At 67.2% G+C, this 55,684-nt stretch carries 50 protein-coding genes and 1 pseudogene (2 of these 51 cut by a window edge); 23 read left to right on the top strand and 28 right to left on the bottom strand.

Annotated elements, in window-relative coordinates; all coding sequences use genetic code 11:
- The 3 genes in view from NU688_RS01910 to pncB are tightly spaced (at most 26 nt apart) and all read right to left on the bottom strand, a layout consistent with a single transcriptional unit that may run on beyond the window.
- On the bottom strand, positions 1-285 hold the beginning of the coding sequence (locus tag NU688_RS01910) for a D-glycerate dehydrogenase (protein ID WP_257858882.1). The gene continues 702 nt to the left of window position 1, outside the view; only the first 285 of its 987 coding nucleotides appear in the window; the start codon lies at positions 283-285; the stop codon falls past the left edge of the window.
- Positions 286-296: 11 nt separating this feature from the next.
- Positions 297-1,718, bottom strand: coding sequence for a sodium:proton antiporter (locus NU688_RS01905; protein ID WP_257858881.1), 1,422 nt, complete (start codon positions 1,716-1,718; stop codon positions 297-299).
- Between the two features lie 26 nt (positions 1,719-1,744).
- Positions 1,745-2,965, bottom strand: a complete 1,221-nt coding sequence (gene pncB, locus NU688_RS01900; RefSeq protein ID WP_257858880.1) for a nicotinate phosphoribosyltransferase — start codon at positions 2,963-2,965, stop codon at positions 1,745-1,747.
- 189 nt (positions 2,966-3,154) lie between these two features.
- Here pncB and NU688_RS01895 point away from each other — a divergent pair, with 189 nt between their 5' ends.
- Positions 3,155-3,388, top strand: a complete 234-nt coding sequence (locus tag NU688_RS01895; protein WP_257858879.1) for a CsbD family protein — start codon at positions 3,155-3,157, stop codon at positions 3,386-3,388.
- A gap of 78 nt (positions 3,389-3,466) precedes the next feature.
- On the top strand, positions 3,467-3,874 hold the full coding sequence (locus NU688_RS01890; RefSeq protein WP_257858878.1) for a hypothetical protein: 408 nt from the start codon (positions 3,467-3,469) through the stop codon (positions 3,872-3,874).
- 66 nt (positions 3,875-3,940) lie between these two features.
- Here the strand turns inward: NU688_RS01890 and NU688_RS01885 are convergent, their stop codons facing one another.
- Together NU688_RS01885 and NU688_RS01880 are read right to left on the bottom strand one after the other, a co-directional pair.
- Positions 3,941-4,387, bottom strand: coding sequence for a thioesterase family protein (locus tag NU688_RS01885; protein WP_257858877.1), 447 nt, complete (start codon positions 4,385-4,387; stop codon positions 3,941-3,943).
- Positions 4,384-5,319 carry a histone deacetylase gene (locus NU688_RS01880; RefSeq protein WP_257858876.1) on the bottom strand — a complete coding sequence of 312 codons (936 nt, stop codon included), beginning with the start codon at positions 5,317-5,319 and terminating at the stop codon, positions 4,384-4,386. The genes NU688_RS01885 and NU688_RS01880 overlap by 4 nt, the downstream gene beginning before the upstream one ends.
- A 170-nt stretch (positions 5,320-5,489) precedes the next feature.
- Between NU688_RS01880 and NU688_RS01875 the strand changes: the two genes are divergently transcribed.
- Positions 5,490-6,041, top strand: coding sequence for a phasin family protein (locus NU688_RS01875; RefSeq protein WP_176658508.1), 552 nt, complete (start codon positions 5,490-5,492; stop codon positions 6,039-6,041).
- Between the two features lie 130 nt (positions 6,042-6,171).
- Positions 6,172-6,930 (top strand): 3-hydroxyacyl-CoA dehydrogenase, encoded by a 759-nt coding sequence (locus tag NU688_RS01870; RefSeq protein WP_093434280.1) that lies wholly within the window; start codon positions 6,172-6,174, stop codon positions 6,928-6,930.
- Here NU688_RS01870 and NU688_RS01865 read toward each other — a convergent pair.
- Positions 6,878-7,822 (bottom strand): YihY/virulence factor BrkB family protein, encoded by a 945-nt coding sequence (locus tag NU688_RS01865; RefSeq protein ID WP_257858875.1) that lies wholly within the window; start codon positions 7,820-7,822, stop codon positions 6,878-6,880. The genes NU688_RS01870 and NU688_RS01865 overlap by 53 nt on opposite strands.
- Positions 7,823-7,909: 87 nt before the next feature.
- Here NU688_RS01865 and dnaG point away from each other — a divergent pair, with 87 nt between their 5' ends.
- The gene (gene dnaG / locus NU688_RS01860; RefSeq protein WP_257858874.1) at positions 7,910-9,901 is read left to right on the top strand and encodes a DNA primase; all 1,992 of its coding nucleotides are present in this window, start codon (positions 7,910-7,912) and stop codon (positions 9,899-9,901) included.
- Positions 9,902-10,200: 299 nt separating this feature from the next.
- The gene (gene rpoD / locus NU688_RS01855) at positions 10,201-12,537 is read left to right on the top strand and encodes an RNA polymerase sigma factor RpoD (protein ID WP_257858873.1); all 2,337 of its coding nucleotides are present in this window, start codon (positions 10,201-10,203) and stop codon (positions 12,535-12,537) included.
- Between the two features lie 105 nt (positions 12,538-12,642).
- Here the strand turns inward: rpoD and NU688_RS01850 are convergent, their stop codons facing one another.
- The gene (locus NU688_RS01850) at positions 12,643-13,818 is read right to left on the bottom strand and encodes a hypothetical protein (protein ID WP_257858872.1); all 1,176 of its coding nucleotides are present in this window, start codon (positions 13,816-13,818) and stop codon (positions 12,643-12,645) included.
- Between the two features lie 153 nt (positions 13,819-13,971).
- Between NU688_RS01850 and NU688_RS01845 the strand changes: the two genes are divergently transcribed.
- Genes NU688_RS01845 through sugE form a run of 3 tightly spaced genes read left to right on the top strand, consistent with a single transcriptional unit; the run spans position 13,972 to position 16,703 of the window.
- The gene (locus NU688_RS01845; protein ID WP_257858871.1) at positions 13,972-15,207 is read left to right on the top strand and encodes a multidrug effflux MFS transporter; all 1,236 of its coding nucleotides are present in this window, start codon (positions 13,972-13,974) and stop codon (positions 15,205-15,207) included.
- A gap of 13 nt (positions 15,208-15,220) precedes the next feature.
- Complete coding sequence (locus NU688_RS01840; protein WP_257858870.1) at positions 15,221-16,351, top strand: HPP family protein; 1,131 nt, start codon at positions 15,221-15,223, stop codon at positions 16,349-16,351.
- Positions 16,352-16,382: 31 nt separating this feature from the next.
- Positions 16,383-16,703 carry a quaternary ammonium compound efflux SMR transporter SugE gene (gene sugE / locus NU688_RS01835; protein ID WP_257858869.1) on the top strand — a complete coding sequence of 107 codons (321 nt, stop codon included), beginning with the start codon at positions 16,383-16,385 and terminating at the stop codon, positions 16,701-16,703.
- Between the two features lie 10 nt (positions 16,704-16,713).
- Here sugE and NU688_RS01830 read toward each other — a convergent pair whose 3' ends face one another.
- From NU688_RS01830 to NU688_RS01820, 3 genes are read right to left on the bottom strand one after another with little or no spacing between them, the layout of a single operon-like run.
- Positions 16,714-17,700: a tripartite tricarboxylate transporter substrate binding protein gene (locus NU688_RS01830; RefSeq protein ID WP_374684606.1), complete on the bottom strand. Its 987-nt coding sequence runs from the start codon at positions 17,698-17,700 to the stop codon at positions 16,714-16,716.
- A gap of 39 nt (positions 17,701-17,739) precedes the next feature.
- Entirely contained in the window at positions 17,740-18,939 is a 1,200-nt protein-coding gene (locus tag NU688_RS01825) for a CaiB/BaiF CoA-transferase family protein (protein WP_257858868.1), read from the bottom strand.
- Positions 18,936-19,883, bottom strand: a complete 948-nt coding sequence (locus NU688_RS01820) for a hydroxymethylglutaryl-CoA lyase (protein WP_257858867.1) — start codon at positions 19,881-19,883, stop codon at positions 18,936-18,938. Before NU688_RS01820 ends, NU688_RS01825 begins: the two co-directional genes overlap by 4 nt.
- A 111-nt stretch (positions 19,884-19,994) precedes the next feature.
- Between NU688_RS01820 and NU688_RS01815 the strand changes: the two genes are divergently transcribed.
- The 3 genes and pseudogenes from NU688_RS01815 (at position 19,995) to NU688_RS01805 (ending at position 22,658) form a co-directional block, all read left to right on the top strand.
- Positions 19,995-20,912, top strand: coding sequence for a LysR family transcriptional regulator (locus NU688_RS01815; protein WP_257858865.1), 918 nt, complete (start codon positions 19,995-19,997; stop codon positions 20,910-20,912).
- Positions 20,913-21,027: 115 nt separating this feature from the next.
- Positions 21,028-21,921 (top strand): annotated as a pseudogene (locus NU688_RS01810) (MBL fold metallo-hydrolase); the annotation flags it as partial.
- On the top strand, positions 21,915-22,658 hold the full coding sequence (locus NU688_RS01805) for a DsbA family protein (protein WP_257858863.1): 744 nt from the start codon (positions 21,915-21,917) through the stop codon (positions 22,656-22,658). The pseudogene NU688_RS01810 and the gene NU688_RS01805, both read left to right, overlap by 7 nt.
- Here the strand turns inward: NU688_RS01805 and NU688_RS01800 are convergent.
- The 10 genes from NU688_RS01800 to NU688_RS01755 all read right to left on the bottom strand — a co-directional run bounded on the left by NU688_RS01800 (position 22,655) and on the right by NU688_RS01755 (position 32,606).
- Positions 22,655-22,954: a putative quinol monooxygenase gene (locus NU688_RS01800; RefSeq protein ID WP_257858862.1), complete on the bottom strand. Its 300-nt coding sequence runs from the start codon at positions 22,952-22,954 to the stop codon at positions 22,655-22,657. The two genes, NU688_RS01805 and NU688_RS01800, sit on opposite strands and share 4 nt — an antisense overlap.
- Positions 22,955-23,098: 144 nt before the next feature.
- Positions 23,099-24,799: a tannase/feruloyl esterase family alpha/beta hydrolase gene (locus tag NU688_RS01795; protein WP_257858861.1), complete on the bottom strand. Its 1,701-nt coding sequence runs from the start codon at positions 24,797-24,799 to the stop codon at positions 23,099-23,101.
- A 31-nt stretch (positions 24,800-24,830) separates the two neighbouring features.
- Positions 24,831-25,535 (bottom strand): ABC transporter ATP-binding protein, encoded by a 705-nt coding sequence (locus NU688_RS01790; protein WP_257858860.1) that lies wholly within the window; start codon positions 25,533-25,535, stop codon positions 24,831-24,833.
- Positions 25,528-26,301 carry an ABC transporter ATP-binding protein gene (locus NU688_RS01785; RefSeq protein WP_257858859.1) on the bottom strand — a complete coding sequence of 258 codons (774 nt, stop codon included), beginning with the start codon at positions 26,299-26,301 and terminating at the stop codon, positions 25,528-25,530. The genes NU688_RS01790 and NU688_RS01785 overlap by 8 nt, the downstream gene beginning before the upstream one ends.
- Positions 26,298-27,302, bottom strand: coding sequence for a branched-chain amino acid ABC transporter permease (locus NU688_RS01780; RefSeq protein ID WP_257858858.1), 1,005 nt, complete (start codon positions 27,300-27,302; stop codon positions 26,298-26,300). Before NU688_RS01780 ends, NU688_RS01785 begins: the two co-directional genes overlap by 4 nt.
- A 1-nt stretch (position 27,303) precedes the next feature.
- Positions 27,304-28,176, bottom strand: a complete 873-nt coding sequence (locus NU688_RS01775; protein WP_257858857.1) for a branched-chain amino acid ABC transporter permease — start codon at positions 28,174-28,176, stop codon at positions 27,304-27,306.
- A 191-nt stretch (positions 28,177-28,367) separates the two neighbouring features.
- Positions 28,368-29,552 carry an ABC transporter substrate-binding protein gene (locus NU688_RS01770; RefSeq protein ID WP_257858856.1) on the bottom strand — a complete coding sequence of 395 codons (1,185 nt, stop codon included), beginning with the start codon at positions 29,550-29,552 and terminating at the stop codon, positions 28,368-28,370.
- Positions 29,553-29,705: 153 nt separating this feature from the next.
- Positions 29,706-30,692 (bottom strand): PDR/VanB family oxidoreductase, encoded by a 987-nt coding sequence (locus NU688_RS01765; protein WP_257858855.1) that lies wholly within the window; start codon positions 30,690-30,692, stop codon positions 29,706-29,708.
- A 34-nt stretch (positions 30,693-30,726) separates the two neighbouring features.
- Positions 30,727-31,500: a GntR family transcriptional regulator gene (locus tag NU688_RS01760; RefSeq protein ID WP_257858854.1), complete on the bottom strand. Its 774-nt coding sequence runs from the start codon at positions 31,498-31,500 to the stop codon at positions 30,727-30,729.
- Positions 31,497-32,606 carry an aromatic ring-hydroxylating dioxygenase subunit alpha gene (locus tag NU688_RS01755; RefSeq protein WP_257858853.1) on the bottom strand — a complete coding sequence of 370 codons (1,110 nt, stop codon included), beginning with the start codon at positions 32,604-32,606 and terminating at the stop codon, positions 31,497-31,499. The genes NU688_RS01760 and NU688_RS01755 overlap by 4 nt, the downstream gene beginning before the upstream one ends.
- A gap of 146 nt (positions 32,607-32,752) precedes the next feature.
- Here NU688_RS01755 and NU688_RS01750 point away from each other — a divergent pair, with 146 nt between their 5' ends.
- From NU688_RS01750 to NU688_RS01740, 3 genes are read left to right on the top strand one after another with little or no spacing between them, the layout of a single operon-like run.
- Positions 32,753-33,874: a 5-methyltetrahydropteroyltriglutamate--homocysteine S-methyltransferase gene (locus NU688_RS01750; RefSeq protein WP_257858852.1), complete on the top strand. Its 1,122-nt coding sequence runs from the start codon at positions 32,753-32,755 to the stop codon at positions 33,872-33,874.
- Positions 33,875-33,900: 26 nt separating this feature from the next.
- On the top strand, positions 33,901-34,575 hold the full coding sequence (locus NU688_RS01745; RefSeq protein ID WP_257858851.1) for a glutathione S-transferase family protein: 675 nt from the start codon (positions 33,901-33,903) through the stop codon (positions 34,573-34,575).
- 37 nt (positions 34,576-34,612) lie between these two features.
- On the top strand, positions 34,613-35,992 hold the full coding sequence (locus NU688_RS01740; protein ID WP_257858850.1) for a phospholipase D-like domain-containing protein: 1,380 nt from the start codon (positions 34,613-34,615) through the stop codon (positions 35,990-35,992).
- Here the strand turns inward: NU688_RS01740 and NU688_RS01735 are convergent.
- Positions 35,970-36,674: a CerR family C-terminal domain-containing protein gene (locus NU688_RS01735; protein ID WP_257858849.1), complete on the bottom strand. Its 705-nt coding sequence runs from the start codon at positions 36,672-36,674 to the stop codon at positions 35,970-35,972. The genes NU688_RS01740 and NU688_RS01735 overlap by 23 nt on opposite strands.
- A gap of 99 nt (positions 36,675-36,773) precedes the next feature.
- Here NU688_RS01735 and NU688_RS01730 point away from each other — a divergent pair, with 99 nt between their 5' ends.
- From NU688_RS01730 to NU688_RS01705, 6 genes are all read left to right on the top strand, one after another.
- Positions 36,774-37,787, top strand: coding sequence for an HlyD family efflux transporter periplasmic adaptor subunit (locus NU688_RS01730; RefSeq protein ID WP_257858848.1), 1,014 nt, complete (start codon positions 36,774-36,776; stop codon positions 37,785-37,787).
- Positions 37,787-39,586: an ATP-binding cassette domain-containing protein gene (locus NU688_RS01725; RefSeq protein WP_257858847.1), complete on the top strand. Its 1,800-nt coding sequence runs from the start codon at positions 37,787-37,789 to the stop codon at positions 39,584-39,586. The genes NU688_RS01730 and NU688_RS01725 overlap by 1 nt, the downstream gene beginning before the upstream one ends.
- Positions 39,583-40,719 (top strand): ABC transporter permease, encoded by a 1,137-nt coding sequence (locus NU688_RS01720; protein ID WP_257858846.1) that lies wholly within the window; start codon positions 39,583-39,585, stop codon positions 40,717-40,719. The genes NU688_RS01725 and NU688_RS01720 overlap by 4 nt, the downstream gene beginning before the upstream one ends.
- A gap of 18 nt (positions 40,720-40,737) precedes the next feature.
- On the top strand, positions 40,738-41,856 hold the full coding sequence (locus NU688_RS01715; protein WP_257858845.1) for an ABC transporter permease: 1,119 nt from the start codon (positions 40,738-40,740) through the stop codon (positions 41,854-41,856).
- Between the two features lie 14 nt (positions 41,857-41,870).
- Positions 41,871-43,424 carry an efflux transporter outer membrane subunit gene (locus tag NU688_RS01710; RefSeq protein ID WP_257858844.1) on the top strand — a complete coding sequence of 518 codons (1,554 nt, stop codon included), beginning with the start codon at positions 41,871-41,873 and terminating at the stop codon, positions 43,422-43,424.
- Between the two features lie 343 nt (positions 43,425-43,767).
- Complete coding sequence (locus NU688_RS01705; RefSeq protein WP_257858843.1) at positions 43,768-45,525, top strand: Ig-like domain-containing protein; 1,758 nt, start codon at positions 43,768-43,770, stop codon at positions 45,523-45,525.
- A gap of 23 nt (positions 45,526-45,548) precedes the next feature.
- Here NU688_RS01705 and NU688_RS01700 read toward each other — a convergent pair whose 3' ends face one another.
- Positions 45,549-46,637 carry an ROK family protein gene (locus tag NU688_RS01700; RefSeq protein ID WP_257858842.1) on the bottom strand — a complete coding sequence of 363 codons (1,089 nt, stop codon included), beginning with the start codon at positions 46,635-46,637 and terminating at the stop codon, positions 45,549-45,551.
- 111 nt (positions 46,638-46,748) lie between these two features.
- Between NU688_RS01700 and NU688_RS01695 the strand changes: the two genes are divergently transcribed.
- Positions 46,749-48,296 (top strand): glycine betaine ABC transporter substrate-binding protein, encoded by a 1,548-nt coding sequence (locus NU688_RS01695; protein ID WP_257858841.1) that lies wholly within the window; start codon positions 46,749-46,751, stop codon positions 48,294-48,296.
- Here NU688_RS01695 and NU688_RS01690 read toward each other — a convergent pair.
- On the bottom strand, positions 48,217-49,188 hold the full coding sequence (locus NU688_RS01690; RefSeq protein ID WP_257858840.1) for a LysR family transcriptional regulator: 972 nt from the start codon (positions 49,186-49,188) through the stop codon (positions 48,217-48,219). The two genes, NU688_RS01695 and NU688_RS01690, sit on opposite strands and share 80 nt — an antisense overlap.
- A 73-nt stretch (positions 49,189-49,261) precedes the next feature.
- Here NU688_RS01690 and NU688_RS01685 point away from each other — a divergent pair, with 73 nt between their 5' ends.
- On the top strand, positions 49,262-50,494 hold the full coding sequence (locus NU688_RS01685) for a CynX/NimT family MFS transporter (protein ID WP_257858839.1): 1,233 nt from the start codon (positions 49,262-49,264) through the stop codon (positions 50,492-50,494).
- 16 nt (positions 50,495-50,510) lie between these two features.
- On the opposite strand, the gene NU688_RS01680 is transcribed toward NU688_RS01685, so the two are convergent.
- The 5 genes from NU688_RS01680 to NU688_RS01660 form a co-directional block, all read right to left on the bottom strand.
- Positions 50,511-51,947, bottom strand: a complete 1,437-nt coding sequence (locus tag NU688_RS01680; RefSeq protein WP_257858838.1) for an aldehyde dehydrogenase family protein — start codon at positions 51,945-51,947, stop codon at positions 50,511-50,513.
- A 52-nt stretch (positions 51,948-51,999) separates the two neighbouring features.
- Positions 52,000-53,097, bottom strand: a complete 1,098-nt coding sequence (locus tag NU688_RS01675; protein ID WP_257858837.1) for an SMP-30/gluconolactonase/LRE family protein — start codon at positions 53,095-53,097, stop codon at positions 52,000-52,002.
- A gap of 113 nt (positions 53,098-53,210) precedes the next feature.
- Positions 53,211-54,569, bottom strand: coding sequence for a glucarate dehydratase (gudD, locus tag NU688_RS01670; RefSeq protein ID WP_257858836.1), 1,359 nt, complete (start codon positions 54,567-54,569; stop codon positions 53,211-53,213).
- Positions 54,570-54,585: 16 nt separating this feature from the next.
- A complete protein-coding gene (locus tag NU688_RS01665; protein WP_257858835.1) occupies positions 54,586-55,572 on the bottom strand; it encodes a tripartite tricarboxylate transporter substrate binding protein in 987 nt (328 codons plus the stop codon).
- A gap of 12 nt (positions 55,573-55,584) precedes the next feature.
- On the bottom strand, positions 55,585-55,684 hold the end of the coding sequence (locus NU688_RS01660) for a nuclear transport factor 2 family protein (RefSeq protein WP_257858834.1). 356 nt of this gene lie beyond the right edge of the window; 100 of the gene's 456 nt are visible here — the last part of the coding sequence; the start codon falls outside the window, past its right edge; it ends in the stop codon at positions 55,585-55,587.

Raw genomic sequence — 55,684 nt, 5'->3', positions numbered from 1 at the left:
GGTGCCGAGCACGCCGTGCGCCGCCATCGCATCGACGTCGAAGTTGTTGTAGCCGACGGCCATGTTGGCGCAGATCTTCAGGTCGGGATTCGCGTCGAGCAATGCGGCGTCGATGCGCTCGCTGCCGGTGGTGAAGGCGCCCTGCTTGCCCTTGAGCCTGGCGATCAGCTGGTCCTTGCTCCAGCTCTCGTCGGACTGGTTCGACTCGACCTCGAAATACTGCGACAGGCGTTCGATGGTCTCGGGAAAGATCGCGCGTGCGACCAGTATCTTTGGCTTGCTCATGATGTGTGCACTCAACGGAAGAAGAGGAAGGTGGAAATGACGAACAGCGGAACCAGGAAGGCTACGGACCACGCCATGTAGCCGAAGAAGCTCGGCATGCGCACGCCGCGGCTCTCGGCGATGGCCTTGACCATCAGGTTGGGCGCGTTGCCGATGTAGGTGTTGGCGCCCATGAAGACGGCGCCGGCCGAAATGGCGGCGAGCGTGCTCGCGTAGGTGGTCATGAGCGCCGCCGGGTCGCCGCCCGCGGTGTTGAAGAACACGAGATACGTCGGCGCGTTGTCCAGGAACGAGCTCAGCACGCCGGTGGCCCAGAAGTACATCGCGGGGTCGGGCTGGCCGTCGGCGCGCGTCACGGCCGAGACGATGGCGCCGAACGGGCCTTGCGTGCCGGCCTTGAGCATCGCGATCACCGGGATGATGGTCAGGAAGATGCCGGCGAACAGCTTGGCCACCTCGGCCATCGGCTCCCATTCGAACTGGTTGTCGGCATGCACTTTGGGCGCGGTGAGCTTGTAGGAGACGATGGCGATCAGCGCCAGCCCCACGTCGCGCACGAGGCCCGGCAGGCCGACCTCGGTGCCAAACACGTCGAACTTCACCGGCGATTTCCAGAAGCCGCTGAGCAGCACCAGCGCGACCACGCCACCCAGCAGCCAGAAGTTGGCGGCACCGTCGAAACCCAGGCGCCGTGTCTCGGGCGTCGTGGGCGTCGGGTCGACCGGCAGCACGCCTTCCTTGCGGTAGTAGTGGCTGTCGATGACATAGAACAGCGCCAGCAGCACGCCCAGGATGAACAGCGTCTCGGGCAGGATGTTCTGCGCGGTCCAGAAGAAGCCCACGCCCTTGAGGAAGCCGAGAAACAGCGGCGGGTCCCCCAGCGGCGTGAGCGCACCGCCCGCATTCGAGACGATGAAGATGAAGAACACGATCACATGCACCTTGTGCACGCGGTCGTCGTTGGCGCGGATCAGCGGCCGGATCAGCAGCATCGAGGCGCCGGTGGTCCCCATGAAACTCGCGAGCACCGCGCCGATCGCGAGGATCGCGGTGTTGAGCCCCGGCGCGCCGCGCAGGTTGCCGCGGATGTGGATGCCACCCGCTACCGTGAAGAGCGCCGTCAGCAGGATGATGAACGGGATGTATTCGGCCACCAGCGCATGCACCAGCTGAACGCCCGCCAGGCCCGCGCCGTAGATGGCGGCAAAGGGCAGCAGGAAGGCCAGCGCCCAGGCGGCGGAAATCTTGCCGTAGTGGTGATGCCAGAACGACGGGGCCAGCAGCGGCAGCAGCGCGATCGACAGCAGGATGCCGGCGAACGGCACACCCCAGAGCGGTGAGAGCGCGGCGCCGTCGAAGTCGGCGGCCGAAGCGAGAGCGGGAAAGAGCAACGGCAGCGCCGCGGCTGCCGCGAGGCGGAGAGTTCTGTTCATGGGTGCCGTACCGTACCAGACCGAGGTCAGGCGGCCGGCTGCTCGATCTCGAACACCTGGCGCAAATACGCCAGGTATTTTTCGTCCTCGCACATGTTCTTGGACGGCGTGTCCGACAGCTTGGCCACCGGCTGGCCATTGCAGTTGATCATCTTGATGACGATCTGCAGCGGCTCGTAGCCCAGGTCGTTGGTGAGGTTGGTGCCGATGCCGAAGGCCAGCTGGCAGCGGCCACGGAACTGCTGGTAGAGCTCGATGGTGCGCGGCACCGTGAGGCCGTCGCTGAAGATGAGCGTCTTGGTGAGCGGATCGACGCGGTTGGCAATGTAGTGCGCCAACATGCGCTCGCCCCACTGGAACGGGTCGCCGCTGTCGTGGCGGGCGCCGTCGAAGAGCTTGCAGAAGTACAGGTCGAAGTCGCGCAGGAACGCGCTCATGCCGTACACGTCGGACAGCGCGATGCCCAGGTCGCCGCGGTATTCGCGCGCCCAGCTCTCGAAGCCGAAGATCTGGCTGTCGCGCAGCCGCGGGCCGAGCGCCTGGCAGGCCTGCAGGTATTCGTGCGCCATCGTGCCCAGCGGGATCAGGCCCAGCTTCATGGCGTACAACACGTTGCTGGTTCCGGCGAGCTGCGGCAGGCGTGCGCCGGGCTTGGCCTGCAGCGGCGGTGGCGTGACGGCGCCCAGGCGCGAGTTCAGCGTGCGCAGCACCTCTTCGTGCCAGTCCTTCGAGAAGCGGCGGCGCGTGCCGTAGTCGGCAATCTTGAGGTCGGCGAGGCCCGCGTCCTGCAGCTGGGCGATCTTGGTCTCGAGCCGGCGGCGGCCTTCCGCGATGTCGGGCTTCTTCTGCGTGTTGCGGAAGTAGACCTCGTTGGCGATGGCCAGCACCGGGATCTCGAACAGGATGGTGTGCAGCCACGGCCCCTGGATGCGGATCTCGAGTTCGCCCGAGGGCTGGGGAATGATGTTGATGTACTTCTCGTTGAGCCTGAAGAGGCCCAGGAAGTCGACGAAGTCGCTCTTGATGAAGCGCATGGACCGCAGGTAGGCCAGCTCGGCATCGCGGAATTGCAGCGAACAGAGGCTTCGCACCTCGTCGCGGATCTGGCCCGCGAACTGCGCCAGGTCGACGCCGGGGTTGCGGCACTTGAAGCGGTACTCGACCCGGGCGCCCGGGAAGTGATGCAGGACGACCTGCATCATCGTGAACTTGTAGAGGTCGGTGTCGAGCAGGCTGTGGATGATCATGGTCGTCGTCGGTGCGCGGTGTCTCAATCAATCAAACTTTTCGGCGGCCGCTCGATTATCACGGGCTGCGTCGGCCTCTGCCTACGGGGGCTGCACAGCACGTCCTACCGGCAGGGCGAATCGGTCACGGGACATTGATTTCACGGCGGCGATACAGCCCGCCGAATCAACCTCTCAAGGAGATTCGCAATGAACAAGGACACCATCGAAGGCAACTGGAAACAGCTCAAGGGCAAGGTCAAGGAGCAATGGGGCAAGTTGACCGACGACGACTTCGACGTCATCGCCGGCAAGCGCGACCAGTTGCTCGGCCGCATCCAGGAACGCCACGGCATCAGCCGCGACGAAGCCGAGAAACAGGTCAAGGACTGGGAATCGCGCGATGGCCGCACGGCCGATGCGCTCTGGTTCGAAAAGTCCTGATCAAGACCTGATCAGCAGCAAGTCCGCGGGCCTGTCCCGCGGCACCACCGAATTCAATCACCTCGAAGGAAAACTCCAATGAAAAAACATCTGCTCATGCTCGCTCTCGCTTCCACCTGTTTCGTCGCCACGCAAGCCAGCGCGATGACCGGTGACGAACACAAGGTCGCGAAGGAAAAGATCGAGGCCGACTACAAGGTCGCCAAGGCCCAATGCGACACGATGAAGGACAACGCCAAGGACGTCTGCCAGAAGGAAGCCAAGGGCAAGGAAGACGTGGCCAAGGCCGAACTCGAACAGCAATACAAGCCGAGCGACAGCAACGCCCGCAAGGTGGCCGAAGAGAAGGTGAAGGCCACCTACGAAGTCGCGAAGGAAAAGTGCGACGACCAGAACGGCGCAGCCAAGGACGCCTGCCAGAAGCAGGCCAAGGCTGACGAAGCTCAGGGCAAGGCCGACATCAAGGCCATGAAGAAGACCATGTAAGGCCGCCGCCAACCGGCCGCACGGCAAAAGACAACGGCGCCCTCGGGCGCCGTTTTTCTTGGGGGATCAGGCTTTCAGCGCATCGACCACACGCTGCAGCGCCTCAGGCAAGGGCACCGGCCGCTGCGTTTCGCGGTCCACATAGACGTGCACGAAGTGGCCTTGCGCGGCGGCGGTGTCGGCGCCTTCGACGAAAAGCGCGATTTCATAGCGCACGCTCGAGCGCCCTGCTTGGGCCACGCGGATGCCTGCTTCGACCGTCTGCGGGAACGCGATCGGCGCGAAGTAATTGCACTGGGTCTCGACCACGAAACCGATGGTCCGGCCCTGGTGGATGTCGAGCGCGCCGCGTTCGATGAGGAGGGCATTCACCGCCGTGTCGAACCAGCTGTAGTAGACGACGTTGTTGACATGGCCATACATGTCGTTGTCGGCCCAGCGCGTCGGGATGCTGCGGAACGCGCGGTAGCTGCTGCGGGAATTCGGCGTGGGTTTGGCGGCGGAGGAGCTCATCGCGCGGCATTCTGCCAGCGGCGCCAGTACTCGAAGGCCACCCGGAAGGTGCCCAGTTGCACCTGCACGGTCTCCGCGATGTCGCTGGCGTAGCCGCCGGCCATGGCAAAGGCCACGGGGATGCGGCGCTGCCAGGTCCAGTCGAAGACACGGCGATCTCGCGCCTCCAGGCCGTCGAAGCTGAGCTTGAGGCGGCCGAGGCGGTCGCGCTCGAAGGGATCGGCGCCTGCGAGGTAGATCACGAGGCCTGGGGAGAAGCGGCGGTCGAGTTCGTCCAGGGCGTGCTCCAGGGCGGCGAGGTAGTCGGCGTCGCCGCAGCCGTCGGGCAGTTCGACGTCCAGGTCGCTGGCCTCCTTGCGGAACGGGAAGTTCTTCTGACCATGAACCGACAGAGTGAAGACGCTCGGGTCGTTGCAGAAGATGCTGGCGGTGCCGTTGCCCTGGTGGACGTCGAGGTCGATCACCGCCACCTTGAGCAGCCGGCCGCTGCGGCCGTGCTCCGCCTGCATCAGCCGGGCGGCCACGGCCGCGTCGTTGAAGACACAGAAACCGCCGCCTTTGTCGGCATAGGCGTGATGCGTGCCGCCCGCCATGTTGGCCGCGATACCGCCGGCGAATGCGGCGCGGCAGGCGGCGATGGTGGCGCCCGTGGAGCGGCGCGAGCGCTCGACCATCGCCTCGCTCCAGGGAAAACCGATCTCGCGCATCGCCTGCGGGCTCACGCTGCCATCGCTGATGGCAGCGATCCAGTGCGGGGTGTGGGCCAGCGCCAGTTCGCCGTCGCTGGCGCGGGGGGCCTGGTCCATCTCGACGGCGGGCAGGTGCTCCTCGAGGCGGTCGCGCAGCAAGGCGTAGCGCGACATGGGAAAGCGATGCCCCGGCGGCAGGGGCAATACGAACTGGCCGGAATAGAAGGCGCGCATGCCCCGCATTCTGCGATGCGGACCCGTTTTAGAAAGTGACCTCTAGATTGCTGCACAGCAGCAAAAACCCCTTGATCGCAAAACTCAGCTGCCTATACTTGAGGCCATGCTGCACCGCAACAAAGACGACGAGGCGCAGCGCAACGTGAATCGACCACCTTCCCTTCTGGAGATCCCAAATGGCCCTGACCGCTGACCAAATCCTCGCCGCCCAAAAAGCAAACCTCGAAACCCTGTTCGGCCTGACCACCAAGGCTTTCGAAGGCGTCGAGAAGCTCGTCGAACTGAACGTGACCGCTTCGAAGGCTGCCCTGGCCGAAGCCGCCGGCACCGCCCAAGCCGCCCTGAACGTCAAGGACGCGCAAGAACTGCTGACGCTGCAAGCCAGTCTGTTCCAGCCCCTGGCCGAAAAGACCGCCGCCTACAGCCGTCACCTGTACGACATCGCCCAAGGCACCGGCGCAGAATTCTCCAAGGCTTTCGAAGCCAAGGCCACCGAAGCTCAGCAAGCCTTCGTCGGCCTGGTCGACAGCGCTTCCAAGAACGCACCCGCCGGTTCGGAAACCGCCGTTGCCGTCCTGAAGAGCGCCGTGGCTGCCGCCAACAACGCATTCGAATCGGTCCAGAAGGCTGTCAAGCAAGCTTCTGATGTCGCCGAAGCCAACTTCAACGCCGTGTCGACGCAAGCCGTCGCCGCCGCCAAGACGGCCACCGCTTCGCGCAAGCGCTAAGCACCGACCACCACCAGTTGTCTCCTTGGGTCCTCACGGATCCAATTCAGGGCCTCATCTTCGGATGAGGCCTTTTTTTATGCCCGGCGAGCGTCTTCGATAATGCCGGTCTCATTTCAGGAGACTCTTCATGCAGATCGACGGCAAGGTTTTTATCGTGACTGGAGGCGCTTCGGGCCTCGGCGAAGGCGCGGCGCGCATGCTGGCCGCGAACGGCGGCAAGGTGGTGATCGCCGACATGCAGGCCGAAAAGGGCGAAGCCGTCGCCAAGGAAATCGGCGGCGTATTCGTCAAGTGCGACGTAAGCCAGGAAGCCGACGGCCAGGCCGTCGTTGCGGCCGCGACGAAGCTCGGCAAGCTGGTCGGCCTGGTCAATTGCGCGGGCATCGCGCCAGCCGAGAAGACTGTGGGCAAGAACGGCCCGCACGCGCTGGCCGTGTTCAGCAAGACCGTCACGGTCAACCTGATCGGCAGCTTCAACATGATTCGCCTCGCGGCCGACGCGATGAGCAAGAACGAGCCCGAGGCCACCGGCGAACGCGGCGTGCTGATCTCGACCGCCTCGGTCGCGGCCTACGACGGCCAGATCGGCCAGGCCGCCTACAGCGCCTCGAAGGGCGGCGTGGTCGGCATGACCCTGCCGATCGCCCGCGACCTCGCGCGCAACGGCATCCGCAACATGACCATCGCCCCCGGCATCTTCGGCACGCCCATGCTCTTCGGCATGCCGCAGGAAGTGCAGGACGCGCTCGCCGCCAGCGTGCCGTTCCCCTCGCGCCTCGGTACGCCCGAGGACTACGCCAAGCTCGCCAAGCACATCATCGAGAACGACATGCTCAACGGCGAGGTGATTCGTCTGGACGGAGCGATTCGACTCCCTCCCCGCTGACCGACGGTGGCTGCGCCGTGCTCCCCGCGCGGTCCAGCCGTTCGTACTGGGCGATCACCTGCGCGCCCAGCAGCACGAGCGTGGCGGCAATCTCCAGGCTCAGCAGCACCACGATTGCCGTGGTGAGCGAGCCGTAGACCACGTTGACCTGCGAGAGCGTCGAGAAGTACCAGATCAGCACCCGCCGCGTCGCCTCCCACAGCAGCGCGGCGGTTACGCCGCCCAGCAGCGCGTGGCGCAGCGACATCCGGCCGGCGGGCATCACGAGGTAGAGCGAGGTCAGCATGAAGATCTCGCCGCCCAGCCCCAGCAGGTAGAGCAGCAGGCCCGAGATGCCCGACAGCGACCAGCTGCGGCCCAGCAGGTCGACGCTCTCTTGGCCAACCAGTTGCAATGCGCCCGACACCAGCGTCACCAGCAGCAGCCCCACGCACAGGCACAGGATGTAGACGTAAGGCATGACGGCCGAGACCAGGAAGTGGCGCTTGTGGTCGGCTTTGCGGTGGTGAAAGATCACCGCCATCGCGCTCTCGAGGATGCTGAAGGCCAGCGAGCTGAAGAAGATCATCGTCACCAGCAGCACCGGGCCCATCACGTCGCGATGGTCGAGAAAGCTCGACAGCTCGGTCACGATGGCCTTCGATTGCCCCGGCAGCAGCCATTCGAGGTACCGGCCGATGGTGCGCAGCAGCTCGGCCTGCTCGATGACGTGCGACAGCGCGATCACGCTCACGATCAACAGCGGAACGATGGACAGCAAGGCGTAATACGCCACCGCCCCCGCAAGCAGCAGCCCCTGGTTGGCGCGAAAGGCCTTCAGCGCGTCCCAGATGAATCGGAGCGGGTGCCGCAGCAGCGGCGCGGCGTGTTGCAATGGGTTGGGCGTCGTCATGCGTTGTGGGAATCCGGATCGCATTCAGTATGCCGTCCCACCGCCGGAGGCCGGCCGCTTGCGTATGATTTGCCGCTCTTCGCCTACATGACCATCCCCGCTTCATTCATCCAGGAACTCATCGCGCGCGCCGATGTGGTCGAGATCGTCGGCCGCTATGTGCCGCTCAAGAAGGCCGGCGCCAATTTCATGGGGCTGTGCCCCTTCCACGGCGAGAAATCCCCCTCTTTTTCCGTCAGCCCGACCAAGCAGTTCTATCACTGCTTCGGCTGCGGAGTGCATGGCAACGCCATCGGTTTTCTCATGGAGCACGCGGGCATGGGCTTCGTCGAGGCGGTGCACGACCTGGCCGGCCAGTACGGCCTGCAGGTGCCCGAGGACGACGCCTCCCCCGCCGAGCGCGCCCGCGCCGCCAGCCAGCGCCAGAAGCAGGCCACGCTGACCGACGTGCTCGAGAAGGCCGGCGAGTCGTACCGAAAGTCGCTCCGGCAGGCACCCGGCGCGATCGAATACCTCAAGGGTCGGGGCGTCTCCGGCGAAGTGGCCAAGCAATTCGGCATCGGCTATGCGCCCGCAGGCTGGCGGGCGCTGGCCAGCGTGTTCCCCGACTACGACGATCCGCTGCTCGCCGAAAGCGGCCTGGTGATCGTCAACACCGAAGACGGCCAGCTCGAGGCGAGCGAAGCCAAGCGCTACGACCGCTTCCGCGACCGCGTGATGTTCCCCATCCGCAACGTCAAGGGCGAGTGCATCGGTTTCGGCGGACGCGTGCTCGGCGACGAAAAGCCCAAGTACCTGAATTCGCCCGAGACACCCGTGTTCAGCAAGGGCCGCGAGCTCTACGGCCTCTACGAGGCGCGCGCCGCCTTCCGCGACCGCGGCTATGCGCTGGTCACCGAGGGCTACATGGACGTGGTCGCCCTCGCCCAACTCGGCTTTCCGAACGCGGTGGCCACGCTCGGCACCGCCTGCACGACCGAGCACGTGCAGAAGCTCTTTCGCTTCACCGAATCGGTGGTCTTCAGCTTCGACGGCGATGCCGCCGGCCGCCGCGCCGCACGCAAGGCACTCGACGGCGCCCTGCCCTATGCCACCGACGTGCGCAGCATCAAGTTCCTGTTCCTGCCGGCCGAGCACGACCCCGACAGCTTCATCCGCGAACACGGCGCCGAGGCCTTCGCCCGCTTCGTGACCGAGGCCACGCCGCTGTCGCGCTTCATGCTCGAAGCGGCCCGCGAAGGCTGCGACCTGACCACTGCCGAAGGCCGCGCCCACATGACCAGCAACGTGCGCCCGCTCTGGAGCGCGATGCCGGACGGCGCGCTCAAGCGGCAGCTGCTGAGCGAGATCGCCACCCTCGTGCAGCTCGATGCAGCGGCGCTTTCGGACCTGTGGGCGTCCACGCCCGGCCCGCGCAAGGTGGCGGCCCCGCCTTCGCCGCGCTACAGCGAATCCGGCGGCGATGGTGGGGACTATCCGGACATGCCGCCGCCGATGGAATTTGAAGCGCCGCGCTATGAAACCGATAGCAAGCCGCGCAAGTTCGTCAAGGGCAAGCGCTGGGGTGGCAAGTACGAAGAGCCCATCGAGCCGTTGCGCGGACGCGGCAAGCCCCCGAGCCGGCCCGACGTGGCGGTGCGGCTGCTGCTGTCGAACATGGCGCAGTGGGATGCGCTCTCGCACGAACTCCATCTGATGCTGTGCGACCTGCCCGGCACGCACGGGGCGCTCTTCACCTGGCTCGACAGCCAGTTGCACGAGCACGGCGTGCAACCCTGGGCCGCCCTGCGCGAAGGCATGCGCGGGTTGGATTTCGAGGCGCTCGCCGAGCGGCTCATGAACGTCGCCGACGCTGCCCCGGTGCCCGAGGGCGAGGAAGAACAGCATCTCACCGACGCCGCCAAGGAGCTTTCCAGCGTGCTCGATTTCATGCTGGACGACCGCCTCAAGGCCCAGCAGAGCGAGGCCATCGCCGCGGTCGGAAAAGACCCGAAAGCGCTGGAGCGCTACAAGGCGCTCGAGGCGCGACGGTTGGAATTGCGCAACCGCCTGAGTCCGCGCGGTTCAGAAACTGCTTGAAATTTGTGCAATACGCTATAATGTAGGGCTTCGCAACTGGCGAAATCAGACAAGAGCGACAGCAGCACCTCCGGGCCGACCCCTAGCGCAACGCACTCCAACGGTAAATTCCGGCGGAAAGGGTCAATAACCGCAAGGACTGCACACCAAATGTTCGCCCGACATCTTGTCTGCTGAGGAATTAATTCCTCTTTCCCAATTGTTTTATGTCCGTGCCTGTGCGCGGGCTGTGGTGGCGCTGCCCGAATGGCAGTGCGCCTGTGATTTCCGCTTGTCCATTCTTGTCGTAACGAGGTCGTATGCCCAGTTCAAAGAAGCCTGCTATTTCACTTGCAAAGAGTGTCACCAAAAAGCCTGTCGCAGAGAAACCGTTGAAAGCCGGCAAGACGCCGGCATCTAAGACGGGTGCCGCCGCGTCCAAATCGGCGCCCGCAACGAAAGTGAAAACCGTGCCCACGAAAACGACCACCCTCGACGATCCCAAGAAAGTCGCCGCTCCCGCCGCCAAGAAAGTCGGCCGTCCGCCCAAGGCTGCCGGCGCCGCCGCCCCTGCCACCGGCGCCAAGCGCGGCCGCAAGCCCAAGGCTGGCAATGACGCGCCCGAGAGCGACGTCGACCTGTCGGACATCGAAGAAGACCTGGCCGGCGACGAGCCGGCGGTCGCCACGACCACCGAAGAAAAGGTCAAGCCGCTGCGCATGAAGATCAGCAAGGCGAAGGAACGCGCCTTGATGAAGGAGTTCGGCCTCGACGAGACCGTGCTCTCCGAAGAAGACCTGGCCAAGCGCCGTTCGCGCCTGAAGACCCTGATCACGCTGGGCAAGACCCGCGGCTACCTCACGCACGGCGAAATCTCCGACCACTTGCCCGACAAGCTGGTCGACGCCGAGACCATGGAGGTCGTGGTCACCATGCTCAACGACATGGGCGTGGCGGTGTACGAGCAGACGCCCGACGCCGAAACCCTGCTGCTGAACAACACCGCGCCCACCGCCACCACGGTGGAAGAAGCCGAGGAAGAAGCCGAAGCGGCCCTGTCCACGGTGGACAGCGAATTCGGCCGCACCACCGACCCGGTCCGCATGTACATGCGCGAAATGGGCACGGTCGAACTGCTGACCCGCGAAGGCGAAATCGAAATCGCCAAGCGCATCGAAGGCGGCCTGATGGCCATGATGGAAGCCATCTCGGCCTCCCCCGCCACCATCGCCGAGATCCTGCGCCTGGCCGCTGAAATCCGCGAAGGCAAGGTCGTCATCTCCACCATCGTGGACGGCTTCTCGAACCCCAACGAGGCCGACGACTACGTGGCCGAAGAAGACTTCGACGAATTCGACGAAGAAGACGACGACGACGGCAAGGGCGGCTCCAAGGCCCTCACCAAGAAGCTCGAAGAACTCAAGCGCGACGCGCTCGAGCGTTTCGACCGCATCGCCGGCATGTTCGAGAAGGTCCACAAGATCTACGACAAGGAAGGCTACGGCACGCCCGCGTACGTCAAGGCCCAGGAGTCCCTGTCCGAAGAGCTGATGACCATCCGCTTCACGGCCAAGACCATCGAGAAGCTGTGCGACCTGGTGCGCACGCAGGTGGACGACGTTCGCAAGAAGGAACGCGAGCTGCGCCGCATCATCGTGGACAAGTGCGGCTTCCCGCAGGACGAGTTCATTCGCGACTTCAGCGGCTACGACAAGAACGGCAACCGCATCGCGTCGAACCTGCTGAACCTCAAGTGGGTCGAGAAGCAGGCCGCCGCCGGCAAGCCCTGGAGCGCCGTGCTCGCGCGCAACATTCCACCGGTGCAGGAACTGCAGCAGCGCCTGGCCGACATCCAGTCGCGCGTCGTGGTGCCGCTCACGCAGCTCAAGGACATCAACAAGCGCATGAACGAAGGCGAATCGTCTTCGCGCGATGCCAAGAAGGAAATGATCGAGGCCAACCTGCGCCTCGTGATCTCCATCGCCAAGAAGTACACCAACCGCGGCCTGCAGTTCCTCGACCTGATCCAGGAAGGCAACATCGGCCTGATGAAGGCAGTGGACAAGTTCGAATACCGTCGCGGCTACAAATTCTCGACGTACGCGACGTGGTGGATCCGCCAGGCGATCACCCGCTCGATCGCCGACCAGGCGCGCACCATCCGCATCCCGGTGCACATGATCGAGACGATCAACAAGATGAACCGCATCTCGCGCCAGCACTTGCAGGAGTTCGGCTTCGAGCCCGACGCCGGCATCCTGGCCGCGAAGATGGAGATCCCGGAAGACAAGATCCGCAAGATCATGAAGATCGCCAAGGAGCCGATCTCGATGGAAACCCCCATCGGCGACGACGACGATTCGCACCTGGGCGACTTCATCGAGGACAGCAGCAACACGGCCCCCATCGAGGCCGCAATGCAGGCTGGCCTGCGCGACGTGGTCAAGGACATCCTCGACTCGCTCACCCCGCGCGAAGCCAAGGTGCTGCGCATGCGCTTCGGCATCGAGATGTCGACCGACCACACGCTGGAAGAAGTCGGCAAGCAGTTCGACGTGACCCGCGAGCGCATTCGCCAGATCGAGGCGAAGGCTCTGCGCAAGCTCAAGCACCCGTCGCGTTCGGACAAGCTGCGCAGCTTCATCGACACGCTCTGAGCCCAGGGCTCTGTCCGGCATCAGTGCCGGACAGGCTCAAAAAAAAGGCCCGGAACCGCACTCGCGGTCCCGGGCCTTTTTCTTTGACCGGTGCGTCGTTCGTTCTCAGAGCGCCGCGAGCCCCTCCACCAGCGCTTCGCGGTCCAGCTTGCGCTGCTCGCCGCGCGACCACGAGAAGATGTCGTAGCCGTTGCTGTAGAGCACCGTGCCGTCCGGTGCGAGATCGAAGTGCGCCACATGCGAGGCGACCACGCGCGGACTCGCGCGGCGGCCCTCCTGCGCGATCAGCTGCCACGAGCCAGGCACGAGGTTGCCCGCGTACTGCGGGTCGTTGCGCACCTTCGACAGCTCGATCATCCGGCCGTGCAGCCACAGCTTGCCCAGGTCCTGGTCGAGCTCGGGCGCGCGCGGGCCGCCGGCCGAGCGCAGCGGCTCCTTGCCGTAGATCATCGAGAAGAAGTTGAGATACCCGAAGACCGCCTTGCCCAGGCGCAGCGGCATCATCAGCGTGTCCTTGATCGCGCCGCCGGCGCGCTCGTGCGCCGGCTTCTCCACCGGCCGACGAATGGCGTAGAGCGTGCCGTCGTCCGCGATGCGCGGGACGATGTAGTCCCACTCGGGGTCGTCGAGCAGGCTGTCCATCTGGGCGCTCTTGTAGTCGAGCCAGTTCACCGTCGAATGCGCCATCGCGACAACGACGCCGCTCTCGGGGTGCCGCGCCACGCCGCACGACTGGTAGACCAGCGTCGAGGGCGCGCCCGGCATCGCGGCCGGCGCGGCGTCCAGGCTGTCGCCGCCGGTGATCGCGCCCTTGGCGTTGCCCTCTTCGTCGAACACCTCCAGCTGCGCCGTGCCGTCGGGTTGCCCCACGGCCAGCACCAGGTGGCGGGTCTCGGGCACATAGGTCATGCCGAGGATCGGCGTGTGCTGCCGATGGAAGAGCCGGATCTCGCGCTTCTCGTCGAGCTCGTAGCGAAAGAGGCCGATGCTGCGCCCCACGCTCAGCACGTAATAGATGGTGCGCGGCCCGCCGCGGCAGACGTGCTGGAAGCGCGCCGGCGCCATCGCACCGCCCGGCCCGCCGCGGCCCCACAGCGCGGCGCCCGAAAGCATGCCCTTGGACTCCTCGCGCTCGGCGTGCTTCCAGGAGGTGGTGCGGCGGCTGTCGGCCTCGCGCTGGATCAGTTCGCGCGCAAACGGGGATTCGATCTGCACCGGCGCGGCTTCGCCACCACGCAACCACAGCTCGCCGCGGGTGATCGACAGAAACTCCTGAATCATTCCTCGTCCCTTCTTGTTTCTTCAACGCACGCAGGGGCGCAGTTTAGTGGGCCGGCCGCCCCGGCGACCGCCCGGCGCGTCTGCTACGCTCGCACTCTTTCGGTGCGGTCCTCTCGCGCGCCGTTCTCGCCGCTCTTCTTCCCCATCCAAACCATGAATCCCGACGCCGACAAACTCTGGCAGGCCCCGCGTTGGGCGCTGGCCGTCCTGCTCGCGGTGCTCGGCATGCTCGGGCCGTTCTCCATCGACACCTACATCCCGGCCTTCTCGGGCATCGCGCGCTCCATCGGCGCGACGCCCGCCGAGATGCAGCAGACGCTTTCGGCCTACCTGTTCGGCTTCGCGTTCATGAACCTGTTCCACGGCGCGCTGTCGGACAGCTTCGGCCGCCGGCCCGTGGTGCTGTGGGGCCTTGCAGTATTCACCATCGCCTCGCTGGGCTGCGCGCTGTCGCAGAACATCACGCAGCTCGTGCTGTTCCGGGGGCTGCAGGGCCTCTCCACCGGCGCAGGCATCGTGGTCTCGCGCGCGGTGATCCGCGACATGTTCCCGCCCGCCGAGGCGCAGCGGGTGATGAGCCAGGTCACGATCTACTTCGGCGTGGCACCGGCCATCGCGCCGATCATCGGCGGCTTCCTGTTCGTGCATGCGGGCTGGCATGCGGTGTTCTGGTTCCTCGTGGCCGTGGGCGTGGTGCTGTTCGTCGCCAACTACAAGCTGCTGCCCGAGACGCTGCATCCCTCGCACCGCCAGTCCTTCCATGTGCGCCACCTGATGCGCGGCTACTGGGACCTGTGCTCCGACCCGCGCTTTTTGCTGCTCGCGCTCGCGAGCGGCGTGCCGTTCAACGGCATGTTCCTCTACGTGCTGGCCGCGCCCGCGTTCCTGGGCGACCACCTCGCACTGCAGCCGCAGCAGTTCTTCTGGTTCTTCCTGCTGACCATCGGCGGCATCATGCTCGGCGCGCGCGCCAGCGGCCGCATGGCCGGCAAGGTGACGCCGAAGCGGCAGATCCGCGACGGCTTCCTGATCATGCTGGTGACCTCGGTGGTCAACGTGGTGGCCAACTTCTTCTTCGACGCGCATGTGGCCTGGGCGCTGTGGCCGCTCGCGGTGTTCGCCTTCGGCTGGGCGCTGATGGTGCCGGTAGTCACGCTGCTGGTGCTCGACCTGCACCCCGAGCGCCGCGGCATGGCCTCGTCGCTGCAGGCGGTGATCGGCTCGACCGCCAACGGCGTCGTCGCCGGTGCGATCGCACCGCTGGTAATGCACTCCACGCTGGCGCTCGCCGTCACCTCCACGCTGATGCTCGCCATCGGCCTGGTCGCCTGGGTCTGGCTGCACGGCCGCTGGCCCGAGATCGGGCGCAGCCTCGCCAACGAAACCTGAAAGGAGCGGCGCGATGCGGTTCTCCGCGGTCCTCGCCTACGCGCGCGCCTGGCTGCCGGGCCGTACCACCGTCGACATGCGGGAGCGACTGCGCGCCGTGTGCGGCGCGGCCATCGGCCTCTTCGTCACGGCCGTGCTGTGCCGCTGGCTGGCCGGCCCGTTGGAGAGCGCCGTCTGGCTGATCGCGCCACTGGGCGCCACCGCGGTGCTGGTGTTCGCCGTGCCCTCGAGCCCGCTCGCGCAGCCCTGGTCGGTGATCGGCGGCAACACGCTGTCGGCACTGGTCGGCATCGCCTGCGCGAACTGGATTCCCGATCCCGCCGTGGGTGCCGCCGTGGCCGTCGCCGCCGCCATCGGGCTGATGTTCACCACGCGTTGCCTGCATCCGCCAGGCGGCGCGGCGGCCTTGCTGGCGGTGCTCACCCACACCACGCAGTTCTCGTCGGCCCTGTTTCCCGCCCTCACGAATTCGGTGCTGCTGGTGCTGGCCGGCGTGGCCTACAACTCGCTCACCGGCCGGCGCTATCCGCATGTGCAGGTCGCGCAGCCGCCGCGCGCGGACGCCCGCTTCAGCCAGGCCGACATCGACGCGGTGCTGGCCCGCTACAACCAGGTGCTGGACATCAGCCGCGACGACCTCGAATCGCTGATCCAGCAGACCGAGCTCGAGTCGTACAAGCGGCGCCTGGGCACGCTGGCTTGCGGCGACATCATGTCGCCCAGCCCCGTCTCGGTGGAGTTCGGCACACCGCTGCAGGAGGCCTGGGCGCTGATGCATGACAAGCGCATCAAGGCGCTGCCGGTGACCGACCGCACGCGCCGCGTGGTGGGCATCGTCACGCAGGCCGACTTCTTCCGCCAGCTCGACCTGCAGCACCACGAAGGCATCGCGGGCCGGCTGCGCGACCTGATCCGTGCGACGCGCACCGTGGTCTCGAACAAGCCCGAGGTGGTCGGCCAGATCATGACGCGCCAGGTGCGCGTGGCCAGTGCCGACCGGCCGGTGGTCGACCTCGTGCCGCTCTTCTCCGAAGGCGGCCATCACCATATCCCCATCATCGATGGTGAAAAGCGCCTCACCGGCATGATCACCCAGTCGGATTTCGTGCGCGCCCTCTACCGTGCCGTGCGGCCGGAGAACTGACACCCCTTTTTGTTTTCCCCAAGGAGCGCGCATGGCATGGGTCATATTGCTGGTGGCAGGTCTGCTTGAAATCGGATGGGCCATCGGCCTCAAGTACACCGAAGGATTCACCAAACTCTGGCCCTCGGTCGGCACCGCCATCTCGATGGTGCTCAGCGTGGTGCTGCTGGGCTGGGCGATGCGCTCGCTGCCCGTGGGCACGGCCTACGCGGTGTGGACCGGCATCGGCGCCGTGGGCACGGTGATCCTGGGCATCGTGCTGTTCCACGAGCCGGCCAACGCGGCGCGGCTGGTCTGCGTGGGCCTGATCGTCGCCGGCATCCTCGGGCTCAAGTTGACGAGTACGGCCTGAATCGGCCGGCTCACTCCAGCACCACGTTCGCTTTCTTCACTAGGGCCGCATAGCGCGCGGCCTCGCTGCGAAAGTAGCTCGCGGCCTCTTCGGACGACGTGAGTTTGATGACGTTGCCCTGCTTGTCCATCGCCTCGCGCACCTCGGCGCTGTTGAAGGCGGCCACCACGGCGTCGTGCACGCGCTTGATGTCGGCGGCCTGCATCTTCGGCGGTCCGATCACCGCGAACCAGCCTTCCACCGCGTAGTTGGGCAGGCCCTGCTCCGCGATGGTCGGGATGTCCGACGCAGCGGGCGAGCGGGCCGGTCCGCACACGCCGATGGCGCGCAACGCGCCGCTCCTGATGTGTTGCTGCACGGCGGGCAAGGCGACCACGCCGATCTCGACCTGCCCCGCCATCATGTCGGTCACCATGGGGCCGGTGCCCTTGTACGGAATGTGCCGCGCGTTCACACCGGCCTCGTCCATGAACATCTCGCCCGCGAGGTGAATGATGGTGCCGTTGCCCGACGAGGCGTAGTTGTAGCCCTCGGGCTTCGCGCGCAAGAGCGCCACCAGCTCCTTCACGTTCTTCGCGGGTAGCTTCGGGTTCACCATCAGCACCAGCGGCGTCGCGCCCACCACGCTGATCGGCGTGATGTCGGTGATCGCGTCGAACGGCATCTTCTTGAACACGCTCGGGTTGATCACATGGTTGTTCGACACCATGCCCAGCGTGAGCCCGTCGGGCGCCGCCTTGACGATGGCCGCGGTGCCGGTGATGCCGCCCGCGCCCGGCATGTTCTCGATCACCACCGGCTGGCCGAAGGCCTTGCCGAGCGCCACCGAGGCGGCGCGCACGATGTTGTCCACGCCCGAGCCGGCGCTGATCGGCAGGATGAAGCGGATCGGCTTGTCGGAGCCCTGCGCGAGCGCGGGACAGGCAGCCAGTGCCGCCGCGCCGGCGCCGAAGCCCAGCAGCGTGCGGCGGTTCATTGGGAAAAAGTTCGTGCTCATCGTCTTGTCTCTCTTTGTGGTTTTGAAGAATCGCCGGCGTCAGCTCACGGCCGCGTCGGCATGCATCGCATCCACCTGCGCGTCGGCATAGCCCAATTCGGCCAGCAGCTCGCGCGTGTGTTCGCCGAGCGTCGGCGGATGCAGCCGCACGCCCAGGCGCTCGCCGCCGAGCGTGATCGGGAACAGCGTCGTCTGCGCCATCTGCCCGGCGCGCTCGCCGTCCGGCAGGCGGATGTCCGCGAGGCCGCCGGTGGCCTTCAGGTGCGGGTCGGCATACAGGTCTTCGGGCCGCGTGATCGGCGCGAACGGCAGGCCCCGCGCTTCGAAGATCGCCGACAGCTCGGCCGCCGAACGCCCGGCAAGGCGGACGCGCAGGTCCGCCAGCAGCGTGGGCCGCAGGCGCACGCGGTCGTTGTTGGTGCGCAGGGCCGGGTCGGCCTTCAGGTCGTCGAAGCCGAGCGCGTCGCAGAACACCGTCCACTGCGCATCGCTCACCGCGGCCAGGAAGATCTGCTCGCCGTCCTTCACGGTGAACACGTCGTACAGCGCCCAGGCCGAGATGCGTTCGGGCATCGGCGCGGCGGCCTGCCCCGTGATCGCGTACTGCAGCATGTGCTGGCCGACCAGGAACACGTTGTTCTCGAACAGCGCCGACTGCACCTCCTGCCCCTTGCCGGTTTCGGCGCGCTGCATCAGCGCGGCGATGGCGCCGATGGCGCCGAACATGCCGCCCATGATGTCGTTCACGCTGGTGCCCGCGCGCAGCGGATCGCCCGGGCGCCCCGTCATGTAGGCCAGGCCGCCCATCATCTGCACCACCTCGTCGAGCGCCGTGCGGTGTTCATAGGGGCCGGGCAGGAAGCCCGTGTGGTTCACGTACACGAGGCGCGGATTGAGCTTGCCGAGCGCGGCGTAGCCCAGGCCGTACTTGTCCATCGTGCCGGGGCGGAAGTTCTGCGCCACCACGTCGGCGGTGGCGCACAGGCGCAGCGCCGCTTCGAGCCCCTGCGGGTTGCGCAGGTCGAGCGCGATGCTTTTCTTGTTGCGGTTGAACATCGGGAAGAAGCCCGCGCCCGCGCCCAACAGGTGCCGCGTGCGGTCGCCGTCGATGGGCTCGACCTTGATGACTTCCGCGCCCAGGTCGGCCAGCACCATGCCGCAGGTCGGGCCCATGACCATGTGCGTGAACTCGACCACGCGGATGCCCGCAAGTGGCAGGCGTTTTTCTTCCGTGCTCATGCCGCAACGCCTTCCGCCAGTGCAAAGGTCTTCGGGAAACCCGCGCGCCAGACGGTGCCCTGCAGCGTCTCGCCGTCGAGCCAGCCGGCCACGCGTTTCCTCAGGTCGAGCAGCTTCGGCAGGTCGACGCCGGTGGTGACACCCATGCTCTCCAGCATGAAGACGAGGTCTTCGGTATCGACGTTGCCGCTCGCGCCGGGCGCATGCGGGCAGCCGCCGATGCCGGCCAGGCAGGCGTCGAAGCGCGTGATGCCGACCTCCAGCGCCGCGTACACATTCGCGAGCCCGAGGCCGCGCGTGTCGTGGAAATGGCCGCACCAGAGGCGGTCGCCCGCGATGCGCAGCGCACGTTCGAACAGGCTGCGGACCATTGCGGGATCGGCGTAGCCCACCGTGTCGGCCAGGCTCACGCGGTCTGCGCCGGCGTCGAGCAATGCCTGCATCAGGCGCAGCACCTCGTCGGGTTCGACATGGCCCTGGATCGTGCAACCGAACGCCGTGCCCACGCCGCCATCGATCAGCGTCTTCGAGCCCGCCGCATCGCGCGCGGCGCGCATGCGCCCGACCTCGGCCACCACCTCGTCGGGCGTCTTGCGCAGGTTGGCAAGGCTGTGCGCGTGGCTCGCCGAGAGCGGAACCATCATCAGGTCGGCCTCGCCCGCGATGGCGCGCTCCGCACCCTTGAGGTTGGGCACGAGCACCGAGGCGAAGAGCCCCGGCAGCGTCTTGGCATACGCCAGCAACTCGGCCGTGTCCGCCAGTTGCGGCAGCAGGTGTGCCGGCACGAAGGAGCCGACCTCGATCTCGCGCTGGCCGGCCGCGTGCGCGTCGCGTATCCATTCGAGCTTGCGTGCGGTGGGCAGTACGCGGGCGATGCTCTGGAGCCCGTCGCGCAGCCCCACTTCGCGGACGACCGCGCGGGGCGGCAGGAAAGCGTGAATCAATTCTTTGTCTCCGTCGTGAGAGGTACGGCGTCGATGTTAGAAGTTCCGATTTGGCCCAGAAGGTATATTTTGGAATCCATTCGCTTCCGAAACGGAACACCACGGAACACCATGAGAGACCTCGACCTCACCACGCTGCGGCTGTTCGTCGCCGTCTGCGACACCCGCAGCATCGCGCGCGCCGGCGAAGAGGCCAGCATCGTCGGCTCGGCGATCAGCAAGCGCCTCGCGCAGCTCGAAGACACCGTCGGCACGCCGCTCTTGCTGCGCAAGCGCCGGGGCGTGGTGCCGACGCCGGCCGGCGAAACGCTGCTCGAACATGCGCGCGCCATGCTCGGCAGCGCCCACCGCATCGAGCGCGACATGGCGGCCTACGCCGGCGGGGCGCGCGGGCACGTACGCATCCTGGCTTCGGCCTCTGTCATGGCCGAATCGCTGGCCGAGGACGTGGCCGGCTTCCTGCAGGACCCGGCGCACCGCAACATCCGGGTCGACATGGAAGAGCGTGTGAGCCCCGAGATCGTGCGCGGCATCCGCGAAGGCGTCGCGTCCATCGGCCTGTGCTGGGACGCCGCCGACCTCGAAGGCCTGGAACGGCGCGACTACCGCTCGGACCATCTGGCGATCGTCGCGCACCCGTCGCACCCCGTGGCCCGCCACGACGCGGTCCGCTTCGAGCAGGTGCTCGACCACGAATTCGTCGGCATGCCCGCGCTGAGCGCGGTGCAACTGATGCTTGCGCGCGAGGCGGCCGTTGCCGGCAAGCCGCTGGTCTACCGGGTGCTGGTGTCCAACTTCGACGCGGCGCTGCGCGTGGTGCGCGCCGGGCTGGCCATCAGCGTGGTGCCGGCGGAAGTCGCGCGCCCCTTCACCGACGCCTTCGGGCTGCGCCTGATGCCGCTCACCGACGACTGGGCGCGACGGCGCTTTGCGATCTGCTTTCGCAGTGAAGCGGTGCTTTCGCCCTCGGCGCAGTTGCTGGTCGCGCACCTCGAACGGTGCGCCGCGGACCGCAAGGCAGACGCCTGATCTGACCGATAACAGAAACGATCCATTGCGGCGGCGGTGGTTTTTGTTTCGTTTTCTGCAACCTAACATCCGGTCTGTTCGCTGTCACCCTCATCCAACCGACCGAAAGACCGCCATGTTCCGCAGAGCCCTGATTTCCGCCGCCGCCCTTTCCGCCACCCTGGCGCTCGCGCCGCTGGCGGCCCATGCCGCCGAGCCGCTCAAGCTCGATGTCTACAACCCCGGCACCAAGTCGATGTTCCCGGTGTCGTCCGAACTCGTCACCGGCCAGACCGACGCGGTGCTGATCGACGCCCAGTTCCAGCGCAACGATGCCGAGGCGCTGGTGCAGAAGATCAAGGCCAGCGGCAAGAAGCTGACCACCGTCTACATCAGCCACAGCGACCCCGACTACTACTTCGGCCTCGATGTGATCCAGGCCGCTTTTCCCGACGCGAAGATCGTCGCCACGCCGCAGACCGTGGCCGCGATCCAGGCCTCCAAGGACGGCAAGCTCGCGTACTGGAGCCCGATCCTGAAGGAGAACGCGCCCAAGGCGGTGGTCGTGCCCCAGCCGCTGGTTGGCGACAGCCTCGAGCTCGAAGGCCGCAAGATCCAGATCGTCGGGCTCGACGGCCCCGCGCCCGAGCGCACGTTCGCGTGGATTCCCTCGCTGAAGGCCGTGGCCGGCGGCATCCCGGTGTCGGCCAACATCCATGTGTGGATCGCCGACACGCAGACACCTGCTTCCCGCAGCGACTGGCTCAAGACGCTAGGCCGCATCGAAGCCCTGCACCCCAAGACCGTGGTGCCCGGCCACTACCTGCCGAACACCGACGGCAGCGCGCCCTACTCGCTCGCCTCGGTGAAGTTCACCCGCAGCTACCTGCAAGCCTTCGAGACCGAAGCGAAGAAAGCCAAGGACTCGGCCGCGCTCATCGCCGCGATGAAGAAGCGCTACCCGAAGCTGGAAGACACCTCGTCGCTCGAACTGAGCGCCAAGGTCATCAAGGGAGAAATGAAATGGCCGCAGTGAACGACGCCTCGAACGCAACAGCCACCCTGCACTACATCTTCGATCCGATGTGCGGCTGGTGCTACGCGGTCGCGCCGCTGGTCGAGGCGGCGCGCGCTGTGCCGGGCCTCCAGGTCGAAATCCACGGCGGCGGCATGATGACCGGCCCCAACCGGCGCCCGATCACCGCGCAATGGCGGGAGTACGTCAAGCCGCACGACCTGCGCATTGCCGAACTCACCGGCCAGCCCTTTGGCGAGCGCTACCTCGAAGGACTGCTGCGCGACACGGGTGCGGTGATGGACTCCGAACCGCCCACCACGGCGATCCTCGCCGCCGAATCGCTGCGTGCGGGCGGCGGGCTGGACATGGCACATCGCCTGCAGCACGCGCACTACGTCGAAGGCCGCCGCATCGCCGATGCGGATGTGATCGCGGCACTGGCCGTCGAACTCGGCTTCGATGCCGAGGCCTTCGTCGCCGCATTCAAACAACTCTCGGGCGAAGCGACGGCAAGGCACATCGCCGAAAGCCGCCAGCTCCTGCAGCGCGTAGGCGGCCAGGGCTTTCCGACCTTCGTGCTGGCGCAGGCCGATGGCCGTGCCAGTCGCATCGATACCGGCCCCTGGCTGGGCCGGGCGGAAGACTGGAAGGCACATCTCGCCGAATTCGTCGGGCCATCGCAGGCAGTGGCCACGGCAAGCGCCGCTGCAACGCCGGCGATGTGCGGCCCCGACGGCTGCGCGATCTAGGCGATCTTCTCCAGAAAGACCAGCCGGATCGGCGCATCCAGCAGCTCGTCGAACCGCTTCTCGAACGCCTGGAAATACGGCGTGGCGAAGTGCGTGTCCAGCGCGGCCTGGTCCCTGAACGACTCGCGCATGTAGAAGCTGCCGGGCTCGTCGCGCAGTTCGAACAAGGTGTAGTCGAGGCAGCCGGGCTCCTGCCGCGTGGAGGGCACCAGGGCGCTCAGGGCGGCGCGAAGCGCTTCGCGCTGGCCGGCCTTGGCTTTGAGGATGGCGATGCTGATCAGTGGGGCGGTGCTCATGTATTCGTTCCCTGCGGCATGAAGTTCGGATGCCTGCAGTTTGCGATGACGCCACCGCATGAAAAAGCCCTCGCATCCGGAAACACTTTCAATCGGCCCTTGAAGATCGCCCTTCTTCGGAGAGTGCCCGCGCGGTGACAGGTACTACCTGCTGCACTGGAAGCTCGCCGCCTGCGACGCATCGCCACTCACATAGCGCGGCCACAGCGGCCATTCGCACAGCGGGCGCGCGCGGGTGGTGTTGAACGGCGGCTGAACTTCCTGCTCGAGCAGTTGCAGCCCGCCCGGCGCACGTCCGCGCTCGACCCAATCGGCCAGCGCGCCGAGCATGTCGACATTGGCCGGCGCGCCGCTGCCCACGTGGTCCACACCCGGCGCGGTGTAGAGGCGCATGAAGCGGTCCACGTTGTCGCGGCCCAGCCGTGCGACCACCGACTCGTAGTAGCGGATGCCGGCGAACGGGCTCTGCGCATAGTCGGCCATGTGCTCCAGCATCAGCAGCTTGCCGCCGCGCGCGTTGAAGGCGCTCAGGTCGGGGTTGGTCGAGTCCATCAGTTGCGACACGGTGGCGATACGGGCCGCGAAGTCTTCGGCGCGGTAGTTGCGCACGTCTAGCGATGGATTGCGTCCGTAGAAATACTGGAGCGCTCCGCTGCCGTAGAACCACGCGATGCCGTTGCTCGGCTGCGGCGGCACGGTCGGCGCGGCAGTGCCCGTCCACCACGCGTTCCAGCCGCCCATCGAGGCGAAGGCCGGCGTGCCTTCACCGCCGATGCCCCAGCCCGGGTATTCGGTCACACCGTTGGCCAGCGGCACGGGCGAACGCCAAGGCGAGCGCAGCGTGCGCACCGCCTGCACCTGTGCATCGTTCAGGCAGTTGTCACCGCTCGTGCCCGATGCGCAGCGCAGGCTGGCCGGATCGAAGCGCTGAAGACATGCCACCGGGTTCGACACGATGCGGTCCGCCACGCCGTCCGCGGCATCGCACGACGCGAGCACCGCGTCGTGCACCAGCTGCACCTGTGCGGGACGCAGCCACCCCTCGCCGAAGGTCGCGATGCCGTTGCGCGTGCCCGCGTGCTGCAGACCCGTCCAATTGATGACCGGCACGCGGCTGAAGATGCCATCGAAATCCTGCGGATAGCGCTGCGCCATCGTGAGCGCCTCGCGCCCGCCTTCGGAACTGCCCATGAAGTAGAGCTTTTGCGGCGCCTGCCCGTAGGCGCGCTGCATCAGCGCCACTGCGACGTCGCGCACCTTCTTGTACGAGGCGTGCGCGAAGTTCGTGAGCGCCTCGTCGTTGAGCGCAAAGGCCTGCGGCGGCTGGCCCTGCACGTTCTGGTGGCCCGAGTCGGTGCCGTAGGTCACGTAGCCCTGCGCGAGCGGCGTGGGCTGGTCGAAGCGGCCTGCGGGCACCAGCGAGAGGCCAGTGATCAGCACGCCGTTGAAGCCACCGCCGCCGTACTGCACGCTGCGCCCGTTCCATGCGAGCGGGAGGTTGACCTGGAAGAGGATCGGCGGCGCGCTCGCATCGAGCGGCGCGATGCGTCCGAGCACCTTGCAATGCGTGGGCGTCACCGGCGTGATGCGCGCCGCGGGGCTGGGCCCGCGCTCGGCGACCGCCAGCGGGGAGGCGGCAACGAGGGTCGCCGAGTCGATGGTTGCAGCGCCGCTCGGCAGGCCGATCGCAGCAGGCGCGATCGGCGTAGCGAGGGCCGCGCAGGACGTCGCCGGGTTGCCGCCGAGCGTGAGGCTCCTCGGCCCGGTGGGGGTGCCGCACGCGGCGAGCAACGCGGCGACCGCCAACATGGCGCCCCCGCAAAACACTGTCTTCGGGATCGCCATCTGTCTGTCTCCTTGTTGTTCGCTGTGACCGCTACCGCGCCACGCCCAGCAGTCGCTCGAGCACCTGCGGCTGGCTGCGCAATGCCGCCGCGCTGTCGGCATGCACGATGGTGCCGTGATCGAGCACCACCGCATGATCGGAAATCGCGAGGATCGCCTGCGGGTGCTGCTCCACGATGATCGCGGCCAGCCCTTCGTCCTGCGTGATGCGGCGGATGGCACGCAACAGCTCTTCCACGATGATCGGCGCGAGGCCTTCGAGCGGTTCGTCGAGCAGCAGCAGCTTCGGGTTCAGCACCAGCGCGCGGCCGACGGCCAGCATCTGCTGCTCGCCGCCCGAGAGCTGCGTGCCGAGATTCGTCTTGCGTTCGGCCAGGCGCGGGAACATCTCGTAGACGCGCTGCGGGTTCCACTTGCCCGGGCGTTCCACCGCGGTGAGGTTCTCGTGCACGGCGAGCGACTTGAAGATATTGCGCTCCTGCGGGACCCAGCCGATGCCGGCCGCCGCACGCTGATGCGGTGCCAGCTTGTGCAGCGCCTGCCCGCCGAGCGTGATGGTGCCGCCGTGCTGCCGCGTCGCACCCGCGAGCGTGTTGATCAGCGTCGTCTTGCCCGTACCGTTGCGGCCCAGCAGCGCGAGCGTCTGGCCTTCGCCGAGCGTGAACGCCACGTCGTGCAGCACCACGGCCTCGCCGTAGCCCGCGCTCAGGTTCTCGATGCGCAGGAGTTCAGACATGGGCGTTCTCCGTTCCATGGCCCAGGTAAACCTCTTTCACCTTCGGATCGTTGGCGATGGTTTCAGGGTCGCCCTCGGTCAACAGCGTGCCGTTGACCAGCACCGTCATGCGGTCGGCGAAGCTGAACACCAGGTCCATGTCGTGCTCGATCAGCAACACCGACACATCGGCCGGCAGCGCGGCCACGGTCTGCAGCAGCTCTTCGCGCTCGCCGGCGGGCACGCCCGCCACGGGCTCGTCGAGCAGCAGCACGCGCGGCTCACAGGCGAGCGCGATGGCGATCTCCAGCAGGCGGCGCTTGCCGTAGGCCATGAACTTGGTCTGTTGCTTCGCGACATCCGACAGGTGGAACTGTTCGAGCAGTTGCCCGGCCCGCTCCGCGATCCCCTTGGTGCCGCCGAGCGGCCGCCACCATTGCGCTGCGATGCCCTTCTGTTGCGACACCACGAGCGCCAGCGTCTCCAGCGGCGTCATCGAGTCGAACAGCTGGTTGATCTGGAAGGTGCGCACCAGCCCCCGCGCCACGCGCTTGTGCGGCGCGAGCGTGGTGATGTCTTCGCCGAGCAGCGTGATGCGGCCTTCGGTCGGCGTGAGCACGCCCGTCAGCAGGTTGATCAGCGTCGTCTTGCCCGCACCGTTCGGACCGATCAGCGCGTGGCGCGCGCCGCGCTTGAGTTCCATCGTGACGTTGTTGGTGGCCGTGATGCCGCCGAAGCGCATCACCAGGCCTTGCGTCGAAAGCACGGTATCGGTGGTGGTGCTCATGCCGCACCGCCCTTCTTCCTGCCCATGCCGAACCACGTCCACGGCTTGAGCAGGCGGTCACGCCCCACGAGCACCAGCAGCACGAGGATCAACCCGATCCAGAACATCCAGTACTGCGGCGTCACGGCCGAGAGCCAGTTCTGCAGCAGCTTGAAGACGATGGCGCCCGCCACGCCGCCATAGAGCCAGCCCACGCCGCCGATCACCAGCATCAGCAGCACGTCGGCCGAGCGGTCGAAGGCCAGCACGTCGAGCGAGGCGAAGCCGGTGGTCTGCGCGAGCAGCGCACCCGCCGCGCCGGCAATGCCGGCCGCCACGGTGTAGATGACCGCGAGCCGCGACACCACCGGAATGCCGATGGCCATCGCGCGCAGCCGGTTGTCGCGGATCGCCTTCAACGTCGCGCCGAACGGCGAATGCACCAGCCGGCGCATCACGAGGAACAGCACCAGCATCACCGCCAGCGAATACCAGGCGGCGGTGCGGCCGTACAGGTCGAACTCGAAGAGGCCCAGCACCGGCCCCATCACCACGCCCTGCAGGCCGTCGGCGCCGCCGGTGAGCCAGTCGAGCTTGTTGGCCAGTTCGAGCAGGAGCAGCGCGGTGCCGAGCGTGACCATCAGCCGCGTGAGGTCGCTGCCGCGCAGGATCGTCACGCTGGCCACGAGGCCGAGCAGCGCCGAGAGCACGGTCGCGAACACCAGCCCCACGGTCGGGTCGGGCATCACGAGTTTGGCGAACAGCGCCGCCGCATACGCGCCGAAGCCGAAGAACGCGGCGTGGCCGAGCGAGACGATGCCGGTGTAGCCGAGGATGAGGTCCAGTGACATCGCGAACAGCGCGACGATGGCGATCTCGTTGACCAGCAGCGAGTGCGAGGGCACGACGAGCGGCAGCGCGAAGGCCACCGCCCAGACCACGAACTCCCACGGCCGCCAGCGCGCGGTGCGCAGCAGGGCCGACTCGTAGGTTGTGGTCGTCGAAGAGGAAGGCGCGCTCATCTCAACGCCCTCCCTTGCGCGTGAACAGCCCTTGCGGCCGCCACATCAGGATCATGATCATCAGCAGGTAGACGGTGAACGCGCCCATCTTCGGAATGAAGTACTTGCCCGCCACGTCGGCAATGCCGAGCAGCAGCGCGGCCGCGAGCGGCCCGGTGATCGACGAAGTGCCGCCGACCGACACCACGATCAGGAAATAGATCATGTACTTGAGCGGAAAGGTCGGATCGAGCCCCAGGATCTCCGCGCCCAGCGCACCGCCCAGCCCCGCGAGCCCCGAGCCCACGGCGAAGGTCAGCAGGAACACGATGTTCACGTTGATGCCCAGGCCCGCGGCCACGCGCGGGTCGTCCACCGCGGCGCGCAGCCGGCTGCCGAAGCGCGTCTTCGAGAGGATGAGCTGCAGCACGATGGTCAGCACCGCGCACACGCCGATGATGAAGAGCCGGTAGTGCCCCATGCCCAGCAGCAGCGCGCCGTCACCGATCTCGGTGCGGCCGCGCAGCCACTCGGGCAATTGCACGTTCTGCTGCGACGAGCCGACGAAGTAGTCGATGGCCGCCACCGCCATAAAGGCAAGGCCGATGGAAAAGAGCACCTGGTCCAGGTGCGGCTTGCCGTACATCGGCCGGTAGAGCGTGCGCTCGAGCAGCGCCCCGGCCAGCGCAACGACGATGAACGCAAAGGGCAGGCAGGCCAGGAACGGCATGCCGAGCTTCTGCATCGCGAACACGGTGAGGTAGCCGCCCGCCATGGCGAAGGCGCCGTGCGCGAGGTTGATGAAGTTCATCAGCCCGAGCGTCACGGCCAGGCCGACGGCGAGAACGAAGAGCAGCATGCCGTAGGCGATGCCGTCGAAAAGAATGGTGAGCATGAGATTTCTGACAGCCGTTCGGAGAGGCCTGCTGCCGTTCGGATTCGCTGACTACTGTTCGAGGTTGGCCGCCACCGTCGGGATTCGCCGACCACCGTTCGGGCTGAGCCTGTCGAAGCCGGGGCGCGGTGCGCGCAAGCCTTCGACAAGCTCAGGCCGAACGGACGGGGTCGTCCGAACGGCCCGGGGCCTTACTTGGCTTTACCCGGATCCTTCACACCCTTGATCACGTCGAACTCGACGTTGTAGAGCTGCCCGTCCTTCTTCTCGACCTTGCGCAAGTACACGTCCTGCACGATGTCGCGCGTCTGCGCATCGATCAGCACCTGGCCGCGCGGGCTCTCGAAGACCTGGCCCTTCATGGCCGCCAGCAGCGCTTCGCCGCCGCCCTGGCCCTTGGTGGTCTTGAGCGCTTCGTAGATCACGCGCATGCCGTCATAGCCGCCCACGGCCATGAAGTTGGGGCGCATCTTGGGGTTGGCCTTCTGGAAGGCTTCGACGAACTTCTTGTTCAGCGCCGAGGGGTGTGCCGTCGAGTAGTGGTGCGAGGTGACCACACCCAGCGCGCCGTCGCCCATGTCGTTGAGTTGATCGTCGTCCGTCACGTCGCCGGTGGCGATCAGTTTGATGCCGGCCTTGTCCATGCCGCGCTCCAGAAACTGCTTCATCACAGCCGCGCCCGCGCCCGAGGGCACGAAGACGAACAGCGCATCGGGCTTGGCGTCGCGCACCTTCTGCAGGAACGGCGCGAAGTCGGGGTTGCGCAGCGGCACGCGGAGTTTTTCGATCACCTTGCCGCCGTTGAGCTGGAAGCGCTCGCTGAAGAACTTCTCGGCGTCGTTGCCGGGGCCGTAGTCGGCCACCAGCGTCACCACCGTCTTCACGCCGTTCTTGGGCGCCCAGTCGCCCATGACCACCGACACCTGCGGCAGCGTGAAACTCGAACGGATGATGTAGGGGGAGGCCTCGGTGATGCTCGATGTGGCAGCGGCCATCACCACTTGCGGTGTCTTCGACTGCGTGGCGATGGGCGCCACGGCCAGGGCCAGCGGCGTCAGGCCGAAGCCGGCCAGCACGTTGACCTTGTCGTTCACCACCAGTTCCTGCGCGAGGCGCTTGGTCACGTCGGGCAGGCCCGTGTCGTCCTTGATGATGAGTTCGACCTTCTTGCCGGCCACGGTGTCGCCGTTCTGCGCCATGTAAAGACGCGCGGCGGCTTCGATCTGGCGGCCTGTGGAGGCCGACTGGCCGGTCATCGGGAGGATCAGGCCAATCTTGAATTTGTTGTCCTGGGCGCTGGCCAGCGGCAGCGCGAAGGCGGTGGCGAGCGCAATCGCCGAGAGGCCCGTGGTCTGGATGAGGTGGCGTCTTTGCATGAGGTTTTCCTAGGAGGGACGGAATGCGAAACCGGGGCTATTTTCAACACTTTGCAACATTCGGCGGAGCAGGCAATCACCTAGCCGGCCCCTCTCGCGGGCCTTTGTTGCGCGATCAATAAATGAACTGCGCGATGATCGCGCAAGCCCGCTTCAGCTGTCGGCGCGGTAGGCGGAATCGAGCGTGAGCGTACCCACGGCGCGTGACACGCAGGCGCAGATGCGGGTGGTCGACTGTTTTTCATGCTCGCTGAGGAACACGTCGCGGTGGTCGACTTCGCCATCGACCGCGAGCACGTCCATGGCGCACAGGCCGCACTCTCCGCGCTTGCAGTCCCAGAGGGTCTGCACGCCGGCGGCGTCGAGCGCTTCGAGCAAAGTGCAATCGGCGGGCACGGTGATGGTCAGGTCGTGGCGGGGAATGCGCACCTGGAACGACTGCGTGGCCAGGCGACCGCTGCTGCCGAAGGTTTCGAAGCGCAGGTCCTCGATGGGCCGGCCGGCCGCATGCCAGGCGCGCTTGACGGCTTCGAGCATCGGCACAGGGCCACAGGTGTAGAGCTGGCCGCCGGGCGGCAGCTCGGCGATGGCCGCGGCGAAGTCGATGGGGGCGGCGCCTTCGTGCGCGACGACGTTCTCGCCCAAGGCCTCCTGCAAGTGCGGGAGGTAGCCGAACTCGCCGGCATGGCGCGCGCCATAGAGCATCTTCACGGGCACGCCACTGCGCTTCGCATGAGCGCCGAGGCGCTGCGCCATCAGCACCAGCGGCGTGATGCCGATGCCGCCTGCCACCAGCAGGTAGCCGGGTGCGGAAAGGTCGAGCGGAAAGTGGTTCTGCGGCGCGCTCACCTGCAACCGGTCGCCGGGCGCCAGTTGCCACATGGCGAGCGAGCCACCACGGCCGTCATCCAGCCGCTTGACCGCGATCCGCCAGCACTGGCCGTCGCCCTCGCCGACCAGCGAGTACGAGCGCGTCTGCAGCCGGCCCTGCGCCGTCATCACCTGCACCTGCAGGTGGGCGCCGGGTTCATGCGACGCGGCAAAGCCCGACTCGGGCCGGAGTTCGAACTCGCGCACCGTGGGGGTGACATCGCGCAGCGCAGCGACCTGCGCCTGCATCCATTGAAGATCGCTTTTCATCGGGGAACACCAACAGGGGAAAAGAAGAAATCGATCAGCCGCGGCGGCGGATCAGCTGCACGCCGGGCAGCGGGCGCTGCTCGGCGGTCGGCGTGCCGTGCAGCGCCTCGCGCAGGTTGCGCCGCGCGATGCGGCTGTGCTCGCGCATCAGCGCTTCGGCGCGCGAGCCCTCGCCGGACTCGATGGCATCGAGCACCTGCAGGTGCTGGTCCTGCGCGATCACGAGCATGTCGCGCGCGGCCGGCGAATTGGCCTGCACGATGACGAAGCCCGAGGGCGAGGCAAACGGCAGGTTGATCACGCGTTCGAGCTGCTGCGCGATGACCGGGCTGCCGGCCATCTCGCACAGCAGCGCATGGAATTTCTCGTTGTGCGTGACGTAGCGGGAGAAGGCCGTGTCGTCGAGCGCAGGCTCGCGCAGCAGTTCGTCGATGCGCGTGAGGCAGGCGCGCGCTTCGCGCAGCACCACGGGCGCCGCGCCGCGTTCGGCCGCGAGCCGGGCCACCAGCCCTTCGAGCGTGCCGCGCAGCTCGATGGCATCGGCCACGTCGCGCTCGGAAAACGTGCGCACCGCGTAGCCGCCGTTGGGCAGCGCTTCGAGCAGGCCCTCCTGTTCGAGCCGCATCAGCGCGCTGCGCACCGGGGTGCGCGAGACGCCGAGCTGCTCGGAGATGGCGACCTCGGCGATGCGTGCGCCGCCGGGCAGTTCGCCCGCCAGGATCATTTCGCGCAGCCGCAGTTGCGCCTTCACGGCCTGCGAGCTGCCGGTGTCGCCGGGCTCGATGGGGGAAACCACTGCGGCCTTCATGCGGCCTGCTTCTCTTCGACCGGCCGGATCGGGATCGCGGCGCGCGCGGGCTTTTCCTTCTCGACCATGCGGTCGATCAGCCGGCGCGCCCACATCGAGCCGGCGTCGATGTTGAGGTTGTAGAACTGGTGATCGGGGTGGTCGTCCATCGCCTTCTGCTGGGCTTCGAGCACCAGTTCGTCCTCGCGGAAGATGCCGGCCACGCCCTCGCGCAACTCATGTGTAAGGCGCTGCTCGCCTAGGCAGTAGTTGCGCGCGAACGCCCAGAAGTAGAGGCAGGTCTTGTCGGTCTCGGGCGTGATGGTGTTGAGCACGTAGCCGTTGACGCCCTTGCTGCGGTCGCCGGGGTTGTCGCCATTCGGTACCGCGCCGCTGCCCGCCTCGGCCACGCCGACGTCGATGTTCACCGTGCACGGGCCTTCGAAGCGAATGATCTGCCAGCGGTCGACCTTGCCCGTGTAGCCGCGCGCATGGCGGATCTGGCCTCCCCAGAACGGCGGCGCGTCGATGCTTTCCATCCAGCGCGTGACGGTGGCCGAGCGGTCGCCGTGCGTGGCGACGAAGGGCGCCTCTGCCACTTCGCGGTTGCCGATGGAAGAGCCGTGCACGAAGGTCTCGTGCGTGAGGTCCATGAGGTTGTCGACCACGAGCCGGTAATCGCAGTTGACGCGGATCATCTTGCCGTCGCCGGCCCAGGCCGGGTCGGCGTTCCAGTGCATGTCGGGCACGAGGGCGGGGTCGGCCTTGGCCGGGTCGCCGGGCCAGATCCAGACGAAGCGGTGTTTCTCGACCACCGGAAAGTTGCGAACGCAGGCCGAGGGGTTGAGCGTTTCCTGGCTCGGCATGTGGGTGCAGCGGCCCTGGCTGTTGTAGACGAGGCCGTGGTAGCCGCAGACCAGCTCGTCGCCTTCGAGGCGGCCGAGCGACAGCGGCATCAGGCGGTGCCAGCAGGCGTCTTCGAGCACTGCCACCTGGCCGTCGGTGCGGCGGAACAGCACCACTTTCTGGTTGCAGATCGTGCGGGGCAGGAGCGCGTGGCGCACTTCGACGTCGTAGGCGGCGGCGTACCAGGCGTTCAGTGGAAAGGCGGTCGTGGGCGTTTTCATGAATACCCAATGTATACAGAAGTCAGGAAATATCTACCTCAAAACGCCTGATTCGAGGGTAAATACTGACTTCAACGTATACAAACAAGCCGCTTTCGAAGGCGATAGGATGCTCCGTTCGTTATCAGCCAGACGGAGTTCACCCCATGTCCCAGCACGCCGCCCTGCCCGCCCGCTACGACCACGTCGGCAGTTTCCTGCGCCCCAAATACCTGCTCGAAGCGCGCGAGCAGAAAGCCAAGGGCGAGATCACGCCCGAGCAACTGCGCACGGTCGAAGACAAGGCCATCACCGAGATCGTCCGCTTTCAGGAAGACATCGGCCTGAAAAGCATCACCGACGGCGAGTTCCGCCGCACGTACTTCCACATCGACTTTCTGGACCAGCTCGGCGGCGTGAAGACCGACATTCCGGTCACCATCCGCAAGCCCGATGGCACCGAGGAACTGGCGCCGCCCGCAATGCGCGTGCTCGACAAGGTGCGTCACATCAAGGACATCCAGCTCGCCGATTTCCAGTACCTGAAGAGCCAGGTCTCCGCCGGCCGCACGCCCAAGGTGACGATCCCCTCGCCGACGATGCTGCACTTCCGCGGCGGCCGCGCCGGCATCAGCAAGGACGCGTATCCCGAGCTCGACCCGGTGTTCTACGACGACGTGGCCAAGGCCTACGGCGACGAGCTGCGCTCGCTCGCTGCCGCCGGCTGCACCTACGTGCAGATGGACGACACCAACCTCGCCTACCTCTGCGACGAGCACATGCGCGAAGCCGCCCGCAAGCGCGGCGACGACCCGAACGAACTGCCCCATCGCTATGCAGCATTCATCAACAAGGTGGTCGCGCAGAAGCCACCGGGCATGCTGCTCGCGATGCACCTGTGCCGCGGCAACTTCAAGAGCACGCACGCCGCGGCCGGCAACTACGAGCCGGTGGCCGAGGCGCTGTTGAAGGAGATGGACCTGGACGCCTACTTCATGGAATACGACGACGCCCGCTCGGGCGACTTCAAGCCGCTGCGCTACCTGCCCAAGGGCAAGACGGTGGTGCTGGGCCTCGTGACCACCAAGTTCGGCGAGATGGAAGACAAGGACGAGCTCAAGCGCCGCATCGAGGACGCCTCGAAGTACGCCTCGCTCGACCAGCTCGCGCTGTCGCCGCAATGCGGCTTCTCCAGCACCGTGCACGGCAACAACATCGCGGTGGAAGCGCAGCGCAACAAGCTGCGCCTGGTGGTCGAGACAGCGCAGGAGGTCTGGGGCTCGACCTGAGCCGTCATTTCTGGTGAAGTCGGGGCATGACGACGACCACCACAAAAATCCTCTCAGGCCCCCTCAGCATGTTCGGCGCGAAGGTGCAGATCGCCGCGCTCGAAAAAGGCATTCCCTTCGAGCTCACGATGGTGCCGTTCACCAAGGACGATGCCTACGAGCCCAAGCACCCGGACGTGCTGCGCATCAACCCCGTCAAGCAGCAGGTGCCGGTGCTGATGGACGCCGAGGTCGAGCTGTTCGACTCGACGCAGATCTTCGAGTACCTCGAAGACCGTTACCCCACTCCCGCCCTGTGGCCCGAAGGCATTGCCGACCGGGCGCGGGCGCGGCAGCTGGAGCAGAAGTCCGACGAGGTGTTCTTTCCGAACGTGATCAAGCTCTTCGGCCTGCAGAACGACATGCAGAGCGCGCCAGCAGTTGCCGCGTGCGCCGCCTGCGCGCGCTACTACGGCGAAATGGAAGTCCTGCTCGCCGGGCGCGAATACCTCGCGGGCCCGTACTCCTTCGCGGACATCGCCTTCTACATGGCTTACATCTTTGCCGACCGCAAGGGCGCCGGCATGACCGATGCCACGCCGCGTCTCGTGGCCTGGCGCAACCGCGTGCGCGACCGGCCCGCGGTGCATGCGGTGGTCGATCCGATGATGAAATTCCTCGCCTCCGAGGGCCGTGGCGTGCCGGCCTTCCTGCAGCGCTGACCGGGTGCTCGCGGCGCGCTGAGGCATCATGGTGCCCATGCCGAATACAGGGTTCGACTGGCTGCCTTCTCCCTCGCAGCACTTTCTTGTCGTCACTTTTGCGCTGCTTGTCTACGTACTGACCACGCGCGCGCGCCGCGAGCAGCGCGCACCCACCACCGCCATCGCGTGGGTGATGGGGCTGGTGCTGATGCCCTACCTCATCCTGCCGATGTACCTCTTGTTCGGCCAGCGCAAGCTGCGCCCGGCCGGCTCGCCGCGGCCGCCGCGCTCGGTGCCGCCAGGGCACTGGGCGGCCGACCTGATCGAGAGCTTCGGCCTCGCGCCGCCCGGGCGCTGCGCGGTGCGCCTGCATGCCGACGGCGAGCAAGCGCGGCTGGCGCTCTTCGAGGTGATCGACGGCGCGCGCGAGCGCATCGACGTGTGCACCTTCATCATCGGCGACGACCCGCTGGGCCATGCGGTGCTTGCGCGGCTCGCGCAGCGGGCGCGCGAAGGCATCAAGGTGCGGGTGCTGCTCGACGGCTTCGGCGCGCTCTCGCTGCCGCGCCATCATTTCGACCTGCTGCGCGCGGCGGGCGGCGAGGTGGCGGTGTTTCGCCCCTTCTTCAGCCTGCGCCGCACCGGGCCGCGCAACCTGCGCAACCACCGCAAGTTCACCATCGCCGACGATGGCTGGCTCTGGTCGGGCGGTCGCAATCTTGCGGGCGAATATTTCACCGGCAACGACAAGCACCCCGAGGCGTGGCGCGATCTCTCGTTCGACCTGCACGGCAGCGTGGCGGCCGCCGCGGCGCGCCAGTTCGATCACGACTGGCGCTCGGTGCGCGTGCGCAAGGCGCGCGCCATCACCTGCGACAACCTGCCCGAAGCCCCCGGCACCGCGATGGCCCAGTTCCTGCCAAGCGGCCCCGACCAGACCGAGGACACCGCGCATGCGCTGCTGATCGACGCGTGCTTCCGCGCCGAGCACCGCATCCTTGCGATCACGCCCTACTTCGTGCCCGGCGATGGCCTGCGCGATGCGCTGCGGCTCGCAGCGCGGCGCGGTGTGCAGGTGACGATCGCGATGCCCGCGCAGTCGAACCATCGCCTGGCCGACTTCGTGCGCGCCCGCGCCATGCGCGACCTGGCGCGCGCGGGCGTGAGCTTTCGCATGCTGCCCTTCATGGCGCATGCCAAGGCGGTGGTGGTCGACCACGAACTGGCGATGTGCGGCTCGATCAACCTCGACCTGCGCAGCCTGCTGCTCAACCACGAGGCGAACGTCGTGTTCTACGGCCCGCACGAGATCGACTGGCTCACCGAGTGGATCACCACCACCGCCTCGGCCGGCGAGCCTTACCGCGCGCGGCGCCCGGGCCTCGTGCGCGACGTGGCCGAAGGGCTGCTGCTTACCGTCGCTTTCCAGCTGTAGCGGGCGCTGCTACGGGCTCGGCGACCTTGGCTTCCTTCGCCACGGCATCGAGGCCGGCGAACACGTAGCGCATCAGGTCGTCGGCGAGGGCCTGGGTGTCCTTCAGCGCCGGCAGCACCTTGTTGCTCAGGTCCTTGGGCGCAACCATCATCACGATGCACGGCAACACGGTGAACAGCAGTGCGCGCTGCACCGCAGGATGGTCGTCGGGCAATCCCACGATGGCGCCAAGCAGGCCGCGCAGCAGCTTGGCTTTGGGCAGCACCGCGCGCTTGATCATCATCGGCAGCGCCGGTGACGGCGACAGGGCTTCCCGCAGCACCACGCGAAAACCCCAGGGCGCCCTGGGCTGGCTGCCCATCTCGATCAGGTGCGTGAGAAACGCACGCAGCTTGAGCCGCGGATCGCTCGACGCGCTGGCGAGGCTGGCCAGTTCGTCGATGCTCACCACCTGTCGATGCGCCTCGATCAGCACCGCCTCGTAGAGCCCGTCGCGGCCGTTGAAGTGGTAGTTGATCGCGGCCATGTTGGTGCCGGCGCGCGTGCAGATTTCCTTGCTCGTGGCATCGGCGAAACCGCGTTCGGCGAAGAGCTGGCCCGCGGTCTCCAGGATGTGCAGGCGCGTGGTGTTGCCGTCGGTGCGCTGCGTGCGCGCGGGAGAACTGGGAGTGCTGATGGCCATGGGGCGAGGTTAATCGAAGCAAAGAAATACTTCAAATTCAAATTTCAATTTGATAACATCCGGCCGCATCCGAGTCCGCAAACCGGCAGGAAACACGCCATGAACAAGAAGCCCCTCATCGCCGTCGCTGTCGTCGCGCTGCTCGCCGCAGCGGGCGGCTGGTGGTACGTCAACCGCTCGGCCACGCCGTCGGACCAGCTCGTGCTCTACGGCAACGTCGATGTGCGTCAGGTCTCGCTCGCCTTCAACGCCAACGACCGCGTGGCCGAACTCGCGGTGCGCGAAGGCGACCCCGTCCGGGCCGGGCAACTGCTCGGCAAGCTCGACACCCGCACGCTCGTGCTGCGCGTGGCGCAGTCGCAGGCGCGCATCGGCGTGCAAGAGCAGGCCCTGCTGCGCCTGAAGACCGGCAGCCGCCCCGAAGAGGTGGCGCAGGCCGGCGCGCAGGTGGCTGCCGCGCAGGCCGATGCCGATCTCGCGCAGCAGCAGCTCGCGCGCCTGCAGGGCATCAGCCAGACCACGGCCGGCCGCGCCGTGAGCCAGCAGGACCTCGACAGCGCACAGGCGAAACGCAAGGTCGCGCTCGCCCAACTCGACAACGCACGCAAGGCACAGCAGCTCGTCGTCACCGGCCCGCGCAAGGAAGACATCGCGCAGGCGCAGGCCCAGCTCGAATCCGCGCGCGCCGACCTCGCGCTCATGAACCACCAGCTCACCGAGGCCGAGCTGAAGGCGCCCATCGATGCGGTGGTGCGCGCCCGCCTGCTCGAACCCGGCGACATGGCTTCGCCGCAGCGCCCGGCCTTCACGCTCGCGATCACCGATCCCAAATGGGTGCGTGCCTATGTGGCGGAGGCCGACCTCGGCCGCGTGAAGCCGGGCCAGGCCGCGCGCGTGAGCACCGACAGCCAGCCCGGCGAGGCGATCGCCGGCAAGGTCGGCTACATCGCGTCGGTGGCCGAGTTCACGCCCAAGACCGTGCAGACCGAGGAGCTGCGCAGCAGCCTCGTCTACGAGATCCGCGTGATGGTCGACGACAAGGAGGATCGCCTCCGCCTGGGCATGCCGGCCACCGTGCGGCTGCAGTTCTCCGACACCAGCGGCAAGCCCTGATGTCCGCCACCGGGCCGGCCGTGGCCGGACGCTCCCTGCACAAGCGCTTCACGCTCAAGTCGTCGAAGCAGCCGGTGCATGCGCTGGCCGGCGTGTCGCTCGACATCCCCGCGGGCACGCTCACCGCGCTCGTCGGCCCGGACGGCGCGGGCAAGACCACGCTGCTGCGCCTGATGGCGGGCCTGATGCGCGCCGACGAGGGCGAACTGCGTGTGCTCGGCATCGACGTGTCGGCCGACCCGCAGGCGGTGCAGGACCGCATCAGCTACATGCCGCAGCGCTTCGGCCTCTACGACGACCTGAGCGTGCAGGAGAACCTCGATCTCTACGCCGACCTGCACGGCGTGTCGAAGGACAAGCGCCGCGAGCGCTACGCCCGGCTCATGGAGATGACCGACCTCGGCCGCTTCACCGACCGCCCCGCGGGCAAGCTCTCGGGCGGCATGAAGCAGAAGCTGGGCCTGGCCTGCACGCTGGTGCGCTCGCCCGACCTGCTGCTGCTCGACGAGCCCACCGTCGGCGTCGATCCGCTCTCGCGGCGCGAGCTCTGGCAAATCGTGCAGCAGCTGGTGGACGACGAAAAACTCTCCGTGATCGTGAGCACCGCCTACCTCGACGAGGCCGAGCGCTGCAGCCATGTGTTCGTGCTGCGCGAGGGCAAGCTGCTCGCGGAAGGCGCGCCGGCCGAGATTCGCGACCATGCAGAGGGCCTGTGCTTCATCGCCGCGCCGCCGGAGGGCGAGCCGCCGCGCCTGATGCAGGCCCGCCTGCTCGATGCGCAACAGGACATCGTCGATGCGGTGCCGCAGGGCGGCGAGGTGCACTTCATCCGTCGCCCGGACACGGACGATGCAGCGCTTGCCACGCTGTTGGCTGGCGCGCACGCGGAGCCGGTGCCGCCACGCCTGGAAGACGGCTTCATGACGCTGCTGCGTACACAGCCGGCATCCGCAACAAGCACCACCGCAGTCGCGACAGCCAGCCCCGCCAAGGGCGACCCCGACGAAGTCGTCATCGAAGTGAAAGACCTCGTGCGCCGCTTCGGCGATTTCGTCGCCGTCGCGAGCACCAGTTTCTCGGTGCGGCGCGGCGAGATCTTCGGCCTGCTCGGCCCCAACGGCGCGGGCAAGACCACCACCTTCCGCATGCTCTGCGGCCTGCTCCCCGCGAGCAGCGGCCAGTTGCGCGTGGCCGGTGTCGACCTGCGCCATGCGCGTGCACAGGCCCGCCAGCGCATCGGCTACGTCTCGCAGAAGTTCGCGCTCTACGGCAACCTCACGGTGCGCGAGAACCTCTCGTTCTTCGGCGGCGCCTACGGCCTGCGCGGGCAGCGGCTGCGCGACCGCATGGACACGGTGCTGCGCCAGTTCGATCTCGAACACGAACTCGACACGCCCAGCGGCCAGTTGCCCGGCGGCTACCGCCAACGCCTCGCGATGGCCACCGGCCTCTTGCATGAGCCCGAGATCCTGTTCCTCGACGAGCCCACGAGCGGCGCCGACCCGCTCGCGCGCCGTGAGTTCTGGCGCCGCATCACCGCGCTGGCCGAAGGCGGCACCACCGTCGTCATCACCACCCACTTCATGGAAGAGGCCGAGTACTGCGACCGCATCGTGATCCAGGATGCCGGCAAGGTGCTCGCCATCGGCACGCCGCAGGAGGTGCGCGCGCAAGCACTCGACGGTGAAGACAGCGGCAAGCGCATCGACATGGAGCAGGCCTTCATCGGCATCGTCGAGAAGGCGCGGCGCAAAGGTAAAGAGGTCGCCGCGAAGCGGCCCGAAGGAGCCATGACATGAGCGGCTTCTGGTCACGCCTCATCTCCCTCACGCGCAAGGAATTCCGCCAGTTGCTGCGCGACCGCAGCAACCTCGCGATCGGCATCCTGCTGCCGATGGTGCTGATCCTGATCTTCGGCTACGGCATGTCGCTCGACGTGAAGAACGCGCCGGTGGCCGTGGTGATGGAAGACGCCTCGCCGACTGCACACGAAGCCATTGCCGGCCTGCAGCTTTCGCCCACCATCGCGCCGGTGCTGCTGGGCTCGATGCACGACGCCGAGGAACTGATGCGCGAGCGCAAGGTCGATGGCATCGTGCGCATCCCGAGCGACTTCTCGCGTGCGCTGGCTGCGGGCAACGCGCGCGTGCAGCTGATCGTGCATGGCGCCGACGCGGGTCGCGCGACCATCATCCTCGCCTACGTGAGCGGTGCCCTCGCCCAGACGGCCGTGCGGCAGGCGGACCGCCTGGGCAGCACCTCGGGCTCCGATGCGCCGGCTGTGGGCAGCGTCACCGTCGAGCAGCGCATGTGGTTCAACGCCGCGAACACCAGCACCTGGTACCTGGTGCCGGGACTGATCGTGCTCATCATGACGCTGGTCGGCGCCTTCCTCACCGCACTGGTGATGGCGCGCGAATGGGAGCGCGGCACGCTCGAGGCGCTGTTCGTCACGCCGGTGCGGCCGGTCGAGATATTGCTGGCCAAGATCATTCCGTACTTCGGCGTCGGCATGCTGGGCCTGGCACTGTGCCTCCTGGCCGCGCGCTTCCTGTTCGCGGTGCCGATGTACGGCTCGCTGTTCGTGGTGGTGTTCAGCTCGATGCTCTACCTGATCGTTGCCGTGAGCCTGGGCCTCGTGATCTCGTCGGTCACGCGCAACCAGTTCCTCGCGAGCCAGATCGCGCTGATCGCGACCTTCATGCCCTCGATGATGCTCTCGGGCTTCCTGTTCGACCTGCGCAACGTGCCCACGGCTGTGCGCGTCATCGGCCATGTGCTGCCGGCCACCTACTTCATGGACCTGATCAAGACGCTGTTCCTCGCGGGCGACGTCTGGCCGCTCATCTGGCGCAACTGCGCGATCCTGCTGTGCTACGCGGTCGGGCTGCTGCTCGTGGCGCGCGCCGTCACGCGCAAGAGCCTCGATTGAGGAAGCGAAGGAAAGAACATGATCGACTTCCTGCTGCGCATCGCCAACCTCTGCAAGAAGGAGCTGCTCGCGATCCTGAAGGACCCGGCCACGCGCACCATTCTCTTTGCGCCCGCGCTGCTGCAGAGCCTGATCTTCGGCTACGGCGCAACCTACGACTTGGCGAACGTGCCCTACACACTGCTCGACCAGAGCCGCACCGGCGCGGCGACGGAACTCATCGCGCACCTGGACAGCACGGGCGTCTTCCACCGCGTGGCCACGCTGCGCACGCAGGCCGACATCCGCGAGGTGATCGACACCGAGAAGGCCTTGCTCGTGATCCAGATCGCGCCCGACTTCGAGCGGCAACTGAGCGCGGGCCAGCCTGCGCCCATCCAGCTGATCCTCGATGCGCGCAACTCCAACACCGCGGGCTCGGCAGCCGGCTACGTGAGCGCGGTGGTCGAGCGCTACAACGCCGAACTGCGCACGCGCGCGGGCGCACCGCCCACGCCGCTGGTCATCGAATCGCGCGCCTGGTTCAACCCGAACCTGGAGACGCGCTGGAATCTCCTGCCCGGCATGATCGCCGCGCTCAGCATGCTGCAGACGCTGCTGCTCACCGCGCTCTCGGTGGCGCGCGAGCGCGAGCAAGGCACCTTCGACCAGTTGCTGGTCACGCCGATGTCGCCGCTCGAAATCATGATCGGCAAGGCGCTGCCGCCGGTGCTGGTCGGCCTCGCGCAGTCGTCGCTGATCCTGCTGGTGGCGATGTTCTGGTTCGGCATTCCGATGGCGGGCTCACTCGTCACGCTGTACACCGGGCTCATCCTGTTCACGGTCGCAAGCGTGGGCATCGGCCTGTCGATCTCGGCGGTGTCGGCCAACATGCAGCAGGCCATGCTCTACACCTTCGTGCTGCTGATGCCGATGATGCTGCTGTCGGGCCTGACCACCCCGGTGCGCAACATGCCGCACGTGCTGCAGGTGATCACCCTGGCCAATCCGCTGCGCTTCGCCATCGACCTGGTGCAGCGCGTGTACCTCGAGGGCGTGGGGCTGGGCACGGTCTGGCACAACCTGATCCCGCTTTCGATCATCGCGGTCGTCACGCTGCCGCTGGCGGCCTGGCTCTTTCGCAATCGTCTTGTCTGATACGGGAGCACTTCATGCCTCTCACTCTCCATTTCCCATGCAACGCGGTAGCCGCTGCCGCGCTGGCGCTGCTCGTTGGCGGTTGTGCCGTGGGCCCCGACCACAAGCCCTCGGAACCGCGCGCGCCCGCCGATTGGTCGGCCTGGCACGGCGGCTCGCCCGCGTTGCTCGGTGCAGAACGCCGCAGTGCGCCCGCGACTGCAGCCATCGCGCCCGGCGACTGGAAGGCCTTCAACGACCCGGCGCTCGACAAGCTGCAAGCCATGGTGCTCGCCGCCAACCCCGACCTGCAGACCGCCGCGCTGCGCTTCGCGCAGAGTCGCGTGCAGCGCACCACCGCGGCCGCCCAGCGCGGCCCGCAGGTCAACGCCAGCGCGGGCGTCACGCGGCAACGCCAAAGCGAGAGCGGTGCGGCCACGCGGATGATCGATGCACTGGGCTCCTCCGTCGCCAACAAGGAGCAGCTGATCCGCACGCTCAGCGAGCCCTACAACCTCTACCAGGCCGGCTTCGATGCTTCGTGGGAAATCGATCTCTGGGGCCGTGTGCGGCGTGCGGTGGAAGCTGCCGATGCCGATGCAGCCGCCTCGGCCGCAATGCTGCAGCAGACCGAACTGAGCGTGCAGGCCGAGCTCGCGTGCAACTACTTCGAGCTGCGCGGCACGCAGCGCGAACTGCGCATAGCGCGCGCCGACATCGCAGCCGCCGCCGAGTCGCTCGAACTCGTGCAGGCGCGCGCCGACGGCGGCCTCGTCACCGACCTCGACCCGGTGCGCCAGCGCGCCCTGCTGGCCGAACTGCGCGCGCGCATCCCGTCGCTGCTGCAGCAGGAGGCCGATGCGATGAACCGCATCACGCTGCTGATCGGCGCGCCGCCCGGCATGCTGAACACCGAACTGGCCGATGCCAACACCGACGGCGTCGGCAATGCACCGCCGCTGCCCGATCTCGCGCTCGGCCTCCCCGCCGATCTCGCGCGGCGCCGCCCCGACATCGCCGCCGCGGAAGCGCAGTTGCACGCCGCCACCGCACGCGTCGGCGTGGCCGTGGCCGATCTCTATCCGCGCGTCACGCTGGGTGCGGGCTTCGGTTATGAGTCGGTGGGCAGCGACCGCTTCGGCGATTGGGGCAGCCGGCAATGGCACGTCGGCCCATCCCTCAGCCTGCCGGTCTTCGACAACGGCCGCCGTCGCAGCACCGTGGACCTGCGCGAGTTGCAGCAGCAGGAAGCGGCCGTCGCCTTCCAGCAGACGGTGCTCAAGGCCTGGCACGAGATCGACACCGCGCTCAACGCCTACAGCGCCGAGCGTCAACGCCACGCCGAGCTCGTCGAGCGCGAGCGCCAGAGCCGCGATGCGCTCACGCTGGCGCACGCGCGCTATGCCAACGGGCTCACCGATTTCGGCGTCGAACTCGACGCGCGCCGTGCGCTCTTGCAGGCCCGGCGTGACCATGCACAGAGCACGAGCCGGCTGTCCGTGAACTTGGTCACGGTCTACAAGGCACTGGCCGGCGGCACACCCCCCAGCGATGTGATGGCCCAGCGCAATCCGTCCTCCACCCCGTGATTTAGTGCCCAAATAATAGGCACCGACTACGGTAGGGAAAGCCCTCTTCCTACGGGGTCGAAATTTAAAATCGAGGCCTTCCTGGTTATCGCAGTTTCGTGTTCGGGAATGAGCGGTCCGCTCTTCACTCCGTAAATTCGCAACCAGTCCCCGCACTTCAGAAGCATCGGCGTCCTTCAGGGCGTATCGCCCTCGGCGAACTCGATGCGATGCAGGAGCGTGACCGGCAAAGGTGGTCATGGGCGGGGAGATGGTGCTTCTTGCAGTTCGATTTCATCTCGACGCCTGAAGCGATTTCCCTTTGATCACTGCCGGGTTCCCCTGAGCCAAGGGGAAAAAATCGATGCGATCCGTTTATTCGCTGCTGGCGCTTGCGCGCCGGCTGGGCGCAGCCATGCCTTTTTCTTTTGCATTGCTGCTGCTTTCTTTCTTCAGTTCCGCGACCTGGGCTGCCATGGATGAAGTCGGCCGCGCACCGCCGAGCGTCCACCGCCTGAAGCTCTTCGTCGACCCGCAACTCGCCGCAGAGATCGGCGCGCCCGAAGCGGGCCGCCGGCTCGCGCAGTACGTGGCCGACATCAACACCGTGTTCATGCGCGAGACCGTGCGCAGCTTCGTGTTCGATCCGGCGAAGGACCTGCAATTCGTCTCCGCGGCATCGGCGCCCCAGTGCGGCTTCAACGGCGTGGCCGAGCGCGAGATCGTGCTGTGCATCTCGAAGTCGCAGCGCGGCTACAGCCACGGCGGGCTCACCACGAGCACCACCTTCCCGCCCAAGGGCGTGACCTGGAACCTCAACTGGACCGCGATCCACGACCCGCTGCGCCTTTCGCGCACGATCACACGGGCCGCGCCCGAATCCACCGAGAAGGACTACCTCGGCCGCCAGCTCAAGACGCTGCTGCACGAACTGGAGCATGTGTTCGGCGCCGGCTCCGGCGAGTACTACAACGCCATCGCCGTGACCGACACCACCGAGGTGGCGCCCAAGGCCGACCTCGAACTCGCCAAGCTCACCGACCGCTACTGGTGGCAGCGCCAGCAGTGGCGCCTCGACCCGCTGCTGGGGACCGTGTTCGAAGAGCGCTTCGACCCCGCGGCCAACCGCGTCGCCACGCTGGAGATGATCCGTTTCACCGAAGGCACCAAGGCCAACATCAACACCGATTGGAGCGACTGGCCCAAGCTCGGCAGCTCGAAGTACATGGCCACGACCACCGCCACGCAGGTGCGCGTGACGGACCGCGAGACCGGGGCGGCACTCGCGAGCGCACAGGTCTCGGTGTGGCGCGACCCGGGCGCGCAGAAGCCGCTGGAGCCTCTTGCGCAAGGCGCGGCCGATGCCAACGGACTCTTCGCTTTCGACTGGCGCTGCGGTTTCAGCTGCTTCGCGGTCGGCAAGACCAACCTGCTCGTGAAGGCTCAGGCGCCGGGCCGTGCACCGGGCGCGACGTGGTTCACCATCTTCGATGCGTTCGAGCAAAAGGCGGTGCAGGGCCAGACGGCCTTCACCATCGACTTGCCGCTCGGCATTCCCGATGCCTACAAGCCAACCGTTTCGCTGGCCGCGCCCGCCATGGCCACGGTGGGCCAACCGACGCCCCTCGCGCCGGTGGCGGTGGACAACGTGGGCATCCTCGGCGTCAAGGTGGTTGGTGCCAACAGCCTGCCGATCTGTACCTTCACCGAGGCGCCGTACACCTGCGCGTGGACACCGACGACGCCGGGCATGCAGACGATCCGCGTGATCGCGCTCGACGTGGCCGGCAACTCGGCGGTGGCCTTCGCGAACGTGATCGTCAATCCGCCGGTCGACGCCGTGGTGCCGACCGTTGCGTTGACCACGCCGGCTTCGGCCGCGGCCGGCATGGCGATGCGGCTCACGGCCACGGCATCCGATGACGTCGGCGTCTCGGAACTGAAGTTCGTCATCGACGGCAAGACCGTGTGCACATTGCGCGCCGCGCCTTACGTCTGCGCGTGGACGCCTGCGAACACCGGCGCTGTGAACATCGAGGTGCGTGCTGCCGATGCGGCGGGCAATGTCGCCAGTGCCTCGGCCAGCTTGCGCATCGAGGGCCTTCGGCCGGAAGACCTGTAGCTCGGCAGTTCGGGGGCGAGTACTCAGGCCAGGTTCGTGAAGCTCGCATTGCCCAGCCCCGTGCCGATGGTCAGCACACCCCAGTGCTTCACTTCGCGCATGAAGGGCAGTTCGCTCAGCCCCTGCACCACCGCATCGTTGTGCATCAGCACCAGCGTCGGTCCCGAGCCGATCATCGGCATGCGGCGCCACACCTCGCTCGGCAGGTGGAAGGCATGGCTCTCCCAGTCGCCCGGCAGGTTCTGCGCGCCGCGCGAGATGGAGCCGTCCTGGCGGATCAGCCCCGGGCAGCCGATGCCGATGAAGGGCGCGAGCCGGATCTTCCTGCGCTCGCTGTAGAGCACCATGTCCTCCAGCATCTCGGCGATGTGCGCGACGATGCTGCCGCGGTTCGGGCCGTCGTCGGCATGGCGCCATTTCACGCGCCGTACCACCTTCGCGAGCGAGAAGTCGCGCGCCTTGCGGTGGCGCGTCTTGACGATGCCGCAGCGGATGTTGGTACCGCCTATGTCCACCGCAAGAATGGCGTCGTGTCCCTTGAGCATGGCCGGTGGTGTGAGGTGCACCCAGCCGATCAGCCCGCCGTCGTCCACGTTGTGCGAGAGCCGGCCGAGCTGCACATGCACGCCCATCTCCTCGAGGATCGCGCCGGCCTGCAGGATGGCGCGCTCGCCCACGTCGCTTTCGGGAAAGCCGCCGCCGATCACGATGCGCTGCACCTTCTCCCATGAAGGCTGACGGGTGAAGCGCTGGATCACGTAGGCCAGTTCCTCGGCGAATTCCTCGATGGCGCCATGCATCACGTCGACGGCTTCAGACGCCGTCTTCGCCTGCAACACATGATCGAGTTCCTTCTTGCTGAGATTGCGCGAATGCGAGAGGCCCAGGGGGTCCCGGCCTTCCTTGCGGCGGCGCTTGCGCCAGCGTTCGAGCAGTTCCCTGAAGGCGGTCTGGCTGGCCTGGTCGCCGACGAAGCCGTCTTTGTCGCGCAGCTGCAGGCTGTAGCCATCGACCTGCAGGCCCGGGAGTTCTCGCAGGCCATGGACTTCGGGGCCGGGCAGACCGTTCTTGGAGGCGGGAGAGGATTTGTTCTTCGAGGACTTGGACTTCATGGCGATCGACTATGGGCCCCGCCGCCGCCTGCTTGCATCGGCTCCGCGCACCATGGCGTGTAGGAGATTGGCGGGTACGCCGAATGAAGCGTTGTCTATACACTGCCCCCGATGCACCTGCTCCGCAGCCTCTGGCGTGCCGCCCTGTTGGTCTCGATGGCCTGGCTTGCCGCCGCCCCCGCGCAGGCCGCGGACGAGCCGCTGCGCGTCGGCTCCAAGCGCTTCACCGAGTCGTACATCCTTGCCGAACTGCTCGCGCAGACGGCCGCGCCGCACACCGCGTCGCAACCCGTCGTACGGCAGGGCCTTGGCAACACGGCCATCGTCTACGAAGCGCTGCGCTCGGGCGCCATCGATCTCTATGCCGAGTACACCGGCACCATCGCACTGGAAATCCTCAAGGGCTCGCCTGCGGAGACGCGCGAAGCAATGAACGCCGCGCTCGCGCCGATGGGGCTGGGCGTAGCGATTCCGCTTGGCTTCAATGACGGCTATGCGCTGGCGGTGCGTGCGACCGATGCGGAGCGGCTCGGACTTCGCACGCTGAGCGATCTTGCGAAGCACCCCGAGCTCAAGCTCGGCCTCTCGAACGAATTCCTCGGCCGCGCCGATGGCTGGCAGGGCCTGGCCGCGCGCTACGGGTTCACGCAGACGCCGACCGGCCTCGACCATGGCCTCGCCTACGAGGCGGTGGCGGCCAAGCAGATCGATGCGATCGACATCTACACCACCGACGCGAAGATCGACCACCTCGGCCTGCGCGTGCTCGAGGACGACAGGAAGTACTTCCCGCGCTACGACGCGGTGGTGCTCTACAAGCTCGACCTGCCGACGCGACTGCCGAAGGCCTGGGCCGCGCTGCAGACGCTCGAAGGCAAGGTCGACGAGCACGCGATGATCGCGATGAATGCGCGCGCCGAGCTGCAGAGCGTGCCCTTCGACGTGATCGCGCGCGACTTCATCGCCAACACCGGCAAGACAGGTGCGGCGCCGGCGCAGGAAGCCCGGCGCGGCTTCACGGCCAAGCTCTTCGGCCCCGACCTCTGGAAGCTTGCGCGTCAGCACCTGCTGCTGGTAGCGGTGTCGGTGGGCATCGCGATCCTGATCGGCGTGCCGATCGCGATTCTCGTGTTCTCGCATGTGCGGCTGCGTGCCGTGGTGCTCGGCATCGCGAGCCTGATGCAGACCGTGCCGTCGCTGGCGCTGCTGGCGGTGCTGATCTCGATGCTCGGCGCGATCGGCGCACTGCCCGCGCTGATCGCGCTCACGCTCTACTCGCTGCTGCCGATCATGCGCAACACGGTGACGGGCCTGGCCGAGGTGCCGAACGGCCTGCGCCTGGCTGGCACCGCGCTCGGCATGACACCGCCGCAGAGCCTGCAGCTCGTGCTGCTGCCGCTGGCGCTGCCCACGCTGCTGGCGGGCGTGCGCACGGCCACCGCCATTGCCATCGGCACGGCGACCATCGCGGCATTCATCGGCGCGGGCGGATTCGGCGAACGCATCGTGACGGGCCTGGCACTGAACGACCGCGAACTGCTGCTGGCCGGCGCGCTGCCGGCCGCGGCGATGGCGCTGATCAGCGAAGGGATCTTCGAGCTGATCGAGTGGGCGATGCGCCGTCGCCGACGTGCACCGCCGTCTTCGCTTCCGCCATGAAGCAGTCGCGCAGCAGCGCGGCGCCCGCGCCCAGCGGCTTGTCGGTGCTGTGGCAGAAAAAGGCCTCGTGACTGCTCTCGCCATCGGGGCCGATCCGCCCCACCGGCAACCGCACCAACGTGCCCGCCGCGAGGTCGTCCGCGACCAGCCATGAAGGCATCTTTCCCCAGCCGAGCCCGGCGCGCAGCAGCGCGAGCTTGATGTACATGTCGTTGACCCGCCAGGTGCTGGGCGAAAGCACGTCGAAGTCGCGGCCCTCGCTGCGCGTGCTGGGGTCTTCGAGCACGATCTGCACATGCTCGGCGGTGGCTGCGTCGAGCGCCTTCGTGGCGCCTCGCCGGCCCGCGTAGGCCGCGAGCGCATGCGACGGCGCGGCGACGGCGACCATGTGCAGCGTCAGCAGGAACTCGCGGCTGATCTTCTCGTCGGCATGGCCGAAGGCGGCCACGGCGACGTCGCACCGGTCCGAACACAACGCGTCGATGGTGCCGCCCATCGAGGTGTATTCCACGCGGACGCCGATGCTCGGATAGACCACGTGCAGCCCGCGCACCGCTTCGGCCACCAGTGCGGGCGGCACGAGCGTGTCGACGGCGAGCGACAGGCCGAGTTCGATGCCCTGCTCCAGCCCGTGCGCGCGCGTGCGCAGTGCATCGACCTTCGAGAGGATCACCCGTACATCGCCCAGCAGCGCTTTGCCCGCGGGCGTAAGTACCGGCTTGTGGCCCGAGCGGTCGAAGAGCCGCACCTGCAGCTGCGCCTCGAGGTTGGCGATGGCGTGGCTCACGGCCGACTGCACGCGGTGCAGCCTTGCGGCGCCGGCGCGAAAGCTGCCCACGTCCGCCACCACCGCGAACATCTGCATCTGGCTCAGGGTAAGGACGTCGAGCATGATCTGTTGAATCGATGGAGTTGGTCGATTTTATTTGCTTTCATCGATATCCTATTCGCCTCACAGTGCAGGCATGCAGCAACAGCAAATCGACATGGCCGTGAGCGCACGGCGCATTCCTTCCGCCACGCCCTGGCTCGGCGTCTTCGTCGTGGTGCTGGCCGGCGTGGTCGCCTCTCTCCAGGTCGGTAAGGTCGCAATCGCAGTGCCTCAACTGCGCACGGACTTCGGGCTCGACCTCGCGATGGTCGGCTGGTTGATGGCGATGTTCTCGCTGCTCGGCGTGGTGGGCGCCATTCCGGTGGGCGCGTGGATCGCGCGCGCGGGCGACAGGCTCCTGGTGCTCGTGGGCCTTGCGGCCATCGCCATCGGCAGCGCCACAGGTGCGCTGGCCGGCGGCATTGCGGCGTTGCTGCTCGGGCGCGTGATCGAGGGCTTCGGCTTCGTGCTCATCACCATCGCGGGCCCGGCCACGCTCGAGCGCATCGTCGCGCCCGGCGGCAAGGACCAGGCCTTCGCGATCTGGAGCTGCTTCATGCCGGCCGGGATCGCCATCGCGCTGTTCGTCGGCTCGGTGCTCGACGGCTGGCGCGGCTTCTGGCTGGGGAATGCGGCGCTGGCTGTCGTGCTGCTAGTGCTGGTGCTGATCGCCGTGGCCCGCGATGAGCGCCACGGCAATGGCGCGGCAGCGGCCACATCGTGGCGCGACATGGGGCGCGATGCGGCGACGACCGTCAGGGCCGGCGCACCGGCGCTGATCGCGGCGTCGTTTGCGATCTACAGCCTGCAGTTCTTCGCGCTCTTCAGTTTCCTGCCGGTGCTGTTGATCGAGCGCATGGGCGTGAGCGTCGGCACGGCGGGGCTGCTGAGCGCCGTGGCCTGCTGCGCCAACATCGGGGGCAACCTCGCGGCGGGCATGCTGCTGGCGCGCGGCGTGGCGCGCTGGGTGCTGGTGGCTGCGGCAAGCGCGGTGATGGGCATCTCGGCGCTCGGCATCTTTCTTCCCGTGCTGGGCGAGACGCCGACCTTCGTGCTGTGCCTGGTGTTTTCAGCGGTGGGCGGCCTGCTTCCCGCGACGTTGATCGGCACCTCCGCGGCGGTGGCGCCGAGCCCCCGGCTGGTGCCGATGGCCGTGGGCCTGCTGATGCTGGGCAGCAACCTCGGCCAGATGGTCGGCCCGGTGACCGTGGGCGGCGCGGTGGATGCGCTCGGCTGGTCCGCCGCGGCCGCGATCGTCGCGGTGGCGGGCGCGGTCGGGGTGCTGCTCGCGTTCGGCCTGCGGCGCGCGATGCGCCACGGGCATTGAACGCGGTGCCTGAAGATCAAGCCAGTGTGTAAGCCGTCTTCACCGTGGTGAAGAACTCCTGCGCGTACTTGCCCTGCTCGCGCGGACCATAGCTCGAACCCTTGCGACCGCCGAACGGCACGTGATAGTCGACACCAGCCGTCGGCAGGTTGACCATCACCATGCCGGCCTGGCTGTGGCGCTTGAAGTGCGTCGCGTACTTCAGCGAGGTGGTGGCAATACCGGCCGAGAGGCCGAACTCGGTGTCGTTGGCCGTGGCCAGCGCTTCCTCGTAGTTCTTCACGCGGATCACGCTCGCCACTGGACCGAAGATTTCTTCCTTGTTGATGCGCATCGTCGCGGCCGATTCGCTGAAGAGCGCGGGCGACATGTAGTAGCCGTCGGTCTCCAGCTTGAGCAGTTCACCGCCGGCCGCCAGCGTGGCGCCTTCGCCCTTGCCGATGGCGATGTATTCCATGTCCTGGTTCAGTTGCGACTTCGACGAGACCGGGCCCACGTCGGTGCCCTGCGCGAGCGCGTCGCCGACCTTGATCTTGGCCATGCGCACCTTCATCGCTTCGATGAACTTCGGGTAGATGCCTTCGGTCACGATGAGGCGACTCGATGCGGTGCAGCGCTGGCCGGTCGAATAGAACGCGCTCTGCACGCTGAGCTCCACGGCCTGGGCGAGGTCGGCGTCGTCGAGGATGACTTGCGGGTTCTTTCCGCCCATTTCGAGCTGCACCTTCTTGTGGTTGGTGACGCACTGGATCGCGATGTTGCGGCCCACGCCCACCGAGCCGGTGAAGCTGATCGCATGGATGCCGGGGTGGTTGACCAGCGCCTCGCCGATCACGCTGCCGCGGCCCATCACGAGGTTGAACACGCCGGCCGGAATGCCCGAGCGACTGATGATTTCACTCAGCGCCCAGGCGCTGCCCGGCACGAGGTCCGCGGGCTTGAGCACCACGCAGTTGCCGAAGGCGAGCGCGGGCGCGATCTTCCAGGCAGGAATGGCGATGGGGAAGTTCCACGGCGTGATGAGGCCGACCACGCCGACCGGCTCGCGCGTGATTTCCACGCCGATGTTCGGGCGCACGGAAGGCAGCAGCTCGCCTGAAAGACGCAGACATTCGCCCGCGAAGAACTTGAAGATCTGGCCCGCGCGCGTGGCCTCGCCGATGCCTTCTGCCTTGGTCTTGCCCTCTTCGCGCGCGAGCAGCGTGCCGAGCTCTTCCTTGCGCGCGAGGATTTCGGTGCCGATCTTGTCGAGCGCATCCGAGCGCGCCTGGATGCTGCCCGTGGCCCACGCCGGGAAGGCGGCGGTGGCGGCTGCCACGGCGGCATCGACATGCGCCGCATCGCCCTGCGTGTACTGGCCCAGCACGTCGGCCAGGTTGCTGGGGTTCACGTTGGGGCTGTAGCTCTTGCCAGCCAGCCATTCGCCATTGATGAGGTTGTTGAATTCAGTCATCGTCGATGTCCTTGTTTGCCTGTTGGTGTGATGGTTTTTTGAAGTCGAAAGGCTAGGTGGCGCCTTCGGACTCCACGTAGAGGGCGTACAGCGAATGGCTGGCCGCCATGTAGAGGCGATTGTTCTTGGGGCCGCCGAACGTGAGGTTGGCACAACGTTCGGGCAGGCGGATGAAACCGATGGGCTTTCCCTGCGAATTGAAGATCTTGACGCCATCGAGGTCTTCCGACTTCGCGAGCGGCTGATAGACCTTCATGCCGTTGCCGGCATCGGCGGGTTCGGACGCCAATGCGCCGTTCCAGCCCCAGCCCATCCAGATGTTGCCGTCGCGGTCGACGCGAAAGCCGTCGAGCGCGGCCGCGCCCACGCCGTCGATCAGCTTGGCCTTGTTCGACACGCTGCCATCGGCCGCCACGTCGTAGCTCCAGAGGCTGCGGTTGGGTGTGCCCTTCCACTCGATGACGTAGAGATTTTTCTCGTCCGGCGAGAAGGCCAGGCCGTTGGGGTTCACCAGGTCGGTGATCACCGCGGAGAGCTGCCCATCGGGCGTGAGGCGGTACACGTTGGTCGTCGCCTGCTCGGGCGTGGCCCTCTCGCCTTCCCAGGTGCCCGAGATGCCGAAGAGCGGATCGGTGAACCAGACGGTGTCGTCCGACTTCACGACCACGTCGTTCGGCGAATTCAGCCGCTTGCCCTGGAAGCGGTCGGCCAGCACGGTCATGCGCCCGTCGTGCTCGGTGCGCACCACGCGCCGCGTCACTGAGTGCTCGCAGCTGACGAGGCGCCCCTGGCGATCGCGCGTGTTGCCGTTGCAGTGGTTCACGTTCGACTTGTGGACCTTGAACTCGCCGGTCTTTTCCTCGTAGCGCATCAGCCGGTTGTTCGGGATGTCGCTGCACACGAGATAACCCTCGCGCGGCAGGTACACCGGGCCTTCGGCCCAGCGCATGCCCGTGCCGACCTGCTCGAGCGTGCTGCTGTAGAGGCGGTACTTGGCGAAGCTCGGGTCGAGGATCAGCACTGCCGGGTCGGGGTAGCGCTGCTGCGGCTTGTAGGGAAACGACTGGGCGCCCGCGGCTGCCGCCACTGCGCCGAGCGCCGAGCCGGCGGCCGCCTGAAGCAGGCGGCGGCGATCCATGTTGTTGTTCATGCAGTCTCCTTGACGATGTCTGTGCTTGCGGCGCGGGCCTCATCCGTTCACGCTGAGCTTGTCGAAGCGCCGCGCGAGGCTTCGACAAGCCCAGCCCGAACGGTGGTTGCCGATCAGCGGACCATGCAGGGCCGCTTGTTGTCGAAGGCCCAGCCGGGAATCAGGTATTGCATGGCTTGCGCATCGTTGCGCGCGCCGAGGCCGTGCTTCAGGTACAGCTGGTGCGCCTTCTCGACTTCGGCCATGTCGAGCTCGATGCCGAGGCCACCGCGCGTCGGCACTTTCACGAAGCCCTCTTCGATCTGCAGCGGCGACTTCGTCAGGCGCTGGCCGTCCTGCCAGATCCAGTGCGTGTCGATGGCCGTCACCTTGCCGGGTGCGGCAGCGGCCACGTGCGTGAACATCGCGAGCGACACGTCGAAGTGGTTGTTCGAATGCGAGCCCCAGGTCAGGCCCCAGGCCTGGCACAGCTGCGCCACACGCACCGAGCCCTGCATGGTCCAGAAGTGCGGATCGGCCAGCGGGATGTCGACCGACTGCAGCGAGAGGCTGTGCACCATCTCGCGCCAGTCGGTGGCGACCATGTTGGTGGCGGTGGGCAAGCCCGTGGCGCGGCGGAACTCGGCCATCACCTCGCGACCCGAGAACACGCCTTCGGCACCGCACGGGTCTTCGGCATAGGCCATCACGCCGTGCAGGTCGCGGCACAGGCGGATCGCGTCGGCCAGCAGCCAGCCGCCGTTCGGGTCGAGCGTGACACGCGCCTTCGGAAAGCGCTCGTGCAGCGCGCGAATCGCTTCGACTTCTTCCTCGCCGCGCAGCACGCCGCCCTTGAGCTTGAAGTCGGTGAAGCCGTAGCGCGCGTGCGTGGCCTCGGCCAAGCGCACGATGGATTCGGGCGTCATCGCCTCTTCGTGGCGCAGACGGAACCAGTCGTTGTCCGCACCAGGGTCGGTCTCGTACGCCAGGTCGGTCTTCGTGCGGTCGCCGACGTAGAAGAGGTAGCCGAGCATCTGCACCGCATCGCGCTGCTGGCCTTCGCCGAGCAGGGCCGCGACCGGCACCTCGAGGAACTGGCCCAGCAGGTCGAGCAGCGCGGCCTCCACGGCGGTGACCGCATGGATGGTCACGCGCAGATCGAAGGTCTGCTGGCCACGGCCACCGCTGTCGCGGCCGGCGAAGGCGCTGCGCAGGCTGTTGAGCACGGCGTTGTGGCGGCCGATGGGCTGGCCCACGATGAGGTCGCGCGCGTCTTCGAGCGTCTGGCGGATCTTCTCGCCGCCCGGCACTTCGCCGACGCCGGTGTGGCCGGCGCTGTCGGTCAGGATCAGCAGGTTGCGCGTGAAGAACGGACCGTGCGCGCCGCTCAGGTTCATCAGCATGCTGTCGTGGCCCGCGACGGGGACCACGCGCATGCCGGTGACGACGGGCGCGCCCGACACGATGCTGGAAACGGATTCAGGACTTGTCATCTTCGGGCTCGGTAGCTCAGTCTGCGGTGATATGGCGGGTGTCGATCAATGTCTTCCATCGCGTCCACTCGCGCAACTGGAAGGCGGTGAAGTCTTCAGGTGTGCTCGCGACGATTTCAAGGCCCTGGTCGAGCATGCGCTTCTTCGTCTCCGGGTCCTGCATCGCGGCAATGACGGCGTCGCTCAGCTTCTTCTTGAGCGCGGGCGGCAGGCCCTTCGGCGCCGCCACGCCTTGCCACGAATAGACCTCCGCACCCTTCACGCCAGCCTCGGCCAGCGTCGGCACATCGGGCAACACGGGCGAGCGCTTGTCACCGGTGACGGCAATCGCGCGCAGCTTGCCCGCGCGGATGTGCGGCAGCACGGCATTGACGTTCTGGAACGAGAAGTCGACCTGGTTGCCCAGCAGATCGTTCACCGCAGGCGCACCGCCCTTGTAGGGCACGTGCACGCCTTCGGTCTTGGTCTGCTGCCAGAAGAGTTCGGCCGACAGGTGATCGGACGAGCCATTGCCCGAGCTCGCGAACGAGACCTTGCCCGGCGTCTTGCGCAAGAGCGCGAGCACGTCGGCAACCGTGTGCTCGGGCCGCGCGATGTTGGCGACGAGCACGTTGGGCGCCTGCACGGGCACGCTGATGTAGTCGAAGTCTTTGGTCGCGTCGTAGGGCACGCTCTTCTGCAGGTGCGGCGTGACGACGAAGGCGCCGAGCGAGGACACCAGCAGCGTGTAGCCGTCAGGCAGTGCGCGCTTGACGAAGCCGGTGCCGATGGTGCCCGTGGCGCCGGGGCGGTTGTCGACAACGAAGCTGCCGCCGAGCCTGGTCTGCAGTTGCAGCGCCAGCGCGCGCGCCACCATGTCGGTGGAGCCGCCGGCGGGGAACGGCACGATGATGGTCACGGGTTTCTGCTGCGGCCATGCGTCGGCTTGCGCCGAGGCGTGCAGGGGCAGCATCGCGGTGGCGGCGAGCACGAGGCCCGCCGCGAAAAGCTCTCGTCTCTGCATCCGTGCTCCAGCTCAGGGGTTGACGCGAACGGCTTGGCGCGCGAGCAGCTTCCAGTCGCCGCCCTGCTTTTGCCAGACGCCGAGGATCTTCAGCGCGACCTTGCCGGGCTTG

Source organism: Variovorax sp. ZS18.2.2, from assembly GCF_024701975.1.
Lineage (GTDB): Bacteria > Pseudomonadota > Gammaproteobacteria > Burkholderiales > Burkholderiaceae_C > Variovorax.
Note: the sequence above shows the minus strand (reverse complement) of the source record. Positions and strands in the feature narration are given on the sequence as shown.

Excerpts from the sequence above, each read along its gene's own strand:
- NU688_RS01700 (WP_257858842.1), bottom strand. The coding sequence starts at position 46,637 with ATGAAGTCCAAGTCCTCGAAGAACAAATCCTCTCCCGCCTCCAAGAAC.
- sugE (WP_257858869.1), top strand. The coding sequence starts at position 16,383 with ATGGCATGGGTCATATTGCTGGTGGCAGGTCTGCTTGAAATCGGATGG.
- NU688_RS01715 (WP_257858845.1), top strand. The coding sequence starts at position 40,738 with ATGATCGACTTCCTGCTGCGCATCGCCAACCTCTGCAAGAAGGAGCTG.
- NU688_RS01840 (WP_257858870.1), top strand. The coding sequence starts at position 15,221 with ATGCGGTTCTCCGCGGTCCTCGCCTACGCGCGCGCCTGGCTGCCGGGC.
- NU688_RS01875 (WP_176658508.1), top strand. The coding sequence starts at position 5,490 with ATGGCCCTGACCGCTGACCAAATCCTCGCCGCCCAAAAAGCAAACCTC.
- NU688_RS01865 (WP_257858875.1), bottom strand. The coding sequence starts at position 7,822 with ATGACGACGCCCAACCCATTGCAACACGCCGCGCCGCTGCTGCGGCAC.
- NU688_RS01705 (WP_257858843.1), top strand. The coding sequence starts at position 43,768 with ATGCGATCCGTTTATTCGCTGCTGGCGCTTGCGCGCCGGCTGGGCGCA.
- NU688_RS01775 (WP_257858857.1), bottom strand. The coding sequence starts at position 28,176 with ATGCTCACCATTCTTTTCGACGGCATCGCCTACGGCATGCTGCTCTTC.
- NU688_RS01800 (WP_257858862.1), bottom strand. The coding sequence starts at position 22,954 with ATGAGCACCGCCCCACTGATCAGCATCGCCATCCTCAAAGCCAAGGCC.
- NU688_RS01710 (WP_257858844.1), top strand. The coding sequence starts at position 41,871 with ATGCCTCTCACTCTCCATTTCCCATGCAACGCGGTAGCCGCTGCCGCG.
- NU688_RS01755 (WP_257858853.1), bottom strand. The coding sequence starts at position 32,606 with ATGAAAACGCCCACGACCGCCTTTCCACTGAACGCCTGGTACGCCGCC.
- NU688_RS01790 (WP_257858860.1), bottom strand. The coding sequence starts at position 25,535 with ATGTCTGAACTCCTGCGCATCGAGAACCTGAGCGCGGGCTACGGCGAG.
- rpoD (WP_257858873.1), top strand. The coding sequence starts at position 10,201 with ATGCCCAGTTCAAAGAAGCCTGCTATTTCACTTGCAAAGAGTGTCACC.
- NU688_RS01730 (WP_257858848.1), top strand. The coding sequence starts at position 36,774 with ATGAACAAGAAGCCCCTCATCGCCGTCGCTGTCGTCGCGCTGCTCGCC.
- NU688_RS01740 (WP_257858850.1), top strand. The coding sequence starts at position 34,613 with ATGCCGAATACAGGGTTCGACTGGCTGCCTTCTCCCTCGCAGCACTTT.
- pncB (WP_257858880.1), bottom strand. The coding sequence starts at position 2,965 with ATGATCATCCACAGCCTGCTCGACACCGACCTCTACAAGTTCACGATG.
- NU688_RS01890 (WP_257858878.1), top strand. The coding sequence starts at position 3,467 with ATGAAAAAACATCTGCTCATGCTCGCTCTCGCTTCCACCTGTTTCGTC.
- NU688_RS01665 (WP_257858835.1), bottom strand. The coding sequence starts at position 55,572 with ATGCAGAGACGAGAGCTTTTCGCGGCGGGCCTCGTGCTCGCCGCCACC.
- NU688_RS01750 (WP_257858852.1), top strand. The coding sequence starts at position 32,753 with ATGTCCCAGCACGCCGCCCTGCCCGCCCGCTACGACCACGTCGGCAGT.
- NU688_RS01815 (WP_257858865.1), top strand. The coding sequence starts at position 19,995 with ATGAGAGACCTCGACCTCACCACGCTGCGGCTGTTCGTCGCCGTCTGC.
- NU688_RS01745 (WP_257858851.1), top strand. The coding sequence starts at position 33,901 with ATGACGACGACCACCACAAAAATCCTCTCAGGCCCCCTCAGCATGTTC.
- NU688_RS01885 (WP_257858877.1), bottom strand. The coding sequence starts at position 4,387 with ATGAGCTCCTCCGCCGCCAAACCCACGCCGAATTCCCGCAGCAGCTAC.
- NU688_RS01680 (WP_257858838.1), bottom strand. The coding sequence starts at position 51,947 with ATGACTGAATTCAACAACCTCATCAATGGCGAATGGCTGGCTGGCAAG.
- NU688_RS01695 (WP_257858841.1), top strand. The coding sequence starts at position 46,749 with ATGCACCTGCTCCGCAGCCTCTGGCGTGCCGCCCTGTTGGTCTCGATG.
- NU688_RS01685 (WP_257858839.1), top strand. The coding sequence starts at position 49,262 with ATGCAGCAACAGCAAATCGACATGGCCGTGAGCGCACGGCGCATTCCT.
- NU688_RS01845 (WP_257858871.1), top strand. The coding sequence starts at position 13,972 with ATGAATCCCGACGCCGACAAACTCTGGCAGGCCCCGCGTTGGGCGCTG.
- NU688_RS01905 (WP_257858881.1), bottom strand. The coding sequence starts at position 1,718 with ATGAACAGAACTCTCCGCCTCGCGGCAGCCGCGGCGCTGCCGTTGCTC.
- NU688_RS01765 (WP_257858855.1), bottom strand. The coding sequence starts at position 30,692 with ATGAAAAGCGATCTTCAATGGATGCAGGCGCAGGTCGCTGCGCTGCGC.
- NU688_RS01785 (WP_257858859.1), bottom strand. The coding sequence starts at position 26,301 with ATGAGCACCACCACCGATACCGTGCTTTCGACGCAAGGCCTGGTGATG.
- NU688_RS01770 (WP_257858856.1), bottom strand. The coding sequence starts at position 29,552 with ATGCAAAGACGCCACCTCATCCAGACCACGGGCCTCTCGGCGATTGCG.
- NU688_RS01780 (WP_257858858.1), bottom strand. The coding sequence starts at position 27,302 with ATGAGCGCGCCTTCCTCTTCGACGACCACAACCTACGAGTCGGCCCTG.
- NU688_RS01895 (WP_257858879.1), top strand. The coding sequence starts at position 3,155 with ATGAACAAGGACACCATCGAAGGCAACTGGAAACAGCTCAAGGGCAAG.
- NU688_RS01725 (WP_257858847.1), top strand. The coding sequence starts at position 37,787 with ATGTCCGCCACCGGGCCGGCCGTGGCCGGACGCTCCCTGCACAAGCGC.
- NU688_RS01735 (WP_257858849.1), bottom strand. The coding sequence starts at position 36,674 with ATGGCCATCAGCACTCCCAGTTCTCCCGCGCGCACGCAGCGCACCGAC.
- NU688_RS01760 (WP_257858854.1), bottom strand. The coding sequence starts at position 31,500 with ATGAAGGCCGCAGTGGTTTCCCCCATCGAGCCCGGCGACACCGGCAGC.
- NU688_RS01870 (WP_093434280.1), top strand. The coding sequence starts at position 6,172 with ATGCAGATCGACGGCAAGGTTTTTATCGTGACTGGAGGCGCTTCGGGC.
- NU688_RS01880 (WP_257858876.1), bottom strand. The coding sequence starts at position 5,319 with ATGCGGGGCATGCGCGCCTTCTATTCCGGCCAGTTCGTATTGCCCCTG.
- NU688_RS01805 (WP_257858863.1), top strand. The coding sequence starts at position 21,915 with ATGGCCGCAGTGAACGACGCCTCGAACGCAACAGCCACCCTGCACTAC.
- NU688_RS01825 (WP_257858868.1), bottom strand. The coding sequence starts at position 18,939 with ATGAGCACGGAAGAAAAACGCCTGCCACTTGCGGGCATCCGCGTGGTC.
- NU688_RS01675 (WP_257858837.1), bottom strand. The coding sequence starts at position 53,097 with ATGAACAACAACATGGATCGCCGCCGCCTGCTTCAGGCGGCCGCCGGC.
- NU688_RS01795 (WP_257858861.1), bottom strand. The coding sequence starts at position 24,799 with ATGGCGATCCCGAAGACAGTGTTTTGCGGGGGCGCCATGTTGGCGGTC.
- NU688_RS01830 (WP_374684606.1), bottom strand. The coding sequence starts at position 17,700 with ATGAGCACGAACTTTTTCCCAATGAACCGCCGCACGCTGCTGGGCTTC.
- gudD (WP_257858836.1), bottom strand. The coding sequence starts at position 54,569 with ATGACAAGTCCTGAATCCGTTTCCAGCATCGTGTCGGGCGCGCCCGTC.
- dnaG (WP_257858874.1), top strand. The coding sequence starts at position 7,910 with ATGACCATCCCCGCTTCATTCATCCAGGAACTCATCGCGCGCGCCGAT.
- NU688_RS01720 (WP_257858846.1), top strand. The coding sequence starts at position 39,583 with ATGAGCGGCTTCTGGTCACGCCTCATCTCCCTCACGCGCAAGGAATTC.
- NU688_RS01690 (WP_257858840.1), bottom strand. The coding sequence starts at position 49,188 with ATGCTCGACGTCCTTACCCTGAGCCAGATGCAGATGTTCGCGGTGGTG.
- NU688_RS01850 (WP_257858872.1), bottom strand. The coding sequence starts at position 13,818 with ATGATTCAGGAGTTTCTGTCGATCACCCGCGGCGAGCTGTGGTTGCGT.